The sequence below is a fragment of the Paenibacillus antarcticus genome, from assembly GCF_001637225.1.
GTDB classification, from domain to species: domain Bacteria; phylum Bacillota; class Bacilli; order Paenibacillales; family Paenibacillaceae; genus Paenibacillus_AQ; species Paenibacillus_AQ antarcticus.
On sequence record NZ_LVJI01000009.1, the window covers coordinates 1 to 57,671 of the forward strand.

The window sequence follows — 57,671 nt, forward strand, 5'->3', positions numbered from 1 at the left end:
ACTATAAGGGGAGCATATCAGTTGGCCAGAGTTCCTCTTTTCGATCTATCACACAATCTTTTTCCAAGCTTTGGGTTCTATATGCTTTTTCTTCTGGAAAATCTTTTTCAAAAAACTTTCTTCCTTCTTCGCCTCAAGAATCCTTTTGACTCCTCGTATAAGGAGTACAGACCTCATCTCGTTTTCATGACTCATCTTTTGAAATCCTTTAAAATACCCATTATCCATGTCTGATCATCTCCGTAGGTATATTATACTATTTCATGAAGAATAGAGTCAATTTTTGTCGATTATGTTCCTTATGATTACCACAATATAGGTATTTCGAACTGACATTTAACTTAATTAGTTAATCCTCTAATTCCACGCTTTGAATTTTCCCTTCGGTATCTACATCCCATTCGATTTCAACACCTTTGACGAGTCCGAGATTCTCATCATCTTCAATGACGATTTCACTTGGAATGTTAATCGTTTGTTGGCCCCCTTGTTCCACTTGTACATCAACCTTCTTGCCATTTACCGATAGAATAACTCCCTCGTATTCGATATGTTTCATGATGACCCCACCGTTGGGGTCAGTCATTGTAATTCGCTTGCCCCCATCTGAAAGTAATTCTACTTTCTTACGATAGTTATTCTTCACTTCCACATCTTTGATTACTTTTTTAATTGTTACACCAGCTGGAATTCCCTCTGTATCTGATACCGTTGACCCTGATGGTGAATTCGAATTAGGTGGTTCCGTTGTATTATTGGTATTCGATTCTGTAGGTGCTTGAGTTTCTACCGGTGGGGTTGTTCCTTCTGGTTCAGGTTGTGCCTTAGAACAGCCGCTTAAGAGCATACTTATACATAAGAGGAGAAGAAGTGATACTTGAAGTATGTTACCTTTTTTGATTATCATTGTGTTCCTCCTTGGGTTAACTTAGTTATAAATAGTTTTTACTAAACCTATTGATAATATGTACATTCTACCACTTTTATATTGAAGATGCTTCTACCCTTGAATAACGGACAAATAGAGTCTATAATACAAACTGCAGATCCAGACAATGAATGTCTGGTTAAACGAGTAATGATCTTGTGATTTAATCACAGACATTAAGGATCTATTATAGTTATTAAAATCTAGGAGGATGGTCATGATGGAACAACTTATCGATGTTGGGATTATTGGTGGTGGACCCGCAGGTCTGAATGCTGCACTTGTGCTGGGCAGAGCAAGAAAAAGCGTGGTGCTTATTGATGAAGATCGTCCACGCAATCGGGTAACTCGTGAATCTCATGGATTTCTGACCAGAGATGGCATTAAACCGAGTGAATTACGACGAATTGCAATGGAGCAGATTCGCGCTTATCCCTCCGTCCATTTTGTAGCGGATACCGCTGTAACCATCACGGGAACCGATGGTGATTTTCTAATTACAATCGGAGACGGAACCACCTTTCGGAGCAAAAAGTTACTGTTTGCCATTGGCATGAAGGATCTCCCTTTGGATATTGACGGCTTGACTGCTGTATATGGTACAAGTGCCTTTGTCTGCCCTTATTGTGATGGCTGGGAATTAAGAGACCAGTCACTCGTCATGATTGCTAATGGTGATAGAGCTCTTCACTTAGCCAAAACATTATCCGGATGGTCAAACAAACTTACTATTTGTACCGATGGCCCTGATGAATGGACGGATGAACAACGCGAGGAACTTAAGCAACATAACATTTCTTCATTTGATTCACCGATTTTGCGTATCGTATCTAATGATGGCATGGTGCAAGAAGTTGTACTTGAAGACGGTATAATCATTCCATGTACTGGTATTTTCTTTGCACCTAAGCTCGCTACTGGATCAGACGTACCTCAAGCTTTAGGTTGCCAGATTACGGAAACAGGAACCATCATCGTCGACAACATAGGTAAAACGAATGTACCGGGTATTTATAGTGCAGGAGATGCTTCAACGGTCATGTATCAAGTGATTACAGCTGCATCCATGGGAGCTTTGGCCGGTATAGGCATTAATAGTGAACTGCTTGAAGAGGCATGGAATAGTTAAAACGCAACAAAAAGTAGCCTCGGTCACGAACCGTAGGCTACTTTTGCTTATTTAACGTCATTTAATCTAATGTAAGTTCTCAAATACGCTTACTTCCAAATTTCATCGGTAATTTCCTTGATGAATGCGAGCTTGTTCCACTGCTCTTCTTCCGTAATGATATTCCCCTCTTCCGTGGAGGCGAATCCACATTGCGGGCTGAGGCAGATATGGTTGATGTCTACATATTGAGCCGCTTCTTTAATTCTATCGATGATATCCTGTTTCTCCTCAAGCGCACCTATTTTGGAAGATACCAGACCCAATACAACCTGCTGATCTTTCAATGACTTCAATGGTGTAAAATCACCTGCACGATCCGTATCAAATTCTAGATAGTAACCATCGATATTATCGATTCCGAATAGCTCGTCTGCTATAGGCTCATATCCGCCTGAAGATGCCCAAGTAGAGTGATAATTCCCACGGCATACATGCGTAGTAATAACCAAATCAGAAGGAAGGTCAGCAATCGCTTGTTGATTAACTAGTGCAAACAGCATAGCCTGACCAGAAATATCAATACCCTCTTGTTGTCTTGCTTCCCAATAGTTCTTGTCACAGAGCATCCCCCACGTGCAATCATCCAATTGCACGCTACGGCAACCAGCATCATATAGGCTACGAATAGCAGTGTTGTAGGCACTTGCAATATCCGCCACCAACTCATCGATACTACTATAATTAGCATCGGTACTCACTTTGTTCTCTGCACGTAGAAGTTCAGCAAGAAACTGTGCAGGAGCAGGAATGGTCTGACGTGCTACAACATCATCACCTGCAACTTGTTTCAAGAATTCAAAGTGAGCTACAAATGGATGATTAGAACTACTAATTTTACCGGTTAATCGTGCAGTCTCCGCTCTTGTCTCTATTCCTTGGAATAGATACCCGTGTTCAACGATGGCCTTTTCCACACCATCTAGTCCCCACATGAAATCAAGATGCCACCAAGAACGTCTGAATTCACCATCCGTTACCGCTTTTAGGCCAACTAATTTCTGCTTCTCAACCAATTTAATGATTTCTTCATCCTCAATCTTCTTCAACTCGTCTGCGGAGATCTCATCGTTCTGAAATTTGCTTCTAGCTTCTTTAAGTACTTGCGGACGCAGGAAACTACCTACTGTATCATATCTGAAAGGGGTGACTCCACGCTTTGCTGCATTCTCAATTGTACTCATTTGGGTAATCTCCTTTAGTGTATATAATATATCGCTAAATAAAAGATACCACGGTTGTTCAGTTATAATATAACTCCAATAAGCTATATCCAGTTATAGCTTAAAGCTATACCATTCTAATTTTCGCCTATCGCTCTATGAAGTTCCTCAATATAGGCTGATGCGAGCTTGGTGAGCGCAACATTTTTATGAGATATCCACCCTACGTTGATCATTTCATCACAATCCAAAGGGATAGGAATAATCTCATTACCATTCAGATCCGCGCTTAGAACACCAGTAGAGATTGTATAACCATTTAACCCTATTAACAAATTGAAGAGCGTGGACCGGTCATTTACACGAATACTTTTAGGATGTGATAACGTGCTGAGGATCTCCTCTGCGAAATGAAAGGAATTATACTCCCCTTGCTCAAAGGACAGGTAAGGATAGTGCTGTAGTTGATCGATCGTTACCATCGTCTCTTTAGCTAGGGGATTCCTATTACTAATAAAAATATGAGGTTTTGCCGTAAATAAGCTGTTAAATTGTAGCTTAGCGTCTTTAAGAAGTCTGCTTATCACCTTCGTATTGAACTCATTAAGATATAGTATTCCTATTTCACTACGCAAGCTCTTTACATCCTGAATGATTTCATGAGTTTTCGTCTCACGTAATGCCAATTCATATTCTTCTTGACCGTATTCACGCACTAAATTCACAAATGCATTCACTGCAAAAGCGTAGTGTTGGGTAGATACTGAGAAATTCTGGGGAGAAGGAAGTGCATCCAGATATCGCGCTTCCAGTAACTCCGCCTGTTCAACAACCTGTCGTGCATAACCTAGAAACTCCACCCCCTCCTTAGACAGAGAGATCCCCTTATTCGTTCGATCAAAAATAGTAATTTTAATTTCCTCTTCCAGATCCTTGATCGCATTCGAGAGACTTGGCTGGGATATAAATAATCGCTTGGCAGCTAAGTTCATGGAACCGCGACTCGCAACCTCAATCACATATTTCAATTGTTGTAGAGTCAATGAATTCTAGTCCTCTCTTTGTACATTCATTCCAAATGCCTCTGCAATCAGCTTGTAGGAGTGTATTCTAGCTTTCTCATCATGAATTGGACTATTGAGGAGAATTTCCCCGACATGGTAATCCTTACTCATTTGTAGTAACTGTTCCTTCACCTGAGCTGGTGTGCCAATAACCCGACTCTTGCGAATTTGTTTAATATGTTGTAAATCCATCTCCGTGTATGGATAATTAACTGCGGTGCTCACTGAAGGTAGGAATCGAATCTCAAGCCCTGTTCTAATACCGAGAAATAACAAATCACTGCTTGTCGCTAATCTGTTCGCTTCTTCTTCCGTGTCTGCACAAATCACGAGTGTTGCAATCATCGAACGCTGATGATCCTTTAATACAGAATTAGCCTCAAAATGTTCGTTATAATGTTGCGTTGCCGCTTCTCCTCCAGGAGTGCCAAAGAACTCCGCGAATGCATATGAGGTACCGAGTGATGCAGCGATCTTAGCACTCTCAGCACTAGAGCCTAGTAACCAAATTTCAGGTGCCGTTGAAATGCTTGGCGCTACCATCAGTTTCTCGAACGGGTGTCCAACAGGGATTGAATCATGTAAATAGCCGATAATATCAAGCACTTGCTGAGGATATTTATTCACATCAACGTATTTGTTTTGTTGGAGAGCTCTCGTCGCAAGTGGCATACCACCCGGTGCGCGCCCAAGACCTAGATCGATACGACCTGGATGTAGAGCTTCCAACAATCGGAAATTCTCAGCAACTTTATACGCACTGTAATGTGGAAGCATGATTCCGCCAGAACCAACCCGAATTCGACTAGTTGCAGCTGCCAAGTGTGCCACTAATACTTCTGGACTAGAGAACGCAAGCGCGCGCATAGCATGATGTTCAGACACCCAATAACGGGTGTATCCTAGATCTTCCGTTGCTTTTGCAAGCCGAGTCGATTGTTGAAGCCCCTCTGTTGCAGTCTGTCCTTCATTTACATAGACCTGGTCAAGTACACCTAATTTAATCATATATGAACAATTCTCCTCTTCTCTGTGATGTAAGGCTTTAATTAATTATAATAAAAAGCCCTTCAACTAAAGGGCTTAATGTTATGAGAAATATGCCAATGCATATTAAGTTTATATAAGCCAAGTTTCATTAAATAAGTTTAATGTTCCTAAAGTATAACATCTTAATCTAGAGCAATCCAACCGATGAGATGATGCGCTTGTTGTTTCATGTTTCAACTTTATGAATTCAATCCCCTTCATCAATCAACGAATGACTCCGATAAAGGCTAGCCTAAAATCGGTTCCAGTACAGTTCTCTCGATTGCCGTGGATAACTTCCAATTCAAAGTCATGGAAACCATCATCCAGATCATCTGCGATCAGTTCCATTCGGAACCAACCTTCATCAGCCACCCACGATGGACGTTCACGTGATATCACTTTCCACTCCCCTTCGCAAAGGCGATAGCGAAATTCAGCCGATGCCCGCCCGAAATCAAATCCGAGAGCTAAGCCACGACCAACGAAGGTGAACGAGAGCTTCGATCCAACAGCCGCCGTTTCTAATACTCGGTCTATCCACTCTAAGTTCACCCATCTTCGAATGATCCATGGTCCTTCGCACTTCACTTGTTCAAGAGGAAGTAATTCAACCTTCTCCCAATTCATCGGATAAAGAGCATCCGGTTTACCTGTTACGTCAGTAACTTCATCTTCTCCATGTTGAATCAAAAGTTCTTGTTCAAGAAATGCAATCACACTATGTGCATAGCTCAAACTTCCTCGCTGCGTCGGATGAAGCCCGTCAGGGAGCCAGTCCTGCCATCGTATACGTCCCTTTTGTACTTCATCAAGCGCATATTTACCCATCCAAACTGATCCCAACCTATAATGTTCTGCAAGCTTCTCCAGTTGAGAAATCGAATCTGGCACTCGTCCTTCCATCATATCATTGTACATTTCCTGACAATAGGTGTAGGTCAGCAACAGATCCCTACCTCTCCCGTCCACAAGTTGTCGGATCAATCCCTCTCGTGTCCGACCTCGCTTTTCTTCCGGTTCTTCTGCATCATTAACCGCATATTCCATAAATACAAGATCGCAATCTCTCTCAATTAAATCTCTTCGTGCACGGAATACGGCAAGATCACTACCCGTAGCTCCAATAGCTGCATTCTCTATCTTCAAGGTTACCTGCGGAAATCTTTCAGCGAACCAAGCAATCACAGGTTCCGGCCAATTATGACGTGGTCTTGCATCCGTAATTGAACCTCCAATAAAACCTATCGTAAGTTCTCCTTCTTGAATCCGTTGTAACGTTCTTGTTAGACTGCTTCTATGATTCCAGATTCCTGTCATCAAGAACACCTCATTTCCTAGATTTCAGCAAAAAATTGAAATACTTTATCGGATAAATTAGGTAGATATTCATGTCCATATTCGTGATATAATAGTGTATCTTTCTGCGAGGTAATCTTATTGTACGTTGCAAATTGGGTAGATGGCGGACAAATCCCATCACTGAGACCCGTAATCCACAATACTTTAGCCCGAATACCATCAGCTAAATTCTGAATATCTATATAACCAAGCCGATTGAAGATTTCATCCTCATGTAAATGATTTGGATCAAATGATCGAAAGAAGTAGACGAGTTCCTCGTAAGCACTAGTTGTAATATTGGACTCCCAAGCTCTCTTGTAGTCTGACAAAAAGGGATGTACCGGAACAACTGCTTTTACTCGCGGCTCTAATGCTGCGCAGGCAACAGCTAGTGCTCCACCTTGAGATTGCCCGTAAACACCGATTCGTTGTGAATCAACCTGATCCATCGTCATCAGAATTCTCACCGTCTGTACCGTATCCAGAAATACATTTCGATAATACAGATTATCAGGATTTGGATCACTCAGACCACGGATAATATGACCACGAATCGTCGTCCCCTTAATATTTAAGTTATCTTCAGACAGTCCACCTTGTCCGCGACAATCTAGGGCTAGCACTGTATAACCGTGTGCCGCATAGGCAGCTTTCTCGAGCCAATCCCCGCTATCACAAGAATATCCGTGAAACATCGCGATCGCTGGACCCTGACTATTTGTTTTATGTATACGAGGTCTAGCCATCTTGCAATGAATTCGTGCACCGCCCACACCTGTGAAGTATAGATGGAAGCATTCTGCTAACTCCGTTTGGAAATCAGCAGGAACAAGTTCATATGTCGTCCCCTGCTTTTCTAATTCATGAAGACCACGATCCCAGTACACATCGAAATCTTCCGGTTTTGGGCTACTGCCCATATACGTTTTTAGTTGTTCCATAGACATTTCTAACGCCATCTTATATCTCTCCTTAATGCTGAAACAGCCCGTCCATGACGGGCTGTCAGTCTGTATTTAGATTAATTAAAGTTTTGATAGAATTCGCGAATCACTTTCTCCGCAGGCTTACCATACACATCATATCCATCATTCTGTGCAGCTGTATTCTCTTCATAAAGGAAGTGACTCCAGTCCCACAATCCGAATCCCCGAATCCAGTCTCTGCGGTTCGACTTCTCGAACATTTCCTGATAGAACTCCTCTTGTTCAGCCAAATTTATATCACCAATGAGATCCCAGTTATTCGGAACGAATGAAGAACCGCTGCGACTTGGACATCCCGCTTCAGCAAAGAAAAACGGCTTATTATAAGGTTTTATGATCTTCTCAATCCGATCGAGCTGGTTGTCCCAATCATCTATCGGATAGTAGCCACTAGAAGAAATAACATCTACCGCATCCCACCAAGTTACATGTCCTTCTTGGTATTTATCCGTATTATAAGTGACAAGACCAGAATAATTCTCACGTACAGCTGCAATAACCTGGCGCCATTCATCTGCTCGCCGCTCGGTCTGAACCATTTCACATCCAGCAATAAACAATTCACACCCCGTTGCTTCCGCAATAGTAGCGTAATGTTGTTGGTATGCCGTATAACTTGCGAACCAGTCTCGCCACTTCGGTTCACAAGGAACATCCAGATCAAAAAAGTTAATATGCGCTCGCCATGTTCCGTCAGCAACATTTACCGTTGGCTTCATAATAGTCTTCAACCCCAGAGATTGGGCATATCGGATCATTTCAATTAATTCATCATCATTGACCATGTGATCGCCAGTATAATCAATGACTGTAGATTGCGGTTGTTCCTGGAGTGCAGCAAGTGCGAATATGACATAGGTGCTACCCGTTCTCTCCTGTAACAGCTTCAGTGAGTCCTTTGCTTCTGGTTTCAAGAAGTCTCCCTTGTTGCACATCCATCCAAAAGTGAATCCCTTGATGTATTCCATGGTAGTATCTCTCCTTACATAATACCGATTTCTTGATCGTCCCCTACAACTTCATTCGTATCCTTGATATAATTCACAATTTCTTCTACCGTAGTATAAGCCACACCTACGTAAGTGTCCGCTGCGCCGTAGTAAATGGCAATTCTTCCTGTTTGTGCATCATGAAGTGTTGCACATGGGAACACCACATTATTTACAAAACCTCTCTCTTCATACCATTCTTCCGGTGTAAGGATATAGTTCGACGAACGGTATTTTACTTTAGACGGCTCATCTAAATCGAGAATAACTGCCCCCATACTGTAGATAAGACCATTACAGGTACCTGTAACTCCGTGATAGAACATCAACCAACCTTCAGAAGTTTCAATAGGTGCTGGACCGCCGCCAATTTTCACCGCTTGCCACCAACCATCTCCACCTTTGGACATGACATGGCGATGTTTGCCCCAGTAGACAAAATCAGGACTTTCACTCAAGAACACATCACCAAATGGTGTATGTCCACTGTCGCTCGGACGAGACAACATCATAAAGTTACCGTTAATTTTTCTTGGGAATAGCACGCCATTACGATTAAACGGAAGGAACGGATTTTCTAGTCGAACGAACGTCTTGAAGTCTTCAGTCTTCGCAACACCAATTGCAGCACCATAGAAATCTGTACACCAGATAATATAAAATGTATCTTCAACCTTTACCACCCTCGGATCATAAGCATATCGAGGTTGGAATGGATTTCCTTCTTCGTCAATGAACTCAATTCTATTCTCGTCTATCGTCCAGTTTAGCGCATCGTCACTTTCCCCCATATGTAGATGAGGACGACCGTTAATCGTCTCAGCTCTAAATACCCCGATGAACCGATCTTCATAAGCCACAACTGCACTATTAAAAATACGAGCGATGCCTTTTGCTGGATTTCTCTTTACGATAGGGTTCTCCGAATGTCTCCATACAGGACCTACGCTACCCTCCGGTTTATCCTGCCAAGGCATATTTGCCAGATTTCCTCCAATAATTTTAATGTTTTCCATGATGATATTCCCTCCACATATTGTTTTTTTTATATTTTTTATTTAACAGAACCTTGGGCGAACCCATTATAGATATATTTTTGCAAGGACACGAAAGCAATCGTAATCGGAATGATAGAGATAATAATTGCTGCACAAATGACTTCCCATTGCGAACCATATGGACCTTTGAATTTAAACAATGCCGTTGATATAACCTGCAGATCCTGACTTGGCATATAAAGGAAAGGCGTATAGAAGTCATTATAGATGTTGACCCCTTTAACAATAATGACAGTTACAATGGCAGGTGCTAGAAGTGGCAAAATAATTCTAAAGTAAATAGTGAAGTATGAAGCACCATCAAGCATAGCTGATTCATCTAGAGACTCTGAGATCGAATCTAAGAATTGTAAAAAGATATATACTGCAATAATATCTGTTCCTAAATAGAGAATAATTGGTGCGAACCGTGTATCCACCAAATGAAGAAAGTCGATAATTTTGAATGTCGCCACTTGGGTAGTCACACTTGGAATCAACGTTGCTAGTAGAAAAGCAGTCATTAATAGCTTTCTTCCTCGGAACTTGAATCGACTTAATATATAAGCGACCATAGATCCAATTAATGTCGCTCCAATAATGGAAACGATAAGAATAAATATCGTGTTCGCGAAACCGAGCAGCATCTTACCACCTACGAAAGCTTTCGAATAGTTAGCGAAATTAAACCAATTCGTCGGAGGTTCAAGTGGATTACTCGTTGCATATTCCTGACCTGTCTTTAAGGATGCGAATATGATAACCACAATTGGAATCAAGACAACCAGAGTAGCAATGATCAGAGAAAGGTATTTGAGTATGCTAGCTATCGTATATTTTAATTTGTACATACTTATTCTCCCTCCTTAACCAAAAGCCTCTGAATGACAGTCACAACAATAACAATGAAGAGCAATACAACGGCCATAGCGGAAGCAAGTCCAAGCTTATTGTATTTAAAGGCGACATCGATCGTTTGGATAACAAAAGTATTACTTCCATTAGATCCACCAGTCATAATATATGGAATATCAAAGGCGCTGATTGCACCACTAATTCCGAGAATAAGATTAAGCTGAAGAATACGTTTAATACTTGGAAGAATAATATGACAGAATTGATGCCACTTGTTAGCCCCGTCAATATCGGAAGCTTCATAGACATCTTTACCTACTGAGGAAATCGCACCTAGGAAAATAATAAAGTTGAAACCCATATACCTCCATAGCGAGGCTCCTGCAAGTGAGATATTAATAAGGTTAGGGTTAAGTAACCATCCCTGTGTGAGACTTCCTAGACCAATGTACTGAAGCACAGTGTCAAGCGTCCCATCTGGTTTAAAGAAGAATAAGAAGATGAAACCGATCGCCACGCCATTTAGTAATGATGGGAAGAAGATAATACCCTTAAAGAAATTTCCAGCACGCACTTTAAAGCTAAGTATCGTTGCGAAGTATAATGCCAGCCCCATTTGCACAAATGTTGCCACAAAATAATACAAGCTGACTTTAAAGACTGTGAAGTATTTCGGATCCGTAAAAATAGTTCTATAATTCTTTAGCCCAACCCACTTATACTCGGGACTGTATCCATTCCAATTCGTAAAGCTATACTTAAACATATTGATGACCGGTAAATAAGCGAAGGTAAATAGCAGAATAACCGGTATCAGGGAGAAAGCAATGATGATGATTTTTCTTTGATTTTTGTAACTCATATTCTTGAACATTACTCCGACCTCCATTCATTCCAACTTCTTAGTAGAAGGAAGAGAAGGCAACCGAACCTACTGTTCGATTTCTTCTCTCCTTAATTAAGAAGTTTTATACCACTGTTATTCGCTAGCTACTGCTGCGCGCGATTTATTCCACGCTTCATTTAGATCATTCATAATGTCATCATAAGTTTCCTTTTTGTTCCCAATAGCCGCTTCAATAATACGTTTCTTAAAGTCAGGCTGCCATAGACCAATTTCAGAGTCTTTATCGATTTTATCAACTAGACCTTCTTGACCAGCTTTAGCTGCAGTCTGAAATTGGAACTCAATATCTGTTCCTTCAAATTGTTTAAGTGCGGCCGGTAATTCAGCACCTACTACAGGACTCATACCCCCACCTTCTGTAACTGGGTAAGTGGAATCGTTAATGAACCAATCAACCCATGCTCTAGCAGCTTCTTTGTTTGAACTCTTAGCACTTATACCGATAGTATAATCATCAGCGAGTGGCATAATAACCTTCTCTGCATTTGTAGGGAAAGGCATATATCCGATGTTGTCAGGAGTTGTAGTCATACTTTGAATTTGTCCAAGAGCCCATGATCCAAGGACCATCGTAGCGATTTTGCCGTTAGCCAAATCAGCTTTGGAAGATTCCCAATCCGTTGTCAATGGGTCTTTCTCAATCAGACCCTGTTGTGCTGCATCGAATAATATCTTATAAAGTTCGTAATGTGGTTGTCCTTTGACAAAAATATCATCCGAAGTCGGTTGAGTGACGTTGACATAATCCACATTCCCTGCAACTGTTGTCAAATCTGCTTCCCATTGAGTCAATGGCCAGCCTGCAGCATAGTTGGTATACAGAGGGATTGCATTGCCTTTATCTTTAACCATTTTCAATGCAGTCAAGAATTGTTCAGGTGTTCTTGGAGCTTCCTTGATTCCCGCATCTTCAAATACCTGTTTATTGTAAACGATACCGTTAAAGTTAATCGTAGTTGCGATACCGTAGACTTTACCATCCACAGTTCTTTCTTCAAGACCATTGTATTGTTTTTTCATTTCATCAAAATCACCTAGCGGTTCAAAGAATTGAGGTGTATCAGCAAGAGGAATGCTTGTCGGTAGTAATAGCACATCACCATAGTCATTTGAATTCATTCGCACTTTGATTTGGCCTTCATAATCTGACAATGCTTGAAAGCTAACTTTAATATTCGGATACTTCTCATTAAATTTAGCTGCATAATCTTTGAACACCGTATCTACAATATCAGTTTTTTGCGTGAGCACTGTAATATCGCCCTTAAGATCTTTACCTCCCGTAGTGGTTGCAGTACCTGGATCTGTACTTACTTTGTTCCCGCCATTAGAAGTTGAACAACCGACCATAGCAATAACTAAAAGTGACGACATGATTGCAAGAAGCATTTTACGACTTTTCATCTCTCTAAAACCCTCTCTCTCGTTTAATTAAGGTTACCGTTTAAGTAACAAGTTCATCTTACATTGGAACCGCTTTCCGGTCAAGATATTTGTAAACATATTTTTCCTAAAATATAAAAAAACCTTATTAAATAAGGTTTTTTTGTGTTTATTTATCCATTTCGTAATTCTTTAGTTATATATTATTTCATCTCCTTTCTTTTTCCGCTCATATACCTTATTATGAATTCAAAGAGTAAATAAATATATTTCGTAAGTTAACGATAATCTTCGAGATAATAATCCTTGCCTATCGCATACTAACGTTTATATTCACTACATACCACAAATGTGGAAATTAGAGACATTTATCCTTTATTATTGATAAGTAAAACCGTATACTAGTAGGAAATAAATTTTAAGGTAAGTAGTCTGGGATAGTTAGGTGGGGGCTTCAGTGAAAAACAATGTTACCATGCGAGATATCGCTAAAAAGCTTAGCGTCAGCACAGTTACCGTATCTAAGGCTCTTGGAGACAAAGAAGGCGTCAGTGAAGAGCTAAAAGCCAAGATCAAGAACTTAGCTACAGAAATGAATTACCGATACAACACCACTGCTAAATCCATGAAGGATGGCCTATCTTATAATATTGGTGTTATCATTCCAGAGCGGTTTACCGGGGTGTCTCAGTCCTTCTATTTGAGAATTTACCAGCATATTTCTCGACTATTAGAGAATTATGGATATTATGGCATTCTCAATATTCTTAATAGTGAAGATGAAGAACAATTGAATCTCCCAAGAATCTATTACGAGAAAAAGGTAGACGGGATTATCGTCCTCGGACAAGTCAACAAAGCATACATAGATATCATAGAAACGATGCAATTACCCAAAATTTTTACGGACTTCTATGATGAACATGCTGATATTGACTCTGTCATTACGGATAATTTCTATGGTTCTTACGAAATTACCAACTACCTGATTCAAAATGGACATTGCGAAATTGCCTATGTGGGTAATATTCATTCAACAAGTAGTATTCAGGACCGTTTCTTAGGGTATTATAAGTCCTTGCTAGAACACAACATTCCATTAAATCAGCTTCTAATTCTTAACGATCGAGATGACAAGGGGATATTCATTGATATCGAACTTCCCAACCCCCTCCCTACGGCATTTGTATGTAACTGCGACCAAGTCGCTTATCTTCTTACAGAAAAGTTAATAGAAAATGGATTCCAAATTCCGCAAGACTGTTCTATCGTAGGTTTTGACAATGACATTTACGCAACCTTATCCTCTCCTCCATTAACTACGGTAGAAGTGGATATCGAACAAATGGCCAACACCTCAGTAAACTCTATTATGGAGAAGATAAAGAATCCAGATAAGCGCTTTGGAAGAGTCTTAGTTCAAGGGAAAATCATTTACCGTGATTCTGTACAAGCATTGATTGGTACATGAGCAAGAACATGCTCATTTGAAGAAAATCTAAATAACAAAAACATCTGCTATTCCTGTAATGTTGTAAGTCTTACCCAACAACAAAGGAATAAGCAGATGCAGACTAAGTATCAATGAAATACGAGGTTGAGCCCTAAAAAGGATATGGAACTTTTCTCTTAGAGAAATGCTTCCATATCCTATTTTCATTAGTTTACCTTAATCAATTTCCATTGCTGATTACTGCCCCCGTTATCCGACCACTGCACAATATCCGCACCGTCAGATTGAGACTTAGAAAGTACATCCATAGCTTTACCGCTGTTCCGATTTACTAGCTTGTAATAACCATCTCCTGTGCTCACCAGTTTCCATTGCTGGTTGCTGCCCCCGTTATCCGACCAGTGTACTATTTTAGCACCATCGGACGTGAGTTTTCCACTTACATCCGCTACTTTCCCGCTGTTGCGGTTCGTCATCTTGTGGTACCCATCACTGGTCACGGTGAATTTCCACTGTTGGTTTGCATTTCCAGTATCTGACCATTGAGCAAGCTTACCACCGTCAGAAGTGGAGTGCGAGTATACTTCCAGCGCCTTACCACTATTGCGATTTATCAACTTATAATAGCTATTTGTATCGATTGAGATACTACCACTGTCACCGCCACCACCAAATATAGGCGCAATTGTACTCGTAGATTTGAATCCGTAAGAACCATTTATAACGGTATTACCCCAACTTGTCAGACTCGTACCGGCCCAATCATTAGACATATCTAAGTAAGCCCAATCTGATCCATTTCCTTTCCATGACCAAGCCATCCAACCCACGCCTTTTTCCTGCGTGTAACTCATAATAGTAGCCTCATCTACATCGCCGTCTGTGTGCTTATTACCAAATTCTCCAATAACTACCGAGAGACCTAGATTCAGCACGCCATCAATATTGGATTTCACTTGAGAAGAATTACCACCTGCATATTCATACATATGAATAGAGAACATGGTGTTCTTATTCACATCCGTGTTGAATACTTCCTTCCCTTTATCAATGATAGATTGTGGGTACTGTCCCCACCCTCCAGCATCAACCATCAACGTGTGATTAAGACCAGCACCTCTTAGCTTAGGAATCGCACTCTTGTATCCATTTGCCCAGCCGTTACTATCCCATGTACCGTACCATTCATTCGCGATATTAATGATGACACGGTCTTCCTTACCGACAAGGATACTTTTAAGTCCGATCCAATAATTAACCGCACTATCAAGTGCAGATGTTGAATCACTTCCAGTCGCATCATGTACTTCAAGGACAGCTATTAATTTGTATTGGGTAGCCAAAGAGATCAAGTTGCTCACAGTACTAGCATCGTCCTTGGTATACTTACTCCCATCAGATAGTACGATTCTGACTGTGTTTGCCCCAGTTGCAGCAATAGCCTTCATTGCCACAGCCGAATCACTCTTAAACCAAGAATGTGCATGATTTACTCCGCGTATCTTGAATGCTTTTCCAGTGGAATCATAAAGAGTCGTACCGCTTACATAAAACCCAGAAGCGGCACTCGCCGTTTCAGCTCCAACACTCATTGCAACTGAAAAGATCATTACAAATGTCAAAAAGAGTGCATAAATTTTCTTGAAATTCACCATCATTATCAAGCTCCTTTTTAATATAGATTTTGATAGCGTCTACAAGATGAATGTAATATATCTTTGTACTGACGTGCTTGATTTGTTAACCGGATGAAAGCTGCATATTTAAGTTATAATGCGAAGTTCCATCCGTATTTCCTGATTTCATGCTACTTACGCCAAAAGCGATCCGAATCGCCGTCGCTTTCATGTCCACGGATCGATACAATCGACCATGGAGTGGTTAAAAGCGGATTGAAAACGATACATAATTGGCAAGATGAGATCATCAATTACCATCATTGTCGATGGACGAATCCAACCGAAGAAGGTCGACAACATTGATTGGTGATTTTTAACCCACGTTTATTTATCTACACCAACCAGCGTAATCTCATCCAAATAAATAAATGCATCTCCAGTTCCAGATAGAGACTCCAACTTAATCCCCATAGATTTGACTGTATCTAGATTCTTCACTTTATCCAAAGGCAACGTGATCTTCGTGAAATCCCCACCATTGGTAGCTATTATCTCGAATACTTCACTAGCATTCCACTCCCAGACGCTTCCTGTTTTAATGTATAGTTTTACTTTGGCAGACCCTGAAGATAATTTGACTTTGGCGGTAATCTCTTTCAACCCCTTAAGATCAAGCGGTGTATCATTCTTCAATTCAAAGCTAGTTCCAGTCAACGAAAACGCGGATCGTAATGCCTTCGAGCCTGTAGAGAACATATCTGAAGAAACTTCAGTTACCTGAGCATTCGCGTCATTTTGGCTTTCGTCTACTGACCACGCTTCCGTACCCGTTTCAAAATCATATAGAATTCCCGGTCCCTGCGGATTGCTTCCAGACCCACCTCCTCCGTTAGAACCATCCCCTACATTCGGATCGTAGACAGCTTTAATATCATCAAAGTACATGCTGTTTGTTCCTGTATACCCATTTACGGAGTTAACGAAGATAGAGAACTTTTGCACATCCTTCAATTTCTCTTTCGTCAGTGTTCCTGTAGCACCATGAACAGGTACAAATTTATTGAAATCCATTTTTTCTAATCGAGCCACATCCGTACTTGTATCTGGGTAGTATTCGAAGTCCCCCTCACTCACATGCAGTTGAAACACTAACTTCTGTCCTAGACCATCTGCTTTAATCCATGTCTCTAATTGGTTGAATTCAGACCAATCCACTTCGTTCAAAGTCTTTGATATCCCTGCGTACGTCTGATTCCCCAGAGTGTACTTATAAGACAATCCATAACTTCCACCCTGTTTATTAGTCGTATCTAAAGACACTTCAACCCCATCTCCCTGAGGTTTGTATAGATCAGCTACAGCGGCATCCACGCCATTGTAACCTTCGAAGTCATCAATTCGAGCTGGGTCGCTCACAGCCTCTTCATAGACACTGAATAATTGAATATTATCAACATAGATTGGGCGATCGAAGCTAAACCCGTTACCCACGATAGATATGCTAAGCCCTTTAGCTGCGGAAGATAACGCTGGATCAGTTAGATCAACTGAAGCGGAATACCGATAATATTCAAGTCCCATAGTGTCCGTGACTTTGTTTAGACTTGTTAGCTTCTTCTCCGTAGAATCCATCCCAAATTTAATATTATAATCTGGTGGAAGTAGTACCATAGTTCGAACCGTCGCATCCGGATTATTATCCACACTAACTGGAATCAATAGATCCAACTTCACCCGTTTAACATCCGAGATCTTAACAGTCTCAGCAACGTTGGAAAGATTCAACTTTAACTCTTGCCACGTGTCATCTGGTTCAAGTCCGGTAGCATTTAATTGCAGCGCACCATTGCTGTCAAACTCGCCATGTTCTACATCTAGTACAATAGAAGTTCCATTCTCATTCGCACCCGACCATGTGCCGACGCTCTCAACCTCTTCAGTATCATTATCAAACGTATACGACTTCATCAGAACTTCTTTCACTTTCACAAACACCATATTCGTCTGTTGGAGAATAGAAACGTTGTTGTTATCGTATGCTTTGACGGTAAAGGTAGCTGTATTACCATTAAATGCTGGATCTATTGCCCAATCAGCCGAGTAATAACCGTCTTGATCTAATACCATTGGCATTTCTATATCAGATCCTTCAAGCTGATATATCACCCGTGATGGAATCACATCGAGCACACGAGCTCTGATTTTCGTCTCCCCTATTCTTACCGTAGACTGGTTCACGGGTGAAGCAATATGCATAAAGGCTTTCTCTGCACTCGCCTGTACCTTTTTAGCTTTCAGATCCCCAACCTCTTTGTTAAACGCAGTATAGGGGTCATTATAGAATTTAATAAAATCAGGCAGAAGTTCATGATCTCCCAGATTACTGGCGTTATGATAGGGTACGAATAAGTTCCCATTCAGATTAAAATTGGCCCAAGTAAGCATATAAGCAATACGTTTCGCATCTGGATCTTGCTTAATCGCATTCAGCACATTAGTGAACCAATTCAAATCCCCATTTCCAGTTGTCTTCATCCCGCTCGGACTATAACCAAATTCAGAGAAGGTAGCCACTTTCTCCTTTGTATCTGCAAGCTTGGCAATCATACCAAGATCACTCACAAGACCATTTAGAAAGTTCGCTGCACCAGGAGTCTCCTGATTATCATACTGATCCATACCTAGGATATCTACGAAATCGTCACCAGGATACGTGGTCAAATATTTCGCTTCACTGCCTCCAAAGGAACCATTTGGTGAGTAGACATACAGCAAATTATGGACATTCTTCAAGTCGCGCAAATATTCTACTGTATACCGATAGATCTCTACATACTCACTTTGTGAAGTTGTTTGTGCTCCCCACCAGAACCAGCCACCATTTTGTTCGTGGAAAGGACGGAACAAGATTGGTATCGCCTCTCCCTGATCATCTTTTAATTGATTCGCTAAATCTGCGACTTGATCTAGATAGGCATTGAAGTCGGCATTCTTATCACCACCCGGCAGAATATGTTCTACCACATTACCTTTTACATCGTTAAAACTGCCCCCTGTAACAAAATTCGGCATATGCGCACTGAGCGTAATTATCCCTTTATTGTCATGCGCTTTTTTCATAAGAATCGCTAAATTCTCTCTGCTTTTCACTGGATCTCCAAATACACCGGGTTTCTCTTTACCTTCGAGACTTAACGTGTCCCAACCATATACAGCAGGGAAATCTCCAACGGCATTTTTAACATCGGATTGTGTTCCAGTTGGTGTAGATTCACTAAAAGATAGTCCAACGTCCGTGACATGCTGCTGTCCGAATAATACCTCTTTCCCTCTTGTATCAGACAGATAAGCAAACAGGGATTTGGTTGTTGAAGTCGCTTCCGCATCCACTAGATTCTCAACTCTTAATCCAGCACCGTTATCTGTTCCCCCGGTTTCTCCATTCCCCCCTGAACTCCCACTGCTTCCTTGCGTGTTACCAGAACTCACACTGCCAGTCACGGGGCCCATATTCGTTCGACTTGAAATACGCCCATTAATAACACTAGTTATTCCTGGATTTGTTAACTGGCCGTTGATCTTAACACTTCCACTCAGAATATTCACTTCGGTTAGTGTGCCTTGTGAATTTACTTCACTGCCATTTGCTGAAGCTCCAATCTCCATCTTCTTTACCGTTGAACCCTTTTCTCCTTTCAATTCAAACGGATTATTCGCCTGAACAAAACCAATAACAGACCCTGAACGCATATCGAGTGTAGACCGGCTATTTAACACGAGTCGTTCCATTTGAGTTGAGCCTGTAACGCGGATAGTCACAGCGCCTTCTTTCCGGTTAACAACCACTTGATTTAGATTAGAGTTATGAATAATGATGCTATGGTTACCACCACCTAATACATAAGTAGTTCCATTAACCGTTACGTTATCGAGCGTAACTTCTCCCTCACCAATCCCAGGAGCTAAGTACAAATCGCCAGAGATATTCGCATCCTTAAGAGTCACACCTTCATGATTAATAACCGCATTACCTTGTATACTTCCCCCTTGAACAATGCCCGGTTGTGAATAATATGCTTTGACGAGTTTATCTACCAATGTAACAACCTCAGCCCGAGTGATGGGCACATCCGGTCTAAATGTCCCATCCGAGTAACCGCTTACATAATTAGATAATTCTCGAACCGCATCAATTGCATACGCATTAATTTCCTTTACATCTTTAAACCCTACAGAAGCGTCAATATTCCCTTCATGTTTCAGAAGAAAAGCTCGAGCGATTAGAGTTACGGCGTCTTGACGGGTTAGTTCTGCATCCGCTTGAGACCTATTATTGTTAAATCCATCATAGTAACCCGCTTCCTTAGCTACAGAAAGTTCGTTAGTATACCATGCATTCGCCGACACATCAGCGAATGGTTGTATTGTCTTCTGATAGTAACCAAAAACCCGGTTCATGATCGTAACAAACTCGGCACGAGTCACACTTTTGTCTGGAGAAAAGGATCCATCTGGATAGCCTTTTATCAACCCTTCCCCCATCCACTTTTCAATACTGGTACCAGCCCAATGGATTGCGGATGTCTCCTTTTGTGAAACAGTATCCAACGATTCTGCATAACTAAACCCAGATGCTGATAATAGAGAAACAAACAATACGGCAGCCGCTGACAATGGAACACATTTTAATGTTTTCATCATAAACCCCTTCCTAAATTTAAGTTAACGTTAACCCCATGATCATATTATGTTAGCGCTTACTCGTCAATATCTTGTTTTAAATATTAAACAAATTATATTTAAAACAATTAATTAATCCTTATAAATACTAATTATATTGACAACTACCGGTATGAATATTAAAATGATTTTGTTAAGTAATCGTTTACTTTAATTAAAAAGGTGGGGTTTCATTGCAAAAACTGAAAGCAGAAATAATCAGAGAATTGGAAGATCATATCCTTCCCTTCTGGTCCGGTTGCATGGATTCGACGAATGGAGGTTTTTACGGTGGAGTCAATATTGATCTTCAGCAACAACCTCAGGCAGATAAGGGGGGGATAGCCACTTCTAGAATTCTGTGGTCTTTCTCTTCTGCGTATGTCATCACCGGCAATGAGCAATATCTTTCCTGCGCTAAACATGCATATACCTTTCTAATAGATCAAATCATGGATAAGGAATTTCAGGGATTGTATTGGATGGTAGATTACATGGGAGCTCCCAAAGATACGAGAAAGCATGTTTATACGCAATCATTTGGTATATATGCACTAAGTGAATACTACAAAGCATCTAAAGATCCAAATGCCCTCGAAATGGCTAAGCAACTCTTCCATTTGATTGAAATGAAAGGTTTCAATCCAGAGATTAATGCTTACAAAGAAGAATTTGATCGAGTGTGGACAGAAATTCCAAATGAGATGCTGAGTGAAAATGGCGTTCAAGCGGATATTACGATGAATACACATATTCATGTTTTAGAAGCCTATACGAATTTATTCACCGTATGGCCAGATGATCGGCTTAGAGCAGCTCTTACAAACCTATTAGAAATCTTATATACCAAAATATATAATCCCAACACGAAATTCTTAGGCGTCTTCTTTGATAAGAAATGGCATTCATTGCTTGATCTCAAATCCTTCGGTCATGATATCGAAGCTAGTTGGCTCATTGACCGAACGCTACACGTTCTTAATATAGATAAGCCGGAATATGTACAGATGGTCATCGATATTGCCTACAACATTGCGAACTACGCGATACAAGAGGATGGTTCGCTCATAAATGAGCAAGAACAAGATCATGTGGACAAAACTAGGGTATGGTGGGTTCAAGCAGAAGCTATCGTGGGATTCTATAATGCTTATCAACGTACTCAAGATCCTATTTTCCTCAAATTGGTCAGTAATCTATGGCATTATATCAAGGACAATATTATTGATGACCGACCAAATGGAGAATGGTTCTGGTCCATCGAACCTGATGGTACGCCTTCTCCGAGAGAAATCAATGGTGCTTGGAAATGTCCTTATCACAACAGTCGTTTTTGTTTAGAAATGATCGAAAGGGTGAACTAATATGATACACGCGAAATATAAAGAGCTTCTAGCCGAACAAGAGACCTTGATTAACCGAACCAATGAAAAAAATACAACCTTCTATAACGGGGTTTATGATCGCTATCAATACCCTGTCATTACCCGACACCATGTACCGTTACATTGGAGATTTGATTTGAATGCCGAGACCAACCCGCATTTCATGGAGAGATTAGGAATTAATGCGACCCTTAATCCAGGGGCCATTTATTTCAATAACAAATATTATCTTGTGATCCGCACGGAAGGTCTTGATCGTAAGTCTATTTTTGCTATCGCTGAAAGCGACAATGGTATTGATCAATTCCGATTCATTGGGACTCCGCTTACATGGGAAGATATCGATCAAGAAGAAACGAATATGTACGATATGCGACTAGTACTACATGAAGACGGTTGGATCTATGGTATCTATTGCTCGGAGAAGAAAGATCCTGATGCTGCTCCCTTCGACACATCCAGTGCAGTAGCACAAGCTGGGTTTGTAAGAACGCGGGATTTATTGAGTTGGGAACGCCTTCCTAACATACAAACCCCATCACCACAACAGCGTAACGTTGTATTACATCCAGAATTTGTGAATGGCAAATATGCTTTCTATACTCGTCCACAGGACGGATTTATCTCTACTGGTTCAGGTGGTGGTATTGCCTTTGGTCTATGTGATGATGTCCTAAATCCAGTTATTGTTCATGAGCAGATCATTGATGAACGTAGATACCATACCATCTATGAAGTCAAGAATGGTCAGGGGCCAGCACCTATTAAGACAGATCTTGGCTGGATTCATATTGCACATGGCGTGAGGAATACAGCAGCAGGGCTACGTTATGTACTATATACTTTTGCTACAAGCTTAGAGGATCCGACGAAGATCATTGCCAAACCTGGTGGCCACTTTATCGCGCCTTATGATGAGGAGCGCGTAGGCGATGTATCGAATGTTATCTTTTGTAATGGTGCCGTTGTAAATGAGAAGCAAGACGTGATGATCTATTATGCTTCCAGTGATACTAGAATTCATGTTGCTACTACGACGATTGAACGTCTGATTGATTATACCTTTAACACACCAGAGGATCCTTTCCGTTCCCTAGATAATGCAAACCAACGTAAGGAACTGATCGAGCTTAACGAACTGTTACTACAGAAACACTCATGAATAGAATGATTTAAGAGAAATTAGAACGGTTTCTGCATTCGACAGAGATACAATACGAAGAGCTAACGACCGGTACACAACCGTCGTTGGCTTTTTTTCAATTTCGTTAATCCTTCAATCGGGTTACGAAATATCAAGAAAAAAAGAGGGATCCCCTCCTCTTTTCTACTCATCTTACTACCACATTAACGGAGAATTATCTGTTATTATCCTATCTTACTCTTTTGAATCATCTTGTAGCATTTCTTTGCGTCTGTCATTCTTTTTTTGTTGAAATTGTTGCGCTTGTTGACTCGTCACAGGGTTCTTTTCTAAAGCTTTTACCGTATTGATTAGATTCTTATCTGGGCTCATCTGTCATTCCTCCTAGGCTAGTGTGACTTGGGTTCAGTATAGTATTGTTGCAGTTATGTGTTCGGACTATTCACATTAAGAATAAACGGATTCATTATTACACAAATTTAAAGTACATCCTCTTGATCTAAGCACCTCTACCTTACCGAGAATCGCCCATTCATGGTACAATAGGAAGGCTGCAATGCGTTCAATAATACAATCACGTGAGGAATATGATATTTCATGAAACAATCCACACCGTTACGGGCCTTTAATTTCTTGTATTTTGCCTTGCTAGCTATGTTTGTCTCTTTTCTTCCTGTCTATTTCGATTCACAGGGGTTAAGCCCATCACAGATTGGATTCATCATTGGTACGGGTGGGATAATAACAATCATTGCTCAGCCTTTGTGGGGGATGATTAGTGACCGGACAAAGACGATTCGAAAAGTATTAATGCTTCTGATTGTTTGCGCTTCGATCACCGGATTTCTGTTGTACAATACGACTAGTTACACCATGCTTATTGTATTTGCAATGTTGACTTATTTCTTTCTTATGCCTATTGATCCTTTAACGGAAAGTATGAATTTTCGAATAGCTGAATCCACTAGTATTAACTACGGCTCCATTCGTACATTCGGGGCATTGGGCTATGCGGTTATGGCGTTATTAACTGGTTACTTAATGACCCACTATGGCTCTCACAGCTTAGCATTAGTATTTGCTGGTATTGGACTTTTAAGCTTTATCATTATTCTTCCTATACCCGATGCACCAGCAGCCGCTAAACCCGTAACGTTGAAGAGTCTCAAAAATTTCTTAAGTGGAAAAGAAACACTTCTGTTCTTGTTGCTAGTCTTCATCTGTTCCATTCCAGCGCGGATAAACGACACCTTTCTAGGTATATATATCCTTGAACTTGGAGGAAATCCAGCATTGGTAGGGCAAGCTTGGTTTCTAGCAGCAGGCAGTGAAATTGTCGTATTTGCTCTAAGCTTCTGGTGGCTACGTAAAGGTAAGGAACTTATCCTCATTACAATTGCCGGTGCCTTTTATTTCATACGCTTCTTTATTTCTGCATGGATAACTGATCCACATTGGCTAGCTTATTTGCAAGTCCTCCAACTGCTTACATTCCCGATATTTTATACAGCAGCTATTCAGTACTTATATCGAATCGTGCCCGTTGAGTGGCGTGCAACGGGTCAGACTGTACTGGCTCTACTATTTTTTGGAGTATCTGGCATCTTCGCTTCCTATGTTGGGGGCGCTATGTATGAATTTTTCGGAGCTAAGACACTGTTCCTATCTATCTCAGCAATTTCTTGTGTCGGCGTGATATTCGGTCTGGTCCTACATCGAACGTACGGAGGTAGTCAACGCAATACCGAAGCGGACACCTAAAGAAATCATCAGTCAATAATGAATCCCCATTCGTACAAAAGTTACTTGGGGCGATTACATAAGCAATCTATTAATCAGGTCTGTTAAAGAGAGGAATTTATACACAAATGATTATTAAGCCGAGAACACGTGGATTTATATGTACGACATCGCATCCTGAGGGTTGTGCTAGTCAGGTACACGAGCAAATAAAATATGTACAAGCGAATCCAGAAATTAAGGGTCCCCGCAATGTATTAGTCATCGGAGCCTCTACGGGCTATGGACTGGCATCTCGAATCGTAGCTGCATTTGGAGCACATGCAAACACAGTTGGTGTTTACCGCCCAAGTGGTGGAAGTGAGAAACGCACCGCTTCAGCTGGTTGGTACAATTCTGCAGCGTTTGAGAAAGCAGCAGAAGCTGCTGGTCTCAAATCATACAGTGTCACAGGGGACGCTTTCTCTTCCGAGACAAAGGACAAGACGATCGAACTTATTCGCACTGAACTGGGCCAAGTGGACCTAGTCATCTATAGTGTCGCTTCCCCACGTAGAATTGATCCGCAGACAGGTGAATTGGTCAATTCCGTACTTAAACCTATTGGAAATTCTTTTACGAACCAAACCGTCAATTTCCATACGGGAGAAGTGAGTCAAGTTACGATTGAAGAGGCAACCGAACAAGAAGTGCATGATACGGTCACAGTGATGGGTGGCGATGATTGGAAGCTATGGATCGATGGACTTCGTCAAGCTGGCGTACTAGCTGATAACGCAACGACTATCGCATACTCATACATCGGTTCAGAAATCACGCAAGCTATTTATAGAGATGGCTCCATTGGTCAAGCCAAAGATCACCTTGAGGCAACTGCCCTACAAATGAATGACCAACTCGCTATAGGCGGGGGGCGTGCTTATGTATGTGTTAGCAAGGCACTTGTAACGCAATCTAGTTCCGCTATTCCAGTTGTACCATTATATGTTTCTGCCTTATATAAAGTGATGAAGGAAAAGGGACTTCACGAAGGATGTATTGAACAAACATATCGATTGTTTAATGAACGTCTGTACACGGATAGTGGTACACCTGTAGATGAAAAAGGCCGCATTCGCATCGATGATTGGGAATTACGCGAAGATGTACAAGCTGAGGTCACTCAGATATGGAATCAGATCACGACAGAAAATATTTATGAACTTACGGATCTCAAGGGATACACCCGTGAATTCTTCCAACTGTTTGGATTTGAATCCGAAGGTGTAGATTATGATGCTGATATTAACCCTGATGTTCAGGTCCCTAACTCCCTATAATCAATACCCAATCGTGTAAGATTCGTCATTGGAGGACGATAGTAATGGTAATTCCTAAAAAAACCGACCCTAGGGTCGTTCGCACACAGCGTCTGCTTCGTAAAGCGATGTTTGAATTACTAGAAACCCGCGAATTCGAACAAATTACGGTGCAAGATATCGCTGACCTTGCTACCATTAAACGTGCTACTTTTTATCTCCATTTCAATGATAAACAGGATTTGGTTCAGCAGTGCATCATTGATCTTCTTCAGGAACTACGCGAGTCGATGGAATATTCCACCGAAGAACCTGTACAGTTTAATTTCACCAGCGGTGAAGCCCATCCCAGTTTCATACGGCTCTTTCACCATGTAGGTGAACACTATGATCAATATCAGGCATTGTTGGTGAAGAATCGGATTCCTGCCTTTTCCTCTGGACTGATGGAACTCATTCACGAATTTGTATCTCAAGGGATCAACCATATAGAACCTAATGACAATAATCTCACTGCAAATCGTGACTTAATTATCAAATATGTGGAGTCTGCCTTTCTAGAGGTGATTATCTGGTGGATTGAGAACCAAATGCCTTACCCCGAGAAAGATATGGCCTCACAATTGATGAATCTCTCCATTAAAGGTCCGTATATTATACAGCCCGGACAACAATAGAAATGATGAGAAAGGAGCTCTCCCGTGAATGCGAGAGAGCTCCTTTCATGTTTCCATTTACAGAGCAGTCCAACCACCATCAATAACTAGTTCCGATCCAGTCATATACCGAGACTCATCAGAAGCTAGATATAATACGCCATAAGCGATATCTTCTGGTTTACCGAAGTAAGGTAATTGTGTGAATGTCTTATAATAAGGCGTAGCAGATTCAAATGTTGGAGCGGTCATTGGTGTTTCAATAATGCCGGGATGAATTGAATTGACACGAATTTGTGATTTGGCGAATTCAACCGCAGCAGCTTTAGAGATCGCTCGCAATGCACCTTTGGCAGCAGTGTATGCGCTCGAACCAGCCATACCTACAATACCACCGATAGAGGAAATATTAATGACTGAACCTGCCCCTATCTTTTGCATTTCAGGGATTACGTATTTCATTCCCAGCATACAACCGTTCAAGTTAATATCCATCACTTTATTCCAATGATCCATCTCCAGGTTAGCAATGGTCATGGTTGAAGAAATACCGGCATTGTTAACTAGAATATCTATTTTTCCGTATTGTTTAAGCGTCTCTTCTATTACTCTCTTCCAGTCATCCTCAGAAGCAACATTATGTTGAAGAGCTATTGCTTCTCCGCCAATACTCTTAATTTCTTTTATAATTTCGTTCAGCGCATTGATATTCAGGTCGGTTCCTACCACCATAGCTCCTTCTTGTGCAAAAAGTCTAGCGTCAGCCGCCCCCAATCCATTTGCAGCTCCTGTTATAATTGCCACTTTACCACTTAAACGTCCCATATTAATCTCCCTCTCCATTATGAACTTAGCATTCCGTAACCGCTTACAAGGAGAAGTATATACCTTATTGTCCATTATGTGAATTAATATACATAATGTCATTTAATATTATAATTATTCAACTCTAATCTCCTCCGCTGCTCATACTCGCGCAAAGGTGCCTAGGATTGACGAAGGACCTCTGCTGTGGTACTGTCCAAGAAATGTGATCAAAGATTATCGAGGCAGACGGAGTGCTTATATATACACCAGAATATGGGACCGGTATACCTGCGTATTGAAGAATGCCTTAGATTGGATCGTTTCATGAAGGGATTACCACAAATTCCAAAGACACAACATGAGCTGCTAAACGTACTTCGAGCGCTTAAGCATGATTGTTACGATAAGAAATAAAATTACAATTGATAACCTGACATGAAACGACTATAATGAGACCGAGTCTGGTAAATAAAGTGCTTACACCAGGATTATATTACTATCTTTTCACACTCGGAGGAATTCATATTATGAGATTGGAAAAAGACTTTCTTGGTACTAAAGATGTTCCGTCACACGCTTATTACGGTATTCAAACCATAAGAGCATCAGAGAATTTCCCCATTACTGGACAACGCATTCATCCCGAATTAATTCGTGCCATGGCAATGGTTAAAAAAGGCGCAGCAATGGCTAATATGGAAATCAGACGATTACTTCCCTCTAAGGGAGATGCTATCGTTCAAGCCGCTGATGAAATTATTGCTGGTCAATGGTTCGATCAGTTTATTGTCGACCCCATTCAAGGTGGTGCAGGAACATCCATTAATATGAATACCAACGAGGTCATTGCTAATCGTGCCCTTGAAATCATAGGCAAGGACAAAGGAAGTTATGCTGACATTAGTCCGAATAATCATGTCAATATGGCTCAGTCTACAAACGATTCTTTCCCTACAGCAGTACACTTAGCTGTACTGACAATGATTGAGAAGCTACTTTTGACCATGAAAGACTTACATAAAGCATTCAGTGATAAAGCTACGGAATTTGACGGTGTTATCAAAATGGGACGAACCCATTTACAGGATGCTGTGCCCATCCGTCTCGGACAAGAGTTCCAAGCTTACGCTCGTGTGCTTGAAAGAGATATAAAGAGACTTACTTCCACAAAACCCAATTTACTCGATATTAATATGGGTGCAACTGCCGTGGGTACAGGGCTTAATGCAGATGTAACTTATATTAAGCGGGTGGCGGAAATACTTGCAGAACTAAGTGGTTTTCCTTTAGAGCCTGCAGAACATCTCGTAGATGCAACACAAAATACAGATGCTTATACAGAAGTCTCAGCAGCACTGAAAATCTGTATGATGAACATGTCGAAAGTCGCTAATGACCTTCGTCTCATGGCATCGGGTCCAAGAGCTGGATTAGGAGAAATTACGCTCCCTTCCCGTCAACCAGGATCATCCATCATGCCAGGTAAAGTGAACCCTGTAATGTGTGAAGTCATTACTCAGATTGCATTCCAAGTCATCGGTAATGATCATACCATTTGCCTCGCGTCAGAAGCTGGTCAATTGGAACTAAACGTAATGGAACCGGTATTGGTGTACAACTTACTTCAATCTTTAGAAATTATGAATCAGGGATTCCGTGTCTTTAGAGAACATTGTATTGAAGGTATTCAGGCCAACGTAGATCATTGTCGTGAATATGTTGAGAACAGTGTAGGTATTATTACCGCGCTTAACCCTCACTTAGGTTATGAAGTCGTATCCCGCATCGCTCAGGAAGCTATTAATACAGGTAAATCGGTACGTAGTCTATGTCTCCTCTACAATGTGTTGACCGAAGAGGAATTAAATATCATACTCGATCCGTATCAAATGACGAACCCTGGTATCGCAGGTGCAGAACTACTTCATAGGGAGTAAAATAGTCTTTCCTGTAGAGAAGTAGTTCTTCATCATCAGTAACTTTATTATATTGAGATAAATGATTTGCAATCTAAAGGGGAGAACCAGATATATCTGGTTCTCCCCTTTAGATTTGCTTTTATGATTAAAATGAGTTTTAATTCGAACTTTGTTCAAATATAGGTTCATAAACATGAGGCGCTTAAGTCATGTAACTAGATTCGTTTTTTGTTCCTTATTATGAATTTTTCATATGCTGTAATATTATAATAAAGAAGGCGCTGTTTTCATTTCCTTACCTATTCAATATTTGATATTATTTAGATCCGATTGAAAATGGATGCATTTGAAGATTCATTCATCGGAGCAACTAATTCAACCTTTATTCTATCCGGGCCTTCGAAATATACCGCATATGTATCTTGCCATCCAGCTCGTAGTTTTTTTGTCCAAATACAGTATTTTGACGGCTCTCTTATTTAGTTCTATCATGATCTCATTGACTTGTTCTTTAGAATTAGTATGGAAAGCCAAATGGTTAAGCCCTACGCGATGTCGATTGTACGCGATACCCATATATTTTCTCTCTGCTTGTACAAATACGATATAGGTATTATCGTATTTGTAACTCACACCTTGTTCCCATTGCTGATATTTTACATAGCCTAATTTGATAAGAAACCAACCCCAGAAATCCTTTGTCACACTTAAGTTTGAAACGTTTAATTCAACATGGTGTAACATGTATTAGCTCTCCGTTCTATTATTGTCTCTTCATAATCCTATTGGCAGAGAGCAAGAATGGTATTCCAAAGGCGGATGTCACAGCAATGATCGTGAATATAATAACGGATGAATCTACACCTAACGCATCCAAGAGAAATCCTCCTAGCAACGGCGCCATCACATTCCCCAAATTATTGAATCCTATCATTCCAAAATATGTTCCTCGAAGTTCGGTCGTAGCGATCCTATCAATGAGCACATCCGTCATCGTAAACATCAATACCTCTCCTATCGTGAATAACACAACACCAACCATTAATCCAATAAGAGATTGAAAGATTCCAAATAACAGTAGACTGCAAGATACAAATACACTTCCTAGTATAAGGGGAATAACCGGTGGTAACTTACTTGCGTATTTAACTACAGGGAATTGACATGCCAGCACGACAATCGCATTGAGTGATAACATATAGCTAAACCACTTCGCTCCATCTTCAATCGTTGGGCTCATCTCCATATATTGTGCTAACGTAGAACTGAAATGTCCGTATCCAAGTACACAGAATATCATTCCGATCAGCACACACATAAATATGCGGTCCCCACTAACAGCACGGAACGCACCCATGAGTGTAACCTGTTCACTACTGCTACTAGTAGCAGTACCCAGTTCAGGGTATCTAATGAATTGAATAATCAACGTCACACCATAGAATAAGTACACGATCCCCGCAATAACAAAAGACCAGTTGGACCCTGATGCTCCCATTTGCAAGCCCAATATAGGTCCAAATACAACACCCAAGTTAATTGCGGCATACCGTAAGTTAAACACAAGTAGCTTGCTTTCCTGAGGTGTAATATCTGCGAGCAAGGCACGAGAAGTTGGTTCAAACATCGCACGACACAAACCGTTAAGTGCGTTCACTACAAAAAAAATCCAGATTTCGTCTGCAACGGCAAACCCTATAAAGACTAGAGCCCAGCCGAATACCGAGATCAACAGCACCTTTTTCCGACCTATAATATCAGATATGTATCCTCCGTAGAAACTAGCAAACACACCAATTAACGAGCTTACAGCAACAACGATTCCGGTCTGTGATGCGGATGCACCCATCGTTTTAATCAAATAAATAGATAAAAACGGGATACTCATGGACGTGGCCATTCGACCAAAAATCGAACCCAAAATAATGGTCCATGATAAGGGATGAATGTTCTTTAATTGTGATTTCATATCATGTCGCTTTCTCCAACTCTAAGTTGTAATTTATTTTCACTACTTATGTATCCGAACTAATTTTATTATTCTAACACAGAACGTGTATTTGCTAAACTGCATGATAGATATTATATGAAATCAGAATTAGCCGCAAAGCCCGACTAATCATCATCGATAATACAGATACATCCGATACATGCTCTTCATCCTCAAACTCTTTAAATGTCACCTTTAAACCACGATCTGAGTGAATGGAGAGACGTTCTGATAGTTCCCTCGCTTGATAAAAATTACGAGGAACATGACTTTTCTCCAATTCTCCCATCAGTCAATCAAATCTTGAAAAAACCGAATTCAACACATAATAAAAACCCGCTGAAGATTTGCTTATGTACCAAGCAAAATACTTCTACGGGTTCTTCATTGCAGTTATTAATATTATTTACAACTACCCTTATCTGAGTTCATCCTACATCTTTAATACATTTGAGTATGGACTTCCCCTTTCACCATCTCAATCAGTTCTCTCACACGCCTCATACCAAGATCGCCTTCGCCGCGCTTACGCACTGACACGCTATCTGAACTTCTCTCATTCTCTCCAATAATAAGCATGTATGGTGATTTCTCTAACTGTGCCTCACGGATCTTATAACCAAGCTTCTCATTGCGTACATCAATCTCTACTCGTATTCCATCCTGTTCTAGCTGTTTCTTCACCTGAAAGGCAACATCGTTATCCTTCTCGGAGACGGGCAGAATCTTGGCTTGCACCGGTGCGAGCCAGATTGGAAATGCTCCACTATAATGTTCTGTTAGAATCCCTAAGAATCTATCTATGGAACCAAATATAGCTCGATGGATAACAACAGGTCTATGCTTCTGATTGTACTCTCCCACGTATGTCAGATCGAATTTCTCTGGCATCTGGAAGTCCAATTGAATCGTGCCACATTGCCAATTTCGTTTGAGGGCATCTTGAATGTGAAAGTCAATTTTAGGTCCGTAGAATGCACCATCACCTTCATTCACACGATATTGAATGCCACGCTGATCTAGCACATTTGCCAAAGATTGCTCAGCAATATCCCACAGTTCATCCGATCCCATATAATCTTCTGGGCGAGTAGATAGCTCAATCTTATATTCGAATCCAAACACTTTATAGATATGATCAATCAATGCAATTGCACGACTAATCTCTTCTTCGATCTGATCCGGACGAGCAAATATGTGGGCATCATCTTGGCAAAATGTACGGACTCGCATCATTCCATTCAGCGCTCCCGAATATTCGTGGCGGTGAACTTGACCAAATTCAGATAAGCGGATAGGTAAATCTCGATAGGAATGTAGACTATTTTTAAAAATAAGCATATGCCCCGGACAATTCATTGGTTTGAGTGCAAAGGTTGTTTCGTCCACGTTCGTAAAATACATATTCTCACGGTAATGCTCGTAGTGTCCGGATTGCTCCCATAGTCGATTGTTCATCATCAGTGGTGTAAATACCTCTTCATAACCCCATAGTCTTTGTAACTCACGAGAGTATTGTTCAAGTGTATTGCGGATCGCCATACCCTTAGGTAGATAAAAAGGCATGCCAGGTGACTCTTCAGAGAACATGAACAATTCGAGTTCTTTACCCAGCTTACGATGATCACGTTTCTTCGCTTCCTCCAACAAATATAGATGCTCCTCGAGATCTGCCTTTTTCGGAAAAGAAGTACCGTAGATTCGCTGAAGCATTTTATTATCCGAATTCCCGCGCCAGTACGCTCCCGCTACACTTAATAACTTGAACACTTTAATCCGTCCAGTTGATGGCAAGTGAGGTCCCCGGCACAAATCTACAAACTCCCCTTGCTCATAAATCGAAATAACTGCATCCTCCGACAAGTTAGCAATGAGTTCTAGCTTTAACGGCTCATCCAATTGCTCGAACTTTCGGTTGGCTTCCTCTCGACTCACCTCTCGACGCAATATAGGCAGATTCTCTTGAATCACTTTGCCCATTTCTGTCTCAATCGCAGCGAGATCATCGACTGATAACGGTGTCTCTATATCGATATCATAATAAAATCCATCTTCGATAACAGGTCCAATTCCTAACTTCACATTTCTCGAACCGAATAACCGTTTAATCGCTTGTGCCATAACATGTGCAGTTGTATGTCTATATATATATAATCCTTCACGGCTATCAAGTGTTATCAACTCGACGAGGCAATCATGCTCAATCGAGTGATTGAGATCAACGATAGTGCCGTTCGTTGTTCCAGCCACCGCATTCTTTTTCAAACCTGTACTGATTGATTCTGCTACTTCTGATATCGAGGTTCCTTGCGGATACCTCCTAACTGTTCCATCTTGCAGCGTTACGTTAATCTCATTCATCTTGATTAGCCTCCATTTCTCACAAATTGTTGTACGAGCCATTTATTGAACGCAAAAAAGACGCATCACATCCCCCAAGGGACGAGTGCATCTAAGCTCGTGGTTCCACCCTAATTCAACCTGTCACAAACATGCTGAGGCTATTCACCCTAACGTGTTTGAAATAAACAAGGTCCTTCATTAATCATTAGTATCCTATAACGTAGATAAGACGGTGATATGTACAACCGTAAATTAACGGGTTCAACACCACAGCTACAAAGGGGTAATCTCACAACCGGTACAGTAGAAGCTTGCAGCAATCACTTCTATCTCTGGACAGTCCGGACAAGGAAATCATGTCTTTGATCAATGCCTAATTATGTTGGATTGGTGGTAATCCCCAACCAATACTGTGATCATTATAAACTCACTAGTATAAAAATTGCAACCCAATTCATGGTATTAAGTACGACTTGTATTATAGGTTTAATCAAAAGACCACTGGGGCATAAGCCTCAGTGGTCCTTTGATATGGCATGTTGGTTCAAAGAAATAACAATGAACCCTCCAAAAAAAGTTATTTTAAATATAAATTTTAGATTATATACAAAATGCTTTAGTGATGATAACAAGCAAAATGAACAATACTAAAATTGCTCCTACACCTGCACCGCCAAACCCACAACCTACTCCACCAACACCGCCAACACCGCCGTATCCTCCAACAACTTCGCTCATCATATTTCCCTCCTTTTCAATTGGGTACATCATACAATATGTGCATCCATGATCTGGAGAGTGGGTTAAATGGCAAGGAATTTGCTTATCGTCCTCAAGATATTATAATCCTACAACATGTAGAAGATCCCTCTCAACTCCACATTCTAATGACATCACATAATTCCAATTCTTCAAAATTCAACTTATAAATATCTGGCATCGTGGAAGACATCCAGAAATCATAATCATATTCTGCATCGAAATGATTCATCATCAAGGTCATGATATCTCCATGTGTACCAATAACAATCCTCTTACCTTGGTGATGAATAAGTATCTTTTCGATACATGCTCTCGCTCTATTCTGAGCTTGATGACTTGATTCTCCATTTGGGAATGTGAAGTGAACATCTTCGTATACTTTTCTCTTAGCTTCTTTAAAATCCCAATTCGTGAAATCACCTATGGCTCTTTCTCTCAGATCTTCTTCTATCAGGATATCTGCAGAACAATCATTAGCCAATTGCTGAATCGTTGCTTTAGCTCTTTCATAAGGGCTCGAGACGAACACGTCAATTCCTTCGTTGATCAGAAGTTCTTTAACTTTAATGGAGTCTCGTTGCCCTTTATTAGATAATCCTCTTGTACGTTCTTCATTCTCTATATAGGGTGATTCTGCATGTCTTACGAAGTAAATCGTAGTATACATGTCCACAAACCTCCTCTATTGATCATTTTTTCTTTATATGATTTATCGTATTGGCAACGCCAGTTATAGCAAATAATAATCCCACGAATCCAAATCCGTATGTGATCTTCCAGTTACTATGATCTGAGACCACAACGGTTACAATAAACGCAATCGCGGCTAAGAAATTTAAGATAGCAATCGTTAGATAATTAATTCCTTTCAACGCATATCACCTCTTCAATATTAATATGAATCTATAACACCTTATTCATTCACTTCGTATTCCATTAGCCAACAATCTCTTAATTCCCCTTCGTGCCATTCATGTTGTTCAAGAAGTTTCTTCTTTATAAACCCATTCTTTTCATATACTCTCAGAGCTCTTGTATTCCACGCTTGTGGATCCATTACGATTATCTTTGCTTCTTTATTTGATATAAGGTAGTTCCGCATTTCTTTGATAACACGTGAACCGATTCCTTTATTCCAGAATTCAACTTCTCCTATGAATTGGTCCATTCCATATATTTTACCATCAAATTCTACATACCCATAGATTTCTTTCTCTTCTTCATCAATAAGGTAGAATTGAATATACCCTATTTCTTTTCCCTTATATTGAATAATACACGAAGTGATACCTTCTCTATTCTCGTAAAAATGTTTGTTGATTAATGCTATATCATGTGGATGATCACGACCTTCATAATACTCTAACACGACAGGATCTGACAGCCATTTGTGCAACAGGGTAGAATCTTCAGATCTGAGTTGTCTTATGCTCATCTCATTCTCTTCTAATATAATCACGTAGGGGGCCTCCTGTTTACAACATTTCCATCTATTATATCAAGTAGTAGAATTGACGGGAACACAAAAAAACATCAAGCGCTTTCGCACTTAATGTTCAATCGTATTACTTATAGTAAGGACCTAGTAGACTCTCTAACGATTAATTCTGCTGGAAATGTTTTATGTGCATGTGTTATTTTCTTATTGATCAAATCAAACAGTATTTTGATGGTCTCTTCTGCAATTTCTCCCACTGGTTGTTTCATCGTAGTGATCGATGGATTATAATAGAATGATATATCTAGTCCATCAAAGCCAGCAACTGAATAATCTTCTGGCACTCTTTTTCCAGCTTCAAGCAAGGCTTTACATGCACCAATAGCTAGGCTATCAGAGATAGCATAAAGGGCTGTGAATTCTTCCTTTGATGCTAACAATTCTTTGGTAACAACATAACCATTTTCCATCGTATAGCTCTCAATATCGTCTTTCATATGCCATACCAAATCCGCATTATAGTCCACCCCATGATCTGCTAAAGCTTTTTTATAACCTTCAAATCTTAATTTCCCTATACTTACATCTTCCATATTTGCAGTTATTGTAGCAATCTTTGTATGTCCAAGACTACATAAATAATCTACTAATTTATAACTCTCATTAAAGTCGTCAACGGATACAGAGGAATACTCATTAGGTTCAACAACTTCTGACATTCCAATCGTACTAAGCACAAATGGTACCGTCAATTGCGTTAGCTTTTCTTTCGAGTGAGAGAAATATCCTCCTAGAAATACAATCCCTTTTAATCGTTTTTCCTTCTCTAATTCTATCGCAACATCGATTTCATCTTGGTTCTCATCTACGCGTTGCAGAAAAAAAGAATACTTTTTCCTTTTAATCTCTTCTTCAAACACCTTAATCATATGATTGAAAAAAGGATTGGTAATCCCTTTAATCAATACAGCTATTGTTTTTGAAGCAGCACGTTTCAAATTTCTTGCACTGTTATTTGGAATGTAATGATTTTCTTTAATGACACGCATAATCATCATTTTTGTCTCTTCATTAATATCGGGATGATTATTTATCGCTCTTGATACTGTCGTTACGCCCACGCCGCACATTTTCGCAATGTCAATAATTGTGATTCTTTCCATATCAAGTTCTTCCCTTACACCGTAGTTTCACCCATTAAACCCAGGTTCTTATCATCATACTATACCAGAATTTGGTTTATTGTATATACATACACATATATACAAAACAAGAGTAGAGTGTTCTCGGGGGGTCTAAGTCACCGAGAAAGCAATGCTACTCTTTGATAAAATTACCATAAATGTCGGAGTTGTTAATTAGTCATTACCCCTTAACAGCTCCTGCAACAACACCTTCAATAATATACTTTTGACATAACAAGTAGAATATGACGATTGGTACGATAGCTAATACTAACATGGCCATCATAGCACCCATATCTATAGATCCATATCCACCCTTAAGATACTGGATTGCAATAGGAATAGTTTTATACTCGGTACCAATGATTAAATCAGGTAATAAGTAATCATTCCATACCCACATGACATTTAGTATAGCTACTGTGATAGCCGTTGGTTTTAGGATGGGTAATACGATGGAAAAGAACGCCTGAACTGGGTTACACCCGTCCATCATAACCGCCTCTTCGATCTCAATAGGTATGGATTTCACAAATCCACTGAACAAGAACACAGATAACCCAGATCCAAATCCAAGGTAAATTAATATAAGCCCAATTGGATTATCAAGATGGATGATATTAGCGACCTTTGACATGGTGAACATCACCATTTGGAATGGTACGATCATTGAGAATACAAATACATAATATAACATATTCGTAAACTTAGTCTTTACTCGTGTAATATACCATGCTGTCATAGAAGTAAATAAGACAATAACAGCAACAGAAAATACCGTGATAAACAATGACATTCCAAATGCACTCATGAAATCAGTCTTAGCAATACCACCTATATAATTCTCTAAGCCACTAAATGTAGTGCTATTAGGGAATAAGAATGGCGTGTCACTAATGTAAAACTTCCCTTTGAAAGAGTTCATCAGAACGATGAAAATAGGTCCTAGAAATGCAATAGATAACAATATTAACACGATGTAACTAATGCTATCTTTAATTCTTGATGATTTCGTTTCCATTAATTCTCAATCTCCTTTCTTCTAGTAATAACAAGTTGAATTAATGCGATCAATGCGACTAGAACAAAGAATACGACTGCCTTAGCCTGACCTACACCTTCCCAACCCGTTTTACTATAAAAGGAGTTGTAAATATCCAGTGCTAACATGGTTGTTTGCTTAGATGGCGCACCCGCAGTTAACGCTAAGTTTTGGTCAAAAAGTTTGAATGAGTTCGACAATGTCAGGAATAAACATATTGTAATTGCCGGCATCACTAATGGGATGGTCACGTTACGTAATATTTGAAAACGAGGAGCTCCATCAATTTTAGCTGCCTCAATGATGTCCTTAGGAATATTCTGAATACCTGCAATATACACAATCATCATATAACCAATGAGTTGCCAATTCATAAGTATGATTAATCCCCAAAAGCCGTATTTAGCATCAAACGTCAACGTAACGTCGAAGTAATACAAAATACCATTAAGAATCAGTTGCCATATATATCCTAATACAATACCACCAATTAAGTTAGGCATAAAAAATATCGTTCTAAATATGTTAGTACCTTTCTTTCCTCTGGTTAACAACGTTGCAAGTAGGAAAGCAAATACATTTATTGTTATGACGGATAGCACAGTGAACTTAACGGTAAACCACAGTGCATTTATAAACTCTTGGTTAGAAAATGCTTTGATATAATTACTCATACCTACCCATTTCGCATCGGTAACGGTCGTAAACTCTGTGAAAGACAAAATGATCCCTAAAACAAATGGTATTAAAAATGCTACTGAAAAAGCCAGTAAAGTTGGTAATGCAAACAGTGCAAAATACTTTTTAATCGATTTTTCCATTATTGTCTTCTCCTAACTGAGTATTAAAGCATGATAACTCAGACAAATTTAACACTCAACGATGATATTATGCCACTGCGTACCCAAGTGGTATACAGTGGCACAACTTTTAATCAATAGTCTTAGTAAATATTTTTATTTTGTCTTTTCAGACTTCCAAGTATCTTTAACGATAGTTGTAACTTCATCCCATGTCTTTTTACCTTGAGCATATTCTAACAATGCATCACCGAAGTAATTCTTGAATTCTTCACTAGGGAAAGCTGCAAAAGTCCAAGGTGTGGATTGAATATCTTTCTTCTCCATCCAAGCTAATACTTCTTTAGCTAGTGGATCAGCTGGTTTCTCATTCTCTTTAAATGTATTGAACGGTGAGATGAAACCAAGATCATTCGTTACGTAACTCTTACCTTTTTCACTGGAGAATAACCATTCCAAGAAAGCTATAGATGCCTTTTGCTTCTCGTCAGATACTTTACTGTTGATTGCAAAGTAGTTCTCTGTGCCGATAGCTAAACCTTGTGTTTCTTCGCCCTCTACACCCGTGTAGATAGGCATAAATTTAATGTCTTCAGCTTTTACAACGTTTCCAGCAACATCATTAATCTGTCCCCAACCCCAGTTACCATTCTGAACCATTGCTGTTTGACCAAGTGCGAATTCAGCCATAGAATCAGTTACTGTTTTACTACCCAAAAGTGCACCCTTTGTAGCAGAATTATTAAGATATAAATCAAAGATATTTTTGAAATTATCTCCGTATTTAAAGGAAATTTCTTTAGAATCCAAACCTGCTAATACGGTGTTATCAAATTTCGTATTATCTTTGAATTCATAGTACAAAGGAATGTTTGCTAAGTGTGTCTGCCATCTCCATTGCTCACCAGCAGCTAAAGAAGTGGAAGAGAATACGCCTTTGATCTCCAATTGATCTTTCTTAGCTGTCATATCTTCAACTACTGCTTTTAGCGTAGCGAAGTTGTTGATTTCTGAAGTAGATGAAATAGTAACTGCTTTGTCTGCCAATGCAAAGTATTTCTGCATAATAGCTTCGTTATAAATGATACCGTATCCTTCTACAACATAAGGAATACCATAGACGCCTTCACCGCTTGTTACAGCTAAGCTTTTATCTGTCAAGTAGCTATACAATTTAGTATCTTTCAAGTCTGCCGTATAATTCTTCCAAGATTCATATCCTACAGGACCATTCATTTGGAAAATGGTAGGTGCGTCAGATTTTGCAATTTCTGATTTCAATTTTGTTTCATAAGTACCTGCAGCAGCAGTTACAACTTTAACCTTAACTCCTGTTTCTGCTTCATAATCTTTTGCAATTTTTTCATATGTCTCTGCAATTTCAGGTTTAAAGTTCAAGAAATAAATTTCTCCACTTTTTCCTGATGCTGAATTAGAGTTTTCTGATTTGTTACCACATGCAGTTACTAAGCCAATAACCATTGTAGATACTAAAACGAGCCCTAACATTTTCTTAAACTTATTATTCATTTGTGTTTCCCCTTCTTTTCTTTAAATTTGTTTCCATTAAACATTGAAAACGTTCTCTATTCTGGGGTGAAAAAATGATAACGCTTTCCAAAAATAATCGGTAGCGTTATCGGTAACGTTTCCAGTGCTTGCGTTTATAATAGCATATTGCACTATTAAATCGCAAGAGTGTATTTTTATTTGATTTTCTCATCCATTATTCTATGCATTTAAGTACTTTTTCACTCTATTTAATTTATTTGTTGTAAGTTACGTAAACATTCATTCAAACTCAATAAATTCTTCCGTATGATTACGAATGTATGTATTCATATTCCTAATAGTATGGGGTACCAGTGTGTTATATCTAATATATAGTTTATTAACAGAGACAAATAGTTCTTTATCCTTCTCTATGTCAGATGGCGATGCTTGAATCCACGTTCCATCATCTCTTTTGTACTTTTCTTCAATAAGAGTCTCTAATTCTTCATAAATGTCTGATATAGCTTGATCTTTAAAGTAACCCATTCCTTTCTTCAAACCAATCCACGATTTAACTTCGCTCATGAAATAAAATGCAAACCAATAAAATTCAAAGATTGATTTCGTATGATTATGATAGGAATAGAACATATACAACCCTTTTTGACCATCATTTAATTGATGGTGATATACATCAGCTTTAATTTCCATACTCTTCCCTTGAATGGTTAGTATCGTTGGCATAATACAAATCCACGCGAGATTATCGTACTTTAATTCTTCCTTCTTCAATTTCGTAAGCATAACATGCCCCTCTCTCGACTAATCAGTCACAATATCATAGTTAATTGCTTGTTATTCATCTTTCAAATAACTTGGTATACAAGATGATACGACCCTGCCTTAGAACAACTCAAGTTAGGGCCGAATCGTGTTGTCTGAGATAGTCTCACATGTAGAACATTAACTTAACAATTTTAGAATAACAGAAGCATTTACGTTCGTGTGTGTGCCCCCAGCCAACGTCTGAAGTGTAACCGCTGCGGAAGAACTATGGTTCCGTAAAGTTAGTACATCGCCTGCGGCAAGATACATCAAAGCCTGACCCATGTTTAACTGAGTGCCAGCACCCGATCCATATATTGTTCCAGTTATATTGGACTCTTTGACTACTTCTCTTATATTAGAATTAATAATAATGCAGTTAATTCCATTGCATGTGGTCCCTACAGTCATTTCATGAAGCTTTCTTATTAGTGCTTCTTCAGAACTGACGTGTTCTAATGCGGATAAAGCTATGATAACGTCATACTCAGCTTCTTTTATATCGAAATGTTCTATTTCAGACAGAACAGTCTCAATACCTTGTTCAACGCCATATTCCTTACTATAGTTATTTAACTTTTCTATAGCTGATTCTAATAAGTCAACGCAAACGATTCTTCCATTTCTATTCTTCAGTATTTCTGCCATGGGGATGCTATTCCTACCAATTCCGCAACCCAAATCAAGTACTTTAAGATCTCGTCTATCATTGAAATGTTCTAAGAGGTCTATTACACTCTTAACTGGTTTGTGCAACCAAGATCCAGGTTCAAATAATGTATAGTGTTCAAAACAATGATCATGATATTTCTTTTCTTCTGTACGGATATGAGCTATCCTATTCATGCTTTCACCTCAAGCTCTTTTTAACTTAATAATAAATCAATCTATCATCTCCATATCGAAATAACGCTCTTTCCTGTAATCTATTTACTCTACTATCTTGTGGGACATATAGAAAAATAACTACTTCAAAGAGAGACTTTAAATCATCACCATCATGAAGTGTATGAGGAAGTAATTCAGACAATTCACGACCTAGTGTCGATGCTCCTGAGCCTGAAGCACCAAATATATGTATTCGTTTAATCATACTCAATTCCGTTGTTAGATGATGATTTATTATGTTATCCGAGAGGATGGATTGTCCTACGATTACACTTTTACTTGTAATAACAAAAGGAAGAAATGATATTTGTCGGGGGATTAAGAATACAAGACCAAACCCTAGTTCTTTACATCTCTTTAATCCTTCAGTAATTAATAGTATTCCTATACCTTGTCTCTAAATTCAAGTCTACTCCACCCTTATCAAAAAAACATCAAGCAACCTACACCTGATGTTATCGAATCTCCATTATTGTCATAATAATTATACACAATTACCATATATTTATCATTAATTTACATACATTAATTTAGTTATTATTGATTCCATCTTATTACTTCATCATAGGTAGGTAAAGCTGCAATAGCCCCTACTTTTGTACACACGATCGCACCCACCTGATTCGCATAATGAATCATTTTTCTCCAATCTATGAAGGTAAGGTTCGTAATGCCCTGATTAGTGATTTGAGAGAGTTGTACAAGAACCGCACCAACGAACGCATCGCCAGCCCCAGTAGAATCGATCGATGTAATAGAAATACTTGGTATCGTAGCTTGGTCAGACCCATTCGAGATCAACGTTCCATTCTTGCCTAACGTAACCGCAATAACCTTCGTTCCTAAACGATGAAGCTCCATTACACCTTCGTTAAGATCTTCATAGCCACTAATGAGTTGTAACTCTTCTTCGCTCACTTTTACAAAATCAGCAAGAGACACTCCCTTTTTAGCTAAATTAATGAATTCTTCCGTTCTGTAAGCCCATAGGCTGTGTCTGTAGTTCGGATCGAAAGAAACAAACTGTTTCTGCGCGCGTGCCTTTGCCATGAATTCAAAATAAGCATCTAAGTAGGCTCCACCTAACATCGCTGTAGCTGAACCGAAATGAACGATGGCTGCTTCACGTAGCTTATCAAGTGGAAGATCATTGGCTGTGAAATTACCATCGGCACCACGATTGAACATAAAGTCACGTTCCCCATCGCTCTGTAGCGATACGAATGCCATCGTTGTCAGCATCGATGTATCTCGAGCAATCAGATCCGTATTTACACTCACTTCATTTAAGGTTTCGATTAAGAAATCACCAAATGGATCGCTACCCACTTTACCAGCAAAAGAAGCGACACCACCGAGACGAGAAATTGCGGCCGCAACATTAGCAGGCGCACCACCGGCTTGTTTGTTAAAGTGTGATCCTTCAGCCAAATTCACACCTATATCACTACAAAAGAAGTCTATTAACAATTCACCGATACAAAGAACCTGTTGGTGTTCACAACGATTCTTCAATCCCTCAACCAACTTAAGCTCCCCCTTATCCTTACTTCTTACGATGGTAGCCATCTAAATTAAGCTTTCCAAATGTCTTTCAAATTCCAGTACGTACATTCTACGATTTCCACTTCACCATTTTCCGCGAATAGCTCAATCCCTGATTGAACTTCCGTTGGATAGATCCGACTCGACATTGTTACATGTCCTTCATTAGCGAATATCTCGATCGAAGAACGGTCTAGGAATAGGTGCAATGTAAGTTGTCCATTAGCGTCAAGTGCTGCATTTCGAATACCATCAGCAGGTTTACCAGACTTAGAACAATCCAAAGTTAATTTCCGATCTGCATGTGTGTAGCGAATAACCGTCTCTTGCTCACCCACTCCACGAATCTTTAGACCAATTGCTTCTGCATTGGTATTTTCCATATTAAAGACCACTTTCACTTCAAGGAGCTGCTCCGTTACATTCACGAAATGACTTCTATTTACTAGCTGATCTTCGCACACATGGTGTTCGGTTTCACGAAGCAATTTCAATTCTTCAACTGGGTTCATAAGCACCTTACGATCTTCACTTAAGGTCAACACGCGAGGTAATGTGAGTGCTCCTGCCCAACCATCTGCCTTCGTCGGCATGTCAGATTCCCACATATCCATCCAACCGATCGCAATTCTCCGTCCTTGATCATCAAGAAGCGTCTGTACAGCATAGAAATCATGTCCATGATCAAGCTCTATAAATTCACCGTGCTCGTAATGATTCGTGTCATAATCATAGCTTCCAACATAATATCCCGTCTGGAATAGATTGTTATATTTATGGCCTTGAGACTCTAATCCTTGGGGAGAGAACAAGAATACAAAGGATCCGTCCAGTTCAAAGAAATCCGGGCATTCCCACATGAATCCCATATCATTGGCATTCTCATCTAAGACACCTTTATATTCCCATGTACGTAAATCTGGTGAAGTATAAAGAATGACTCTTGGTATATCTTCCTTCGTACTATTGCCGAGAATCATATACCACGTATCGTTGTGCTTCCACACCTTAGGATCACGGAAATGCTGTGAACTGTCCGCAGGTGGAGCTGCAATGACAGGATTTTGGTCCACTTTTTCAAAATGAATCCCATCCGTACTTACCGCAATATTCTGATTCTGGAAGAAGAGGTTTTGGGCTTGATCAATATAATGATGTCCAGTATATATCAAGGTTAGTTCGCCGTTGTTATCTACCGCACTTCCTGAGAAACATCCATCCACATCGCAAGCATCACCTGGCGATAGAGCAATAGGGCAGTGTTCCCAATGTACGAGGTCCTTACTTTTCACATGACCCCAGTGCATCGGTCCCCAGTTCTCATCATAGGGATGATGTTGATAGAAAGCATGATACTCGCCCTTAAAGTGAATCAATCCGTTCGGATCATTGATCCAATTCGCTGGCGCCATAATGTGGTAGCCAAAGCGGAAACGTTCATTGACGTTCTCACTCGCTTTCAGTAAAAATTCATTAGCAGGTTGTGTGTTATTTATGTTGTTCATTCGTTTTTCCCCCTAGAATGTTTTTTAAAAAAATTATAACGTTTGTACTTTTTCCTGAACTATTGGGTCTTTCTTTAATGTGAAGATGGATAATATGGTGAAGAAGAGAACGAAGGCTCCCATGATAAGATAGGTGTTACGGAATCCAGCAGAGTCATACAGACCTCCTGCAATGGGCGATAGAATAGATGCTCCGACCTGCGTAGCAAATTGAAATCCAACAAGATAAAGTATCGATGATAACCGAGTATCAAAATTAGAAGCCAAGTATTTGAATACTGCAATCAACATAATTGGTAGTTCAAGCGCGTGAATCATTTTCATGGAAGATATACCGATGGAACCATCAACCATACCAGAGCCAATAATGCGGAAAGCCATTAATGAACCCGCTAGAATCAGGCTCTTTTTAGCCCCAAGTTTATTTACAATAAAAGGTGCACAGAACATCATTCCCGCTTCCAAAAATACTTGTAACGAATTCAGGTAACCATATACTTGATTTCCTTGCGCTGCTGTCTCAAACATCGAAGAGAAGTAAATCGGAAATTGTTGATCGTACACGGAGTATACACAAGTTACACCAAGTACATATAACATAAAGAACCAGAAGTCTTTGAGTAAGAATAGTTCACCTACACTTTTTAAGTTAACCGATTTAGCTCGCTCAACATCCGTATCTGACATTTCAATTTTAATAGATACAATAATACCGACCAATATAACTGCAGACGCCGATGCAACCCAGAAATTAATATTCGGATTCACATTGAAGATCTGTCCTGCGAAAAATGTTGCCGCTGCCCATCCTAATGAGCCCCACATTCTTGATTTTCCGTATTCAAAATTATATTTACGACTAACCTTTTCAATATAGGATTCGATGGCACCAATACCGGCTAAGAACGCTACTCCTAAATAGAGCCCTCCAACAATAGCACCTAGTACCCAGTTATATTGCAGTAACGGTCCGTATACATAAATGTAAAATGGACCTACTAACACGAGAAGCAAACTAATGAAGAAAAGTATATTTTTCTTAAGGCCTATCTTGTCAGAAATGTATCCGTAAAGCGGTTGCATACATAATGCAAAAATAGCATTTATAGAGAAGATAGCTCCTACTGTAGCTCCATTTAGATTAAGTTCAGTTCCTAACCAAATAGAAAATAAAGAATAACTAGCTGACCAAGTAAAAAAGAAAAAGAAAAAATAGGCACTTAATTTCCAATACAATACTTTTGATGTTGTCATCTCGTTGGCTCCCTTTTCATGTCATGAATTCGTTTCGTAATATCGCCTTGAAAGCACTTTCAACTTTGTAACATTATTTTATGTCAACCGGTTTCATATGTCAACCGGTTTCACAATGGATAATCGTACCAAGTATTTGTATTATACCAACAGCAATCGTCTCTAGATAACAAAAAAACCATCGCTATGCGATGGTTCCCGTCGTATTTCCTTCTATAAGTTCTACTGGTAAGTAAGTTTCTAGAGGTAAATCATGATACTCGCCTTCAATCTCTTTAATGAGCAGTTCTACCGCTGTTTTAGCAATTAGAGCAATGGGCTGTCTTATCGTTGTCAGTTCAGGTAATAAGATCTGACACGTCTCCGTCCCATCATAACCAACCACCTTGATATCATTCGGTATATCCTTCCCACGTTTCCTAGCTTCAGCTATAAAAGAAGCAGCAACAAGATCATTACTAGCAAATAGTCCATCTACATTCGGGCATTCATCGAATAGTCGATCAATGACTTCATAATGATTCTGTTGGCGAAATGGATCTCTAACTTCATACGTAATCGCTTGTCTACCGTGACCCTCCATCACATCCTCATAAGCTTTCCTTCTGAGAGTTGCAGGTGTCTCTAACTCAACTGGACCATTCATATGAATGATGTTCTTGCAGCCTTTGGAGATCAATAGTTCCGTTGCCAAAGTTCCACCTGTGTAATTGTCGGAGCCTACAACAGGAATGGTCTTAGATAAATATCGATCAATGGCAACTACAGCAATATTGCGTTGATTGTAGTTCGAGATACCCCGATTATGCGCCCCTACGATAATCCCATCCACTTGATTTCGCATGAGCATATCTGCGTAGCTTTGTTCTTTTTCCATCTGACTTAAGCTGTTACAAAGTAATACCTTATACCCTAGGGAAGTACAGATGTTCTCAATATGGAAGGAGAGCTCTCCAAAAAATGGATTGGTCGTCGTTGGTACGATCAGCCCAATCAGATTTGTACGTTTATTAAATAAAGCTCGCGCTAAATCATTGGGGAAATAGTTAAGTTCCTTCATCGCGTTATCAACCTTATCCCGCGTTTCTTGACTAATATATCCCCGATTATTCATGACCCGCGATACCGTTGTAGGTGACACACCCGCTAATTTTGCAACATCACTAATATTAGATTTCATCATCATTCCCCTGACTACGCCTTTATCCTATGTCTACATATTTTAGCATGGTTACTGATGTTTGTAATCCTGATCGCGTCTGTTAGCTCACACTGTTATTAAAGAGTATTCCCGTGCCATCCCATTCTTGTGTCTTAACATCACTGACTATGTATTTACCGCTAGTATATTCTTCAATAACATTTAACCAGAATGACTTAGAAATAATATTGTTTTCATGTTGAAGAACTTCCCATTCACCTTGGAATTGATCAAAAATCATTTTAATCGCTATTTTCCCTGTTCCTTTTCTTCGATACTTACGCATAACAAAGAATTCAGCGATCGATTTAGCGTTCTTGTCCTTCGCCAAGTAACAATAACTATTAACTAATATAAAACCGGCAAACTTACCCTCAACTTTAATGAAAAATGGATGCCTAGTATCGTCTGTCCAGTAGTGGTCCAAGTAAGTATAACCATACAATCCATATTCGTTCACATCTTCATGATTGAATTCACTGAAATCATATTCATACAACTCTAACAACTGTCTTAATATCGTTTTCTGATCTTCTGATACGCTAATAACCTCTACGTTTTCCATCATACACTCACCTGTTCTCCCGATGTTTAACAATACCCTGTGGAGGCCTACTCATGAATCGTTCTGAATTTCTTTCAAATCCATATTGTTCATACAATCCATGAGCATCTAATGTCCCTAATATACCTGTCATCCATTCATACTCTTCAGAATTGGTAATCAATTGGACTAATCGCTTCCCAATACCCTGTCCTTGATATTCTTGCAATACAAACACATCGCACAGGTAGAACATGGTTGCTCCATCCGTGACGATTCTTGCAAAACCAATTTGGTTGTTATTATAATAAACACCATAACAATGCGAAGATTCGATAGATTTCAATATTCGTTCAGGTGGTCTCCGGTTAGCCCAATAGCTATGAGCTAAGTATTCTAGTACGAATTGCCTGTTAATTCTGACTTTATCGTCTGAAATCAAGTATTCTTTGTATAATACTTCCATGAGAATGACCCCCACATCGTATCTCGTAAAGATTAAATAATTTTAGTATTAATAATAAAGTTTCTTACTTTCATCCATTTTCCTGAAACAAATTCATCAATCGTTCCTGTTTTGGGTCTAACACAAAATCGGTGTTGTGTCCCTCTATCAAACCCAACAGCTTCATAAATTAAACTTTCACCTATTTGTTCCTTAAAATACACCTGCTTTAATCCCAATCTGCTCACCATTTCAAGCTTTACAGTTTCAATATACTTGCGTGAATAAACCTTAGACATGTGTGTTCCTCCTAGTAGTGGTAGTCAAATTATAGAGTTAATACACTAGAAGTCAAGGAAAGACGATAAATAAGACGTTTAACTGCTCTTACTCCTGTCACTTCGCCCTAACCTACAAGATATCTTATTATTTCTTTATTTACAAATTCTGATTGTTCATGATTTATGGCATGGCCTGCGTCTTTCACTATTTTGTAATTTAATTGTTTATCTTGCAATTTCTTTATGGCTTTTGGATAATGACTCAATATTATAGATCCACATCATGTTAAGTTATTCCCACGTCACCCCCTCCCTTGATCATATTCATCTTCCAATATTGAAAATAAATAAGAATCATGAAATTGCCCTTTGTGCCACATATGTCCCCTTAGATGGCCTTCTTGTTTCATTCCGATTCTTTTCATGACATTCGCGGACGCTATATTTCCGGGACGACATGTCGCATAAATTCTATGCACTTTGAAGGTTTTAAAACCAAACATTAACATAGCATTTGCTGCTTCTGTGGCATAACCATTCCTCCAAAAGGCAGGATTAAAACAGTACCCTAATTCAGCATTATGTTCATTCATATGAATGCCACATCCACCAATTAATTCATTCGTCTCTTTCAAAATAACTCCAAATTCAAAATCAGTTCGGTCAATCGTTTGCTGAATTCTGATTTCCTGCTCAATATATGTTTTGGTCTCAGCTTCGCTATTCGGTCCCCAGATCGTATGTTCAGTTACTTCGAGATTCGATGCATATCTATGTACACCTACCCAGTCTTCCATCTGGAAATCACGAATGATTAATCTTTCCGTTTCTACTTGCATTTCATATTCCCCCAGTCTTAATATCGGATTTATTCACTTCTTTGAATTCATCTCGTGGTTAACCAGTTAAATCGCGTTAAGATACTTTATTAAACCTTGTGCGGCACACTTAGAAAAACCCTCTATATAATTCATTTTATCATTCACTTGATCATGTGATCTCCATGGATATCAACAATAAACATGCTTAAATCCCCAACTCCGAAGGTCAATAGCAATCACTTTATAACCAAGGTACACTAATTATATTTGCTCATTCATAATTACCCTGTTAGATGAAGTGAAATTAAAATATTTTCTTAATTTCGAAGTCCGTCTCTTAGAATTGTTATACCTTCCAATACAGATTCCATATTCTCTTCGTCATTCATATGATTTCTTGCGTGTAATAAAGCGGGTCTTAATGATTCAACTGAATTACCAAATTCCTTCATCCATTCATATCTAGGAACCATCCATAGATGAAAGTGATGTGTTGTATCTTCATTATAGAAATAATAAACGTGATCAATCCCGAGGAGAATTCTTTGTTCATGTCTGATTTTATGTATTAATGAGATATATTCCATCTGTTCTTCGACACTCAATTCATCCATTCCGTAAAAATGTCTCTTGGATGCCACTATAACCAATCCTCTTATGGGGTACGCAACATCTTGATGAACATGAAAATGATCTGTCTCGTAAATAACTCCTCCTGTTGGCGTAATCAAACCACTCGTTAACGCACAACTCAAACAATCCACTTCAATTGTTCTTCCGTCCGCCAATGTTATGTGTCCTACCATAGTTCACCTCGCTTCAAGTATTCCTATTAATCATTATTCCGAACATTCCTCAATAATCGATTTACCAAGATCCGTATGCCATAATAAGCTACAGCCAATAGAATGAAGCCGAAAGATGTTTCAATCCAGCCGAACTGATCATGATTTCCAAAAGTGATGCTTGATTGTAAATGATCTACCTTTTCATAACTGCTAATTATATCTGGCACGTAATTCATCGTTATAAGCATTCCTTGACCCATCATCCAGCCAAATCCAAATAGAATTATTAATGCAGAGACTATGAATGATTCTATTAATAATCTTTTATTAAGTTTCACCTTGTCCTCCAATCTAGCATTGATTCACTGTATTTTATCGCTATTCACAAGAAATATGATCTCCATACTTTATTTGTCCATGAGCTATTTATTGTTCTTTCGAAAGCACTAGTTATAATAGAAACTTTACCTTTATTATCATTGCAACCTCTTCTGGAGTCACTCCTGTATTATTAATTCTAATATAGTTATCCTTATTAATTTCTCCGTCATTTGAATTTAATCTATTCTTCTCCATTGTGCTTATTAAATCATGTTCAGACCACGCAATATTTCTTTTTGTAGGCATATGCATTAATCTGTGTGGAGTCTTGTTACGCTCAAGTCTTTCTTCTACCCTTGCTTCAAGTTCAAAAAAGTACACGACCCCACCTTTTGATTCAAACAAATCACTAATCTTATTGATATAGTCCCAATCAGCTTGTATATCAAATGCCCACACATAAGTAAATATCAATCCATATAGATCACTTCGGGACACTTCCTCAAATATTTCTTGCCGAAATAGATGAACTAGTCTTTTGCCTTCTTTAGTCCCATAGCTAAAAAAAGGAGATACCAAATCAATCGTCATATGATTATGGAAGAGTTTCAATTCCGTTATTTTTTCCAACTCTTGTCCAACCGTCATTTTACCAACAGCTTAATAGTTAACATCAAGGAACATTTTAATATCGTTATTGATCTCCTTGAATAATTCTTGAGATGGGAAATGACCCATTTCATAAGTGATTGTTGTTACTAAGTTCGGAAAGATTGCTTCCGCCGCACGCATCACATTTATAGCTGGAAAGAAAATATCCTTTTTACCTACCAAGAGCATTGTTGGAGCAGAATAATTCGCAAGTTCTTTCTTTTCGGTTAATTTAGGCATGTCTTGCTCTAATTTAACATGTGTGAAAATTTCCCCGATAATGTTTTCATCTATCGTTTTCATGCTGTTAAACGACATCACATCTGCAATTTTATGCAACTGTACTTGTGATGAATTCATCTTATATAGCATCAACGGAAGCAATATTTTATGTATCATTTTCATCTTTGAGCCTAATTGCAATCCAGAAGGTACCACTAGAACAGAGCACGCAATTTTCTCAGGCATAAAAGTTGCCAATCTTAGTATGATACCTCCGCCATAAGATGGACCAATAAAAGCACTTTTCTCAACTTTAAAATGTTCCATTATATCAGAAATCCATAAAGCAAGACTTTCATCTTTGGGAGATACTCTTGTTTCTGCACTGAAACCAGGATGCCCAATTGTGTCCGGTGCATAAATCCGATACTGCCCTAACAAGGAAGAGAACCAGGATAGCGTCATCGGATTGATACAATTGCCTCCCTGAAGAATAAATAGTGGTTTCCCATCAACAGGCCCTGTCACTAATGTATGTGAATGACCAAATCGTGTATTAACGTATTCTCTTTGAAAATCAACATCGAACAATTTTAAGTATGATTCATAATATTTCAGAATCTTTCTCTTACCTTCTTCACTTTTATAAATAGTATGTTCTCTCATTTACACACCTCAAATCTTTAATATGGCTTTCCCCGTATCCCTTCCACTCAATATTCTTTCCTTTGCAACGTAGCTTCCTCAATCCATGCTGTTAGTCCAGCTTTACTTATATAAATTTCATTTTCCAGTTCAATATATGGCATCATTTTTCCACTATAAGAACCAAATTGTTGTAATGTTTGTTGTTCTGAAGAAATAATCATCTTTAACTTATATTCTGAAATACCAAGATATTCTGCAGCTTCTGTTACACTCATTAACGGTTTATAATCACTATCCGATCTATCAAAATTGGAATCCATTATCAACTTTGATTTATGATCACTTGAACCATTTTGAATAATTAAACTTGCAACCACGATAGAAATCCCTAGGATTAAGGAACTTATAACAGCACTATAATTAAACTGTTTCAATGTGTTGCCTCCTTCTGTTAATTATTTACGCCTTTGCCCAGACCTCACCATCCATTACTGTTGATTAATGATCTTATTTGTGAGAAATGATGTTGATTATGCCACACAAACCTTTGAAGGGCAGTATCTATTGTGATTTTCCCTAGCGCTTGAGTTCTTAATGTTCTACTAAAATCATCCGGGTTCATACCATTGAGTAGAATCAGAAACCCTTTATGGAGTATTTCAAGAAGTAAAATTGAGCGCTCGACAGGCATGTTCCTATAATCACTTAATTCTGCCCATAAATCTTCACGATAAGAGTCAGTTAATGGCTCTTCTTCTGTTAAGGCCCTCTTAAACCATAAGTAAGGATTCATATCATTGTCACTTAAGTGATGTACGATTTGTTGAATATTCCAACCCTCAGGTCGATAAGGAATCTGAAGTTGATCAGGGGTGATGTCTTTCACAAGTCTTCTAAGCGTAGTTGAAATCTCAGGAATCTGGTATATGATGTTTCTTCGCCCTTCAATAGAGGGGTTGAGATTTGGTTCAAAATGACCCATAGGATAACGCAAGTGATCCACTATTTGTTCTCTCCTATTTAATAAAGATAGCGTTCTCTCACTCAAGTTTGGGCATACTTCCAAGCTTCATAAAATTCAGATATTGATGAGAATCTATGATTTCTGTTCGGATCTATCGCTTTCACTGCTATGTTAAATAATGCAATACCTGCCTCCCACTTCGTGAACGATCTATCCAGTTCTCCACCAACCAATGCAAAAGCTACCGCTCCCATAGTGAATACATTCGTTGTATGATCAATCTCTGCGCCATATTCAAACTCTTCAGGAGACATAAACCTTGAAGACCCCCAGAGCCTTCCCATTTTATTAATAAAGGGTCTGTTTTGATATAAATCGATATCACAAATCTTCGTTATGTCAGAATCAAAATCATACAATATACTGCCGTCATAGAAATCAACTGCAACATAACCCATCTTCTCTACATTTACATGAAACAAAAAGATACGATCCAATGATGATAATCTGACATCAATGGGCAGTTGTCGATATCTATAATACGGAGAATTGGGATTGTCATACTTAGCAGGTGGAGGAAATGACCAATGTGGATGTAAACTTTCACCTTCAACCCATTCAAAAACAGCAGCATAACCTTCTTGTGTGTCGAAATGTTCAACTAATGTAATCAGATAGTCATGCTTTAAATCTTCATAGATTGGGATTGCCCTCCTCAAATTTGCAATGGCATCTTGAGGAACACCATGATATTCAAGGGTTTGAGCACCTGCATATTTAACAAATCTCTTAATTCCTTGCTTAATAATACCGAATGATATATTTCCTGAGTCTTGTTGGTCAAAGACTGTAAACACCGCCCCTAATCCTTCCAGCCAATCAAATCGATGTTCTTGTTGTAATTGAAAAGATATATTGTCTAATTCAATCGTTACAGGACTCATGCCATTCCTCCCTGTTGAGATTTCTAACTATCTTCACGCTCTATGTCCATCTTTGCCATTTCAATCACTTTACCTATAAATTCTGACTTACCTTCAGTATAGGCAACACGATCATGCTTATGTTGTTGTTCAAGCTTCTTCTTAAGAAGGTAGTACTCTTCCATCATTCTGGAATCATTTATCAAATAGTCTCTAAATAAAATATTGTTTATCCAATTTTCACTCTCATATTCGTAAATGTGTAGGTGATGAGTTCCAGCTCTCCATTCTCCTCTGCGGAAAAATCTACGATCTGGAAAATCTGGTTTGAATACATACTCGTATCCAATTCCTGCTAGACCCGTAATACATCCTTCGGACACTTGTTGTAAATCTGCAACTCCAACCATCATATCGATTATTGGTTTTGATCCTAATTTAGGAATGGATGTACTTCCGATATGTTCGATTCTTAATAAAACATCACTTAACACACGACTAATCTTTACTTTCTCTTGCACATATTCTTCAATCCATTGCTGATCGTATTCTGACACCACGACAATCTCCAATTCAATTCCTCCAAGTGCATAATTCAATAGTACTCCTCTAACCATTCCACCTACAATACTTGTAATCATATCCTCCACAAAAATCAATCATCAATGTACTTATTCACTTTATCATACCCATAGTTCGTCCCGAGTCTTAAAATCAATTGCTTATGGTTTTCTCATATACTTTCAATAGATCTACAACTAATATGCCGTTTATTCGCATACTATCCAACTTACAATCATGAATATCTATGCCACTAAGATTGCAATCTAGTATTTGACTGTTCTCCAAATTACAATTCTCAAATCGTAAAGGTCTCTGTTTGACCGTCGGATCATACATTGGATGTCCTTCGGGCGGCATACCAATATTATGTATATAGGCCCCGCCGAGTTGCGCTCCATCTATTTCTAAATCACTTAGGTTAGCGTCCTTTATCTTGGTTCCAGCTAATGAGATGTCCTGCAAATGCATGTTCTCTAAACATGCACATTCAAATCTAGAACCCGTAAGATTCGTATTTCTTACATCCAATTGTCTATTCGTGTTAACTAACTCCAACCTTTCCATAATAATCGCCTCCAATAATTGTGATACCTTCTTATATAATACAACACGACCCAACCTTAGATTTCATCTTAAGTCGGGTCGTGTTGTATGTTCTGATTATTTGTCCCACTTCACTCAAAGCATTTCAGCAACTCCAAGGCCTCTTCATGCTCAGGCTCAAGAACCAAGGCCTCGCGCGTATATTCTAATGCTTCTTCTTCCATCCCAAGCTCATAACTACAGATAGCCAAGCAGTAGAGTACCGTTGGCACGGGCTCTTCTTCATCTGCCTGTATGGATGTTTCTAAGAACAACTTCGCATCCTCGTACATGTCCATCTCGAACAGTAACAACCCAGCATCCAATGCTAAATCATAGCGCTGCTCCATGACATAATACGATGACCACATGATGTGAATGCCTCTTTGGATATCCAGTAATTCTTCATCACTAGCTTCAGATAGCAAGTTCGAGATTTGTTTCGCACTCTGGATAAAAAACTCCGCATCATAACCGCCCAAACGCCAAAAGGCCAAGATTTGATGTAGTCCCATCGTCTCAAATTGTAGGTCTACCCATTCCTTCATACTGAAGAAATCATCCGGTCCAAAGCGTTCGATAAACCGCCGATAGGCCAGTCGGGTGTTACCGTAACGCATCGGAGAGTCTAGCATGAATATACAGCCAATATTTATATTCTTATAATGATGCTCGGTGAAAAGTGTCTGCGCACCTCTTTGATCAAAAACATGTTGGATGGCATGATAGTTCGCTGTTAACGAAAAGCTGCCGTGAAGAGTTAACTGAGGTGGTTCTGCAAACTTCCAGTTATCTAATCTGTGGTCACCTTTGTCTGCTGTAATTAACAGGAACCCTGCTTGCGACAGCTTATTCAGCCTCTCTAAGCATGTCAATCCTACTTCAGGAAATAAGATATGTGAATCTTCAAGCTCCTTCTGATACAGCGCGATTAGATCGCGATACAGGTATGTCTCTTCTTCGTATCTAGGAGCTCGCCGATGTTCGTAATTCAGTGTCATTTGTTCCAGAGCCTCTGACGGTTCAAGCAGATTAGAATTCTCGGGAGACTCGATTACAACATCACATTCATAAATTTTACCCTCACCCACATAGATCAGCTCTTGCGGAATACTGTCAAAGAAATAATTAGCAACAATCAACAGTGGCTGCAACAGATCACCCGGCCGGATGGTTGTATTTGATACAACCAAATTCAATTCCGCGTCATGAACTGCATCGAACCGTGCGAAATCAAGTATTCCCTGCTCAATATAAGATTGCATAGCAGGATGATATCTCCAACCATCAACATTTTTTAACGCCAAATCAGTCATAACATATCGGAAAGGAGGCAACGTAATTCCTGCATAATCTCTCATTTCACACAGCTTGTGCAATATATGAAATGCGAGGCGGCCTGCTCCCGCTCCTAGCTCCAGAATCGTAATTGGTTCAAAGTCATCACCTTTTGTCGCACGGTCTTGAAGAAATCCGAAAATCATTTCCGCGTAAGCTGTAGCAATCATCGGGTTACTCGTTATATATTGCGGAACCTGATCATTATTCCAAGCATTCAATCCTTCTTCTTCATAATAAGTCCGCTGCAAATCCCAGATAGGTGCCTCGCTGAAGCGGAAGCGTTGTTCTTTATTTTCTGCCATTCAATATAACCCTGCTCTCTGTGCGTCATGTGGGACAATCTGTTAACATGCCAAGCATGTGTGCTTCAAACGTCAATTGAATCGTACCATATAAATTGCACGTTCCCAAACCTAGGGGTCTAAGTTCTTGTTGCTCGACCACATAACCCTTATTTCAATTTAGTTCCTGTTATTCTATGTGTTGTATCATGCATGGTATATTTCCTAAGTTAGTAAATGATATCTCAACGCGTTGATCAGTTGAAAGTAACTCTAACACTTCCGGGACAACAATCTTATATTTCTTCACTTTATCGTCATCCCTCAATACATTAATCATTCTACCTTCTTTGTTTATGATTCTTCCACGAACGATCCTTCTTTTCTTTGAGAATAAGTCTATTGTAAGAACAATGAACAATCCCCCGAAA

General features: G+C 39.4%; 55 protein-coding genes and 1 pseudogene. 8 read left to right on the plus strand and 48 right to left on the minus strand.

The features are described from left to right. Window positions 1-349 precede the first annotated feature (349 nt). A complete protein-coding gene (locus PBAT_RS07445) occupies window positions 350-907 on the minus strand; it encodes a hypothetical protein (protein ID WP_068648126.1) in 558 nt (185 codons plus the stop codon). Between the two features lie 238 nt (window positions 908-1,145). Between PBAT_RS07445 and PBAT_RS07450 the strand changes: the two genes are divergently transcribed. Further along, window positions 1,146-2,057, plus strand: coding sequence for an NAD(P)/FAD-dependent oxidoreductase (locus PBAT_RS07450; protein ID WP_068648128.1), 912 nt, complete (start codon window positions 1,146-1,148; stop codon window positions 2,055-2,057). A gap of 89 nt (window positions 2,058-2,146) precedes the next feature. Here the strand turns inward: PBAT_RS07450 and PBAT_RS07455 are convergent, their stop codons facing one another. The 10 genes from PBAT_RS07455 to PBAT_RS07500 form a co-directional block, all read right to left on the minus strand. Then, window positions 2,147-3,280, minus strand: a complete 1,134-nt coding sequence (locus tag PBAT_RS07455) for a 5-methyltetrahydropteroyltriglutamate--homocysteine S-methyltransferase (RefSeq protein WP_068648130.1) — start codon at window positions 3,278-3,280, stop codon at window positions 2,147-2,149. A 116-nt stretch (window positions 3,281-3,396) separates the two neighbouring features. Continuing rightward, on the minus strand, window positions 3,397-4,302 hold the full coding sequence (locus tag PBAT_RS07460; RefSeq protein WP_068648132.1) for a LysR family transcriptional regulator: 906 nt from the start codon (window positions 4,300-4,302) through the stop codon (window positions 3,397-3,399). A gap of 6 nt (window positions 4,303-4,308) precedes the next feature. Beyond that, window positions 4,309-5,331, minus strand: coding sequence for an LLM class flavin-dependent oxidoreductase (locus PBAT_RS07465; RefSeq protein WP_068648134.1), 1,023 nt, complete (start codon window positions 5,329-5,331; stop codon window positions 4,309-4,311). A gap of 246 nt (window positions 5,332-5,577) precedes the next feature. Further along, window positions 5,578-6,672: an SGNH/GDSL hydrolase family protein gene (locus PBAT_RS07470; RefSeq protein WP_068648136.1), complete on the minus strand. Its 1,095-nt coding sequence runs from the start codon at window positions 6,670-6,672 to the stop codon at window positions 5,578-5,580. A gap of 17 nt (window positions 6,673-6,689) precedes the next feature. Then, window positions 6,690-7,655, minus strand: a complete 966-nt coding sequence (locus PBAT_RS07475; RefSeq protein ID WP_068648138.1) for an alpha/beta fold hydrolase — start codon at window positions 7,653-7,655, stop codon at window positions 6,690-6,692. A gap of 62 nt (window positions 7,656-7,717) precedes the next feature. Beyond that, the gene (locus tag PBAT_RS07480) at window positions 7,718-8,650 is read right to left on the minus strand and encodes a glycoside hydrolase family 113 (protein WP_068648140.1); all 933 of its coding nucleotides are present in this window, start codon (window positions 8,648-8,650) and stop codon (window positions 7,718-7,720) included. A 14-nt stretch (window positions 8,651-8,664) separates the two neighbouring features. After that, window positions 8,665-9,687, minus strand: a complete 1,023-nt coding sequence (locus tag PBAT_RS07485) for a glycoside hydrolase family 130 protein (protein ID WP_068648142.1) — start codon at window positions 9,685-9,687, stop codon at window positions 8,665-8,667. Window positions 9,688-9,725: 38 nt separating this feature from the next. After that, window positions 9,726-10,559, minus strand: coding sequence for a carbohydrate ABC transporter permease (locus tag PBAT_RS07490; RefSeq protein ID WP_068648144.1), 834 nt, complete (start codon window positions 10,557-10,559; stop codon window positions 9,726-9,728). A gap of 2 nt (window positions 10,560-10,561) precedes the next feature. Further along, the gene (locus tag PBAT_RS07495) at window positions 10,562-11,437 is read right to left on the minus strand and encodes a carbohydrate ABC transporter permease (RefSeq protein ID WP_068648146.1); all 876 of its coding nucleotides are present in this window, start codon (window positions 11,435-11,437) and stop codon (window positions 10,562-10,564) included. Window positions 11,438-11,542: 105 nt separating this feature from the next. Continuing rightward, a complete protein-coding gene (locus PBAT_RS07500; protein ID WP_068648148.1) occupies window positions 11,543-12,874 on the minus strand; it encodes an ABC transporter substrate-binding protein in 1,332 nt (443 codons plus the stop codon). A gap of 436 nt (window positions 12,875-13,310) precedes the next feature. On the opposite strand from PBAT_RS07500, the gene PBAT_RS07505 reads away from it, so the two are divergent. Continuing rightward, on the plus strand, window positions 13,311-14,324 hold the full coding sequence (locus PBAT_RS07505) for a substrate-binding domain-containing protein (protein ID WP_068648150.1): 1,014 nt from the start codon (window positions 13,311-13,313) through the stop codon (window positions 14,322-14,324). Window positions 14,325-14,512: 188 nt separating this feature from the next. Here the strand turns inward: PBAT_RS07505 and PBAT_RS07510 are convergent, their stop codons facing one another. Together PBAT_RS07510 and PBAT_RS07515 are read right to left on the minus strand one after the other, a co-directional pair. Then, window positions 14,513-15,964, minus strand: coding sequence for an RICIN domain-containing protein (locus PBAT_RS07510; RefSeq protein WP_068648152.1), 1,452 nt, complete (start codon window positions 15,962-15,964; stop codon window positions 14,513-14,515). A gap of 345 nt (window positions 15,965-16,309) precedes the next feature. Beyond that, on the minus strand, window positions 16,310-20,623 hold the full coding sequence (locus tag PBAT_RS07515; RefSeq protein ID WP_211267824.1) for a glycosyl hydrolase: 4,314 nt from the start codon (window positions 20,621-20,623) through the stop codon (window positions 16,310-16,312). A 215-nt stretch (window positions 20,624-20,838) separates the two neighbouring features. Here PBAT_RS07515 and PBAT_RS07520 point away from each other — a divergent pair, with 215 nt between their 5' ends. Continuing rightward, on the plus strand, window positions 20,839-22,008 hold the full coding sequence (locus tag PBAT_RS07520) for an AGE family epimerase/isomerase (RefSeq protein ID WP_068648156.1): 1,170 nt from the start codon (window positions 20,839-20,841) through the stop codon (window positions 22,006-22,008). A 1-nt stretch (window position 22,009) separates the two neighbouring features. Continuing rightward, the gene (locus PBAT_RS07525) at window positions 22,010-23,191 is read left to right on the plus strand and encodes a glycoside hydrolase family 130 protein (RefSeq protein WP_068648158.1); all 1,182 of its coding nucleotides are present in this window, start codon (window positions 22,010-22,012) and stop codon (window positions 23,189-23,191) included. A gap of 216 nt (window positions 23,192-23,407) precedes the next feature. Here PBAT_RS07525 and PBAT_RS25535 read toward each other — a convergent pair whose 3' ends face one another. Beyond that, a complete protein-coding gene (locus PBAT_RS25535) occupies window positions 23,408-23,545 on the minus strand; it encodes a hypothetical protein (protein ID WP_169810089.1) in 138 nt (45 codons plus the stop codon). Window positions 23,546-23,770: 225 nt separating this feature from the next. On the opposite strand from PBAT_RS25535, the gene PBAT_RS07530 reads away from it, so the two are divergent. The 3 genes from PBAT_RS07530 (at window position 23,771) to PBAT_RS07540 (ending at window position 26,888) form a co-directional block, all read left to right on the plus strand. Continuing rightward, a complete protein-coding gene (locus PBAT_RS07530) occupies window positions 23,771-24,934 on the plus strand; it encodes an MFS transporter (protein ID WP_068648160.1) in 1,164 nt (387 codons plus the stop codon). A 107-nt stretch (window positions 24,935-25,041) separates the two neighbouring features. After that, entirely contained in the window at window positions 25,042-26,232 is a 1,191-nt protein-coding gene (fabV, locus tag PBAT_RS07535; RefSeq protein WP_068648162.1) for an enoyl-ACP reductase FabV, read from the plus strand. A gap of 44 nt (window positions 26,233-26,276) precedes the next feature. After that, a complete protein-coding gene (locus PBAT_RS07540) occupies window positions 26,277-26,888 on the plus strand; it encodes a TetR/AcrR family transcriptional regulator (RefSeq protein WP_068648164.1) in 612 nt (203 codons plus the stop codon). A 57-nt stretch (window positions 26,889-26,945) separates the two neighbouring features. Here the strand turns inward: PBAT_RS07540 and PBAT_RS07545 are convergent, their stop codons facing one another. After that, window positions 26,946-27,692 carry an SDR family NAD(P)-dependent oxidoreductase gene (locus PBAT_RS07545; protein ID WP_068648166.1) on the minus strand — a complete coding sequence of 249 codons (747 nt, stop codon included), beginning with the start codon at window positions 27,690-27,692 and terminating at the stop codon, window positions 26,946-26,948. Window positions 27,693-28,201: 509 nt separating this feature from the next. Between PBAT_RS07545 and aspA the strand changes: the two genes are divergently transcribed. After that, window positions 28,202-29,611 carry an aspartate ammonia-lyase gene (aspA, locus tag PBAT_RS07550; RefSeq protein WP_068648168.1) on the plus strand — a complete coding sequence of 470 codons (1,410 nt, stop codon included), beginning with the start codon at window positions 28,202-28,204 and terminating at the stop codon, window positions 29,609-29,611. A 302-nt stretch (window positions 29,612-29,913) separates the two neighbouring features. Here aspA and PBAT_RS07555 read toward each other — a convergent pair. The 33 genes and pseudogenes from PBAT_RS07555 to PBAT_RS07710 form a co-directional block, all read right to left on the minus strand. Further along, window positions 29,914-30,337: pseudogene (locus PBAT_RS07555) on the minus strand (VOC family protein). Between the two features lie 19 nt (window positions 30,338-30,356). After that, complete coding sequence (locus PBAT_RS07560) at window positions 30,357-31,562, minus strand: MDR family MFS transporter (protein WP_068648169.1); 1,206 nt, start codon at window positions 31,560-31,562, stop codon at window positions 30,357-30,359. 94 nt (window positions 31,563-31,656) lie between these two features. Further along, window positions 31,657-31,872, minus strand: coding sequence for a hypothetical protein (locus PBAT_RS07565; protein ID WP_068648171.1), 216 nt, complete (start codon window positions 31,870-31,872; stop codon window positions 31,657-31,659). A 152-nt stretch (window positions 31,873-32,024) separates the two neighbouring features. Further along, window positions 32,025-33,986, minus strand: a complete 1,962-nt coding sequence (gene thrS, locus PBAT_RS07570) for a threonine--tRNA ligase (RefSeq protein ID WP_420848737.1) — start codon at window positions 33,984-33,986, stop codon at window positions 32,025-32,027. A gap of 540 nt (window positions 33,987-34,526) precedes the next feature. Then, on the minus strand, window positions 34,527-34,664 hold the full coding sequence (locus PBAT_RS25540) for a hypothetical protein (RefSeq protein ID WP_169810090.1): 138 nt from the start codon (window positions 34,662-34,664) through the stop codon (window positions 34,527-34,529). A gap of 133 nt (window positions 34,665-34,797) precedes the next feature. Beyond that, complete coding sequence (locus PBAT_RS07575; protein WP_068648175.1) at window positions 34,798-35,355, minus strand: histidine phosphatase family protein; 558 nt, start codon at window positions 35,353-35,355, stop codon at window positions 34,798-34,800. Window positions 35,356-35,377: 22 nt separating this feature from the next. Beyond that, window positions 35,378-35,560 carry a hypothetical protein gene (locus PBAT_RS07580; protein ID WP_068648177.1) on the minus strand — a complete coding sequence of 61 codons (183 nt, stop codon included), beginning with the start codon at window positions 35,558-35,560 and terminating at the stop codon, window positions 35,378-35,380. A gap of 41 nt (window positions 35,561-35,601) precedes the next feature. Next, window positions 35,602-36,147: a GNAT family N-acetyltransferase gene (locus PBAT_RS07585; RefSeq protein WP_084402887.1), complete on the minus strand. Its 546-nt coding sequence runs from the start codon at window positions 36,145-36,147 to the stop codon at window positions 35,602-35,604. A 110-nt stretch (window positions 36,148-36,257) separates the two neighbouring features. Further along, complete coding sequence (locus PBAT_RS07590; RefSeq protein WP_068648179.1) at window positions 36,258-37,289, minus strand: LacI family DNA-binding transcriptional regulator; 1,032 nt, start codon at window positions 37,287-37,289, stop codon at window positions 36,258-36,260. Between the two features lie 202 nt (window positions 37,290-37,491). Beyond that, the gene (locus PBAT_RS07595) at window positions 37,492-38,331 is read right to left on the minus strand and encodes a carbohydrate ABC transporter permease (RefSeq protein WP_068648181.1); all 840 of its coding nucleotides are present in this window, start codon (window positions 38,329-38,331) and stop codon (window positions 37,492-37,494) included. Next, window positions 38,331-39,173 carry a carbohydrate ABC transporter permease gene (locus PBAT_RS07600; RefSeq protein WP_068648183.1) on the minus strand — a complete coding sequence of 281 codons (843 nt, stop codon included), beginning with the start codon at window positions 39,171-39,173 and terminating at the stop codon, window positions 38,331-38,333. The genes PBAT_RS07595 and PBAT_RS07600 overlap by 1 nt, the downstream gene beginning before the upstream one ends. Before the next feature lie 135 nt (window positions 39,174-39,308). After that, window positions 39,309-40,682: an ABC transporter substrate-binding protein gene (locus PBAT_RS07605; RefSeq protein ID WP_068648185.1), complete on the minus strand. Its 1,374-nt coding sequence runs from the start codon at window positions 40,680-40,682 to the stop codon at window positions 39,309-39,311. 261 nt (window positions 40,683-40,943) lie between these two features. Then, complete coding sequence (locus PBAT_RS07610; protein WP_068648187.1) at window positions 40,944-41,450, minus strand: hypothetical protein; 507 nt, start codon at window positions 41,448-41,450, stop codon at window positions 40,944-40,946. A gap of 159 nt (window positions 41,451-41,609) precedes the next feature. Next, window positions 41,610-42,317: a class I SAM-dependent methyltransferase gene (locus PBAT_RS07615; protein WP_068648190.1), complete on the minus strand. Its 708-nt coding sequence runs from the start codon at window positions 42,315-42,317 to the stop codon at window positions 41,610-41,612. A 25-nt stretch (window positions 42,318-42,342) separates the two neighbouring features. Then, window positions 42,343-42,564 carry a P-loop NTPase family protein gene (locus PBAT_RS07620; RefSeq protein ID WP_068648192.1) on the minus strand — a complete coding sequence of 74 codons (222 nt, stop codon included), beginning with the start codon at window positions 42,562-42,564 and terminating at the stop codon, window positions 42,343-42,345. Window positions 42,565-42,896: 332 nt separating this feature from the next. Next, complete coding sequence (locus PBAT_RS07625) at window positions 42,897-43,928, minus strand: carbohydrate kinase family protein (RefSeq protein WP_084402889.1); 1,032 nt, start codon at window positions 43,926-43,928, stop codon at window positions 42,897-42,899. A 5-nt stretch (window positions 43,929-43,933) separates the two neighbouring features. After that, window positions 43,934-45,400, minus strand: a complete 1,467-nt coding sequence (locus PBAT_RS07630; RefSeq protein ID WP_169810092.1) for a glycoside hydrolase family 32 protein — start codon at window positions 45,398-45,400, stop codon at window positions 43,934-43,936. 42 nt (window positions 45,401-45,442) lie between these two features. Continuing rightward, the gene (locus PBAT_RS07635) at window positions 45,443-46,663 is read right to left on the minus strand and encodes an MFS transporter (protein WP_068648196.1); all 1,221 of its coding nucleotides are present in this window, start codon (window positions 46,661-46,663) and stop codon (window positions 45,443-45,445) included. A 184-nt stretch (window positions 46,664-46,847) separates the two neighbouring features. After that, a complete protein-coding gene (locus tag PBAT_RS07640; RefSeq protein WP_068648198.1) occupies window positions 46,848-47,843 on the minus strand; it encodes a LacI family DNA-binding transcriptional regulator in 996 nt (331 codons plus the stop codon). An 82-nt stretch (window positions 47,844-47,925) separates the two neighbouring features. Beyond that, window positions 47,926-48,429, minus strand: a complete 504-nt coding sequence (locus PBAT_RS07645; protein ID WP_068648340.1) for a GNAT family N-acetyltransferase — start codon at window positions 48,427-48,429, stop codon at window positions 47,926-47,928. Window positions 48,430-48,436: 7 nt separating this feature from the next. Further along, complete coding sequence (locus PBAT_RS07650; RefSeq protein WP_068648200.1) at window positions 48,437-48,874, minus strand: GNAT family N-acetyltransferase; 438 nt, start codon at window positions 48,872-48,874, stop codon at window positions 48,437-48,439. A gap of 32 nt (window positions 48,875-48,906) precedes the next feature. Further along, entirely contained in the window at window positions 48,907-49,152 is a 246-nt protein-coding gene (locus tag PBAT_RS07655; protein WP_068648202.1) for a hypothetical protein, read from the minus strand. 284 nt (window positions 49,153-49,436) lie between these two features. Then, complete coding sequence (locus tag PBAT_RS07660; RefSeq protein WP_068648204.1) at window positions 49,437-49,973, minus strand: GNAT family N-acetyltransferase; 537 nt, start codon at window positions 49,971-49,973, stop codon at window positions 49,437-49,439. Window positions 49,974-50,272: 299 nt separating this feature from the next. Then, window positions 50,273-50,761 (minus strand): HIT family protein, encoded by a 489-nt coding sequence (locus PBAT_RS07665; RefSeq protein ID WP_068648206.1) that lies wholly within the window; start codon window positions 50,759-50,761, stop codon window positions 50,273-50,275. 26 nt (window positions 50,762-50,787) lie between these two features. Beyond that, the gene (locus tag PBAT_RS07670; RefSeq protein ID WP_068648208.1) at window positions 50,788-51,081 is read right to left on the minus strand and encodes a hypothetical protein; all 294 of its coding nucleotides are present in this window, start codon (window positions 51,079-51,081) and stop codon (window positions 50,788-50,790) included. Between the two features lie 112 nt (window positions 51,082-51,193). Next, on the minus strand, window positions 51,194-51,712 hold the full coding sequence (locus PBAT_RS25185; RefSeq protein ID WP_068648209.1) for a shikimate kinase: 519 nt from the start codon (window positions 51,710-51,712) through the stop codon (window positions 51,194-51,196). Window positions 51,713-51,724: 12 nt separating this feature from the next. Further along, a complete protein-coding gene (locus PBAT_RS25190; protein WP_068648211.1) occupies window positions 51,725-52,603 on the minus strand; it encodes an alpha/beta fold hydrolase in 879 nt (292 codons plus the stop codon). A 47-nt stretch (window positions 52,604-52,650) separates the two neighbouring features. Beyond that, window positions 52,651-53,019: a MerR family transcriptional regulator gene (locus PBAT_RS07685; protein WP_068648213.1), complete on the minus strand. Its 369-nt coding sequence runs from the start codon at window positions 53,017-53,019 to the stop codon at window positions 52,651-52,653. 44 nt (window positions 53,020-53,063) lie between these two features. Beyond that, window positions 53,064-53,588, minus strand: coding sequence for a YfiT family bacillithiol transferase (locus PBAT_RS07690; protein ID WP_338045638.1), 525 nt, complete (start codon window positions 53,586-53,588; stop codon window positions 53,064-53,066). 41 nt (window positions 53,589-53,629) lie between these two features. Then, window positions 53,630-54,493, minus strand: a complete 864-nt coding sequence (locus PBAT_RS07695) for a protein kinase family protein (RefSeq protein ID WP_068648215.1) — start codon at window positions 54,491-54,493, stop codon at window positions 53,630-53,632. A 23-nt stretch (window positions 54,494-54,516) separates the two neighbouring features. Next, window positions 54,517-55,089 (minus strand): GrpB family protein, encoded by a 573-nt coding sequence (locus tag PBAT_RS07700; protein ID WP_420848739.1) that lies wholly within the window; start codon window positions 55,087-55,089, stop codon window positions 54,517-54,519. Between the two features lie 97 nt (window positions 55,090-55,186). Then, entirely contained in the window at window positions 55,187-55,600 is a 414-nt protein-coding gene (locus tag PBAT_RS07705; protein ID WP_068648217.1) for a pentapeptide repeat-containing protein, read from the minus strand. A gap of 110 nt (window positions 55,601-55,710) precedes the next feature. Further along, entirely contained in the window at window positions 55,711-57,261 is a 1,551-nt protein-coding gene (locus PBAT_RS07710; protein WP_068648219.1) for a tetratricopeptide repeat protein, read from the minus strand. Window positions 57,262-57,671 lie beyond the last annotated feature (410 nt).

What these genes read in the sequence shown, in the direction of transcription:
- PBAT_RS07640 (WP_068648198.1), bottom strand. Translation starts at nt 47,843, where the DNA reads ATGAAATCTAATATTAGTGATGTTGCAAAATTAGCGGGTGTGTCACCT.
- PBAT_RS07560 (WP_068648169.1), bottom strand. Translation starts at nt 31,562, where the DNA reads ATGAAATCACAATTAAAGAACATTCATCCCTTATCATGGACCATTATT.
- aspA (WP_068648168.1), top strand. Translation starts at nt 28,202, where the DNA reads ATGAGATTGGAAAAAGACTTTCTTGGTACTAAAGATGTTCCGTCACAC.
- PBAT_RS07620 (WP_068648192.1), bottom strand. Translation starts at nt 42,564, where the DNA reads ATGATTAAACGAATACATATATTTGGTGCTTCAGGCTCAGGAGCATCG.
- PBAT_RS07695 (WP_068648215.1), bottom strand. Translation starts at nt 54,493, where the DNA reads ATGAGTCCTGTAACGATTGAATTAGACAATATATCTTTTCAATTACAA.
- PBAT_RS07615 (WP_068648190.1), bottom strand. Translation starts at nt 42,317, where the DNA reads ATGAATAGGATAGCTCATATCCGTACAGAAGAAAAGAAATATCATGAT.
- PBAT_RS07610 (WP_068648187.1), bottom strand. Translation starts at nt 41,450, where the DNA reads ATGCTTACGAAATTGAAGAAGGAAGAATTAAAGTACGATAATCTCGCG.
- PBAT_RS07445 (WP_068648126.1), bottom strand. Translation starts at nt 907, where the DNA reads ATGATAATCAAAAAAGGTAACATACTTCAAGTATCACTTCTTCTCCTC.
- PBAT_RS07525 (WP_068648158.1), top strand. Translation starts at nt 22,010, where the DNA reads ATGATACACGCGAAATATAAAGAGCTTCTAGCCGAACAAGAGACCTTG.
- PBAT_RS25185 (WP_068648209.1), bottom strand. Translation starts at nt 51,712, where the DNA reads ATGACGGTTGGACAAGAGTTGGAAAAAATAACGGAATTGAAACTCTTC.
- PBAT_RS07700 (WP_420848739.1), bottom strand. Translation starts at nt 55,089, where the DNA reads ATGGTTAGAGGAGTACTATTGAATTATGCACTTGGAGGAATTGAATTG.
- PBAT_RS07590 (WP_068648179.1), bottom strand. Translation starts at nt 37,289, where the DNA reads ATGGAAAGAATCACAATTATTGACATTGCGAAAATGTGCGGCGTGGGC.
- PBAT_RS07635 (WP_068648196.1), bottom strand. Translation starts at nt 46,663, where the DNA reads ATGACAACATCAAAAGTATTGTATTGGAAATTAAGTGCCTATTTTTTC.
- PBAT_RS07510 (WP_068648152.1), bottom strand. Translation starts at nt 15,964, where the DNA reads ATGATGGTGAATTTCAAGAAAATTTATGCACTCTTTTTGACATTTGTA.
- PBAT_RS07465 (WP_068648134.1), bottom strand. Translation starts at nt 5,331, where the DNA reads ATGATTAAATTAGGTGTACTTGACCAGGTCTATGTAAATGAAGGACAG.
- PBAT_RS07495 (WP_068648146.1), bottom strand. Translation starts at nt 11,437, where the DNA reads ATGTTCAAGAATATGAGTTACAAAAATCAAAGAAAAATCATCATCATT.
- PBAT_RS07650 (WP_068648200.1), bottom strand. Translation starts at nt 48,874, where the DNA reads ATGGAAGTATTATACAAAGAATACTTGATTTCAGACGATAAAGTCAGA.
- thrS (WP_420848737.1), bottom strand. Translation starts at nt 33,986, where the DNA reads ATGGCTCGTACAACAATTTGTGAGAAATGGAGGCTAATCAAGATGAAT.
- PBAT_RS25535 (WP_169810089.1), bottom strand. Translation starts at nt 23,545, where the DNA reads ATGAGCCCAGATAAGAATCTAATCAATACGGTAAAAGCTTTAGAAAAG.
- PBAT_RS07625 (WP_084402889.1), bottom strand. Translation starts at nt 43,928, where the DNA reads ATGGCTACCATCGTAAGAAGTAAGGATAAGGGGGAGCTTAAGTTGGTT.
- PBAT_RS07710 (WP_068648219.1), bottom strand. Translation starts at nt 57,261, where the DNA reads ATGGCAGAAAATAAAGAACAACGCTTCCGCTTCAGCGAGGCACCTATC.
- PBAT_RS07645 (WP_068648340.1), bottom strand. Translation starts at nt 48,429, where the DNA reads ATGGAAAACGTAGAGGTTATTAGCGTATCAGAAGATCAGAAAACGATA.
- PBAT_RS07660 (WP_068648204.1), bottom strand. Translation starts at nt 49,973, where the DNA reads ATGCAAGTAGAAACGGAAAGATTAATCATTCGTGATTTCCAGATGGAA.
- PBAT_RS07705 (WP_068648217.1), bottom strand. Translation starts at nt 55,600, where the DNA reads ATGGAAAGGTTGGAGTTAGTTAACACGAATAGACAATTGGATGTAAGA.
- PBAT_RS07600 (WP_068648183.1), bottom strand. Translation starts at nt 39,173, where the DNA reads ATGGAAAAATCGATTAAAAAGTATTTTGCACTGTTTGCATTACCAACT.
- PBAT_RS07605 (WP_068648185.1), bottom strand. Translation starts at nt 40,682, where the DNA reads ATGAATAATAAGTTTAAGAAAATGTTAGGGCTCGTTTTAGTATCTACA.
- PBAT_RS07665 (WP_068648206.1), bottom strand. Translation starts at nt 50,761, where the DNA reads ATGGTAGGACACATAACATTGGCGGACGGAAGAACAATTGAAGTGGAT.
- PBAT_RS07470 (WP_068648136.1), bottom strand. Translation starts at nt 6,672, where the DNA reads ATGACAGGAATCTGGAATCATAGAAGCAGTCTAACAAGAACGTTACAA.
- PBAT_RS07540 (WP_068648164.1), top strand. Translation starts at nt 26,277, where the DNA reads ATGGTAATTCCTAAAAAAACCGACCCTAGGGTCGTTCGCACACAGCGT.
- PBAT_RS07455 (WP_068648130.1), bottom strand. Translation starts at nt 3,280, where the DNA reads ATGAGTACAATTGAGAATGCAGCAAAGCGTGGAGTCACCCCTTTCAGA.
- PBAT_RS07480 (WP_068648140.1), bottom strand. Translation starts at nt 8,650, where the DNA reads ATGGAATACATCAAGGGATTCACTTTTGGATGGATGTGCAACAAGGGA.
- PBAT_RS07655 (WP_068648202.1), bottom strand. Translation starts at nt 49,152, where the DNA reads ATGTCTAAGGTTTATTCACGCAAGTATATTGAAACTGTAAAGCTTGAA.
- PBAT_RS07595 (WP_068648181.1), bottom strand. Translation starts at nt 38,331, where the DNA reads ATGGAAACGAAATCATCAAGAATTAAAGATAGCATTAGTTACATCGTG.
- PBAT_RS07565 (WP_068648171.1), bottom strand. Translation starts at nt 31,872, where the DNA reads ATGGGAGAATTGGAGAAAAGTCATGTTCCTCGTAATTTTTATCAAGCG.
- PBAT_RS07475 (WP_068648138.1), bottom strand. Translation starts at nt 7,655, where the DNA reads ATGGCGTTAGAAATGTCTATGGAACAACTAAAAACGTATATGGGCAGT.
- PBAT_RS25190 (WP_068648211.1), bottom strand. Translation starts at nt 52,603, where the DNA reads ATGAGAGAACATACTATTTATAAAAGTGAAGAAGGTAAGAGAAAGATT.
- PBAT_RS07485 (WP_068648142.1), bottom strand. Translation starts at nt 9,687, where the DNA reads ATGGAAAACATTAAAATTATTGGAGGAAATCTGGCAAATATGCCTTGG.
- PBAT_RS07500 (WP_068648148.1), bottom strand. Translation starts at nt 12,874, where the DNA reads ATGAAAAGTCGTAAAATGCTTCTTGCAATCATGTCGTCACTTTTAGTT.
- PBAT_RS07490 (WP_068648144.1), bottom strand. Translation starts at nt 10,559, where the DNA reads ATGTACAAATTAAAATATACGATAGCTAGCATACTCAAATACCTTTCT.
- PBAT_RS07450 (WP_068648128.1), top strand. Translation starts at nt 1,146, where the DNA reads ATGATGGAACAACTTATCGATGTTGGGATTATTGGTGGTGGACCCGCA.
- PBAT_RS25540 (WP_169810090.1), bottom strand. Translation starts at nt 34,664, where the DNA reads ATGAGCGAAGTTGTTGGAGGATACGGCGGTGTTGGCGGTGTTGGTGGA.
- PBAT_RS07515 (WP_211267824.1), bottom strand. Translation starts at nt 20,623, where the DNA reads ATGAAAACATTAAAATGTGTTCCATTGTCAGCGGCTGCCGTATTGTTT.
- PBAT_RS07545 (WP_068648166.1), bottom strand. Translation starts at nt 27,692, where the DNA reads ATGGGACGTTTAAGTGGTAAAGTGGCAATTATAACAGGAGCTGCAAAT.
- PBAT_RS07575 (WP_068648175.1), bottom strand. Translation starts at nt 35,355, where the DNA reads ATGTATACTACGATTTACTTCGTAAGACATGCAGAATCACCCTATATA.
- PBAT_RS07530 (WP_068648160.1), top strand. Translation starts at nt 23,771, where the DNA reads ATGAAACAATCCACACCGTTACGGGCCTTTAATTTCTTGTATTTTGCC.
- fabV (WP_068648162.1), top strand. Translation starts at nt 25,042, where the DNA reads ATGATTATTAAGCCGAGAACACGTGGATTTATATGTACGACATCGCAT.